The following is a 57,671-nucleotide window of genomic DNA, read 5'->3' as shown; positions in this document are numbered from 1 at the left end:
TTCACCGTCGGCGGTCGGTGCCTCGTCGCGGCGCACGATCGTGCCGTGCGCGTAGGACACCGCACGCAGGCGCGGATTCTCGGTATCGGGTACCACGACCAATCCGCTGGCGGTGGTGGGGGCACCGTCCGCGGCGACGGTGCGGTATTCGACGGCGTATCGGCGGACACCGCCTGCCTGCGGCAGGGGGTACATCCACTTGTCGAGATAGGCGCTCGTTTCCGAGGCGTTCATCGCCGGCATCGGAGTGACCGACACGATCTCCCCGCGGTTCGCCGGTGCAGCGGCCTGCCCGTCGTCGGAGGCACCGCAGGCGGCGACCGGCAGCACGAGCACAGCAGCCAGCAGCGTCAGCAGAACTCGGCCTGCGTACACCGTTTTACCTCCCGGCGGGTAGATCGACAGTGACGTGGACGCTACCGAAGCGGTACCGGACCGGTCGAGCCGGTGCCGTGCACGCTCGGCGATCACTGTCCGGTATGCCTCGACCGAACCGGCCCTTCCGGCGCGGCATATCCGCGATCTGCCCGAGCCGCGAAACAACGACCGCGCCGAGGGCGATGACCTCTTCGTGGAAGCAGAAGTCATACCGGCGGCCGAACGGCGGGATATGGTGCGGCGCTTGCTCGCACTGTGTCATACCGCCAACGATCTGGTAGCGGCCGCCGAGGCCGGGGCACCCGGTCACGGTGGATCCTCGGCCGTAGTCCTCGAGCATGCGCAACGTATCCAGGCGGTGCTGCGCGATACCGTAGTCGATCTGGTGGCCAATGGGCACGCGCACCGGACGGATGCGGCGTAGCGCCGAACCCAGTGGCGTGCAGGTGTTTCCGTATCCTATTCCCAGTGGTGGGCGCAGAAATACACTGGAATGATGGCCAAACCGACCCCGTGGGGCCGCCGCGCGGGCCCGGACGCCGACGCGGTGCGCTCCTCGTTCGCCGGCACCGCGGGTAGCGCGGCGGCCACGGATCCGACCGCCGACCGGACGCGGCGGTGGAATGAGCGCAGGGCCGCGGCCACCGCGCTGCTGCGCCGGGCCCGCGGGCGTGCCGACGATATCCGTACGGCACCACGGCTGGCCGGTAAGTGGGGCTACGTATTCAGTGCACTCGGGGGCATTGCCGCGTTCATCCTGATGTTCCAGCACTGGATGGTGGCGCACGGACCGGACGGAACGGCCGCGGCGACAGCGTTCGGGCGGATCGATACGACCACCCGCTACCTGGCCGTATGGTCGTCCAAGGGCGCACCGCCCGCCGCCGACCTGACCGGTTCGTGGGCGGTGACCGCGAGTGCCGCGATCGCCGTCTGCCTGGCGGCCGTGGCGATCTACATCGTTACCGATTCACCGCGTTTCGCACGGATCGCCACCGGCGCGTCCGTGCTCACCGCCGTACTGGTCGTGGTGAACCTGTTGTATCTGACGGCCCGGCAGAAGAGCCTCAAGGATATGACGGCGCGGCGCTGGGATCTCGGCGGTCAGATCGGCTCCTGGATCGACTGGGCGTTCAACGACGGCACCAAACCGGTGGCCGGTTTGAATCAGATCGACTACGTGGCCTCGGGTACGGTCACCACGGCCGCGATCACCGCGGTGATCAGCTCTGTGGCAGGAGCGGTGGTGGCGGTCGCGATGGTGCCGCGCCGCACGGACGGGTCGCCGTGGTCGTGGATTCCCTGGCGGATCAGCGTATCCCGGGCGACAACGAGCAATTACGTGGCGGCGGGCGCCGACCGGCCACCGGATCCGGTGCCGGCCGCGGACTCCCCGGCCGCCGAACCGGACAGGGCACGAGTGGTGGAGAACGATCCGCCGGACGACGACCTGCCCCGGACACCGCACCCTTAGGCGCACGACGCACCGCGCCGCCCGGTTCGCGAGGCCGGCAGGGCCCCGATCCCCGCGGACCCCGCCGCGTACCGGCCGCGCAGTGTAGTGTCGCGCGCGTGCCGGATCAGTTGCGGCACAGGCACGGTTCCGAAATACCTATCAGCGGCCCTGTCGGCTCGAGCGATCGCGAGGCATATGTTCCCGAACCAGATGTCCACCGACTACCCTGTCGCCCCCATCCCGGACGAGGCCTACGGCCGGGGCGCGCCGCTACCGGCTCCCCGCGAGCCCGATCTGGTGATCACCGCACTGCTGTGGTTCCTGCTCGCCACGCTGGCCATCGTCTCGGTGGTCATCTCCCCGTGGTTCCTGCTGGCGATGGGCGTCTGCGAAGGGCGTACCGGCTGCAGTACCGATCCGAGTGCGGGGAACTGGATCATCGTGCTGGGTGGCTGCTTCGGTTTCCTGATCGGCGCCGCCACCTCGGTGAACGCGGCACGTAGCGGGCGTGCGCTGTATCCGGGCGCGCTGATCGGGGTGGTATTGGTGCTGGCCGCCTGGTTGGCGGGTTCGCTGCTGATGGGCTGACCCGGGGCGGACCGGCGCGGACCGCCCCGGTCGCGCTCAGGGCTGCGCGGGGGCGAACCGGCGGTCGGTGTAGCGGCGCAGGTTGGCCAGGAACCGGCGGAACGCCATATTCATGAAGGGCGTCGCCGCGAACGCCGTGAACCGCGCGGGACCCGCCAGACTCTGTGCGAGGGTCCAGGTGAGCCGGCATCCCTCGGGTGTCGGCTCGATCCGGTAGTCCTCGGCGAATGCCGCCAGCGCCCCGGTGGAGCAATTGTTGAACCGGAACGCCATCCGGGTATTCGGTTCCCAGACCAGGAATTCCTCGTCACCGACGAGCCCGCCGCGCATATCGACCACCCGGGTCGTCCCCACGCCACGAGGTTCCGGACTGGTCCAGGTGACCTTGGTGATCACGCTCGCCCACTGTGGCCAGGATTCGGCATCGGCCAGTACCTCGAACAACTGCTCGGGGGTGATCGCCAGGTCCACACTGTTACTGCACCGCACCGGCGCGTTCTCGAGGAATTCGAGCCCGACTCGTTCACACGGACGCATAGTGCTCATCGCCGGCCACCGCCGATCCTGTGCTCCGGTCCCCGATTCGCACGGATTTCCATGCGTCTGTTCCTCTCGTCGCTCGGCGCAGCCACGGAAAACCGGCTGCGCACCGATGGTGACACCTGTCCAGTTGTATGTCCAGGTCTCCGGCGTCCCCCCTCCGGCAGAGCCGGCTTGGGACCGGTGGCAGGGAATTCCCGCGCGCACTGGCCCGCGTCACAGAGTTGGGCGGAACCACGCCCGGCAGACCGCCGGCCGCAATAACTTCCGGCGATGCGTCACCCACGCCGCACGCACCGGATCCTGCTCGTCCTCGTGGCCACGCTCGCTCTCGTACCGGTCGCGGTCTCCCCCGGTTCCGCCGCGCCCGGTAATCCCTCCCCGGCCGCACCCGGCCCCCCGGGGCAACCGGGAACGCCGGAAACCCCGATAACCGGTAGCCGGGCACTCGGTGGGCGCGCGGTCGAGCTGGCCGTGTATTCGGCCGCGATGGGCCGTGAGATCCCGGTACGGGTGTTACCGGCCAGGGATCCGGCGGCGCCGGCCCCGGTGTTGTACCTACTGAACGGGATCACCGGCGGCGGCGACGGGGGCAACTGGTTCGACCGCACCGATCTGACCGAATTCTTCGGCTCCGAACAGGTCACCGTCGTCAATCCGATCGGCGGCGCCGGCAGCTATTACACCGACTGGCGTGCCGACGACCCCGTCCTGGGCCGCCAGCGCTGGACCACATTCCTCACCACGGAACTGCCCCCGTTGATCGACGCCACCTACCGCGGCAGCGGCGCCAACGCACTCGCCGGGGTCTCGATGGCCGCGGCGTCGGTGTTCCAGCTCGCCCTCGCCGCACCGGGCCGGTACCGTGCGCTCGGCGCCTACAGCGGCTGTGTCCGAACCAGCGATCCGCAGGGGCGCGCGGTGGTCGAGATGGTGGTGCGCGGCAACGGGGGCAATCCGCTCAACATGTGGGGCCCGCCGCAGGATCCCGCGTGGTCGGACAACGATCCGTTCCTGCATGCCGAAGAGTTACGTGGACTCAGCGTGTATATCTCCGCCGGAACCGGCATGCCCGGCGCTCTCGACACCATGGAGGGCCCGGGGATTCGGCGTAATCCGGGCAAGCTGGTCGACCAGCTGTTGATCGGCGGCGCCCTGGAGACCGTCGCGGCGGGATGTACGGCCCGGCTGGGTGAACGCCTGCACGAGCTGGGCATCCCGGCGACGGTGGCGCTACGACCCGACGGTACGCATTCCTGGGGCTACTGGCAGCGGGAGCTGCACGCTTCGTGGCCGCTGTTCGCTGCGGCGTTGCGCGCGTGAACGCAACCTTACTGGGCTACTTCACAATTCGTCCGGTGACCGCTTGTGTGGTGACGGAAGGTTGTCCGGAAGCTGTTCCAGTCACTCGAAGCACATCGGTAGCGTCGGCCCCAATGCCGTAGCGGCACCGGATATTTTGCGAACATTTGGCACTTCTGCCGGACTTTCATCGCAACTGATGTTTCCGGCGGCGTCGGCAGCGAATACCGCAGCTCACCCGGATCCGGGAGGACATGTAGATGTCGGACATTGCCATAGTCGGTATCGGCTGCCGATTCGGCGGGGGGATCGACTCCCCGGAATCGTTCTGGGATTTCGTGGCCGGTAAACGCGATGCCGTCGTCGAGATCCCCGCCGACCGCTGGGATTACCGGCGCTACTACGACCCCGAAAAGCGGACCCCTGGCCGCAGCTACACCAAACGGGGTGCATTCCTCACCACCGACCCCTGGGAATTCGATCCCGATTTCTTCGGTATCTCCCCGCGCGAGGCCACCGGACTCGACCCGCAGCAGCGTCTCCTGCTCGAGGTCACCTGGGAGGCACTCGACGACGCCGGGGTCGCCGGTAAGGCCGGCGGGGAATCGGTCGGTGTCTACATCGGCGGATTCGTGGTCGACCAGTCCGTGGTCGGTGTGGTGGGCCCGGCGCTGGCGCATGTGGATATGCACACTGCAGCGTCGGCGTCCTACACCATGCTGTCCAACCGGATCGCCTATGCCCTCGACCTGGTCGGGCCCGCACTGACCATCGATACCGCCTGTTCCTCGTCGCTGGTGGCGTTCCACCTGGCCTGTCAGGCACTCGAGAACGGCGACTGCACGATGGCCCTGGCCGGCGGGGTGAATGTCATGCTGCAGCCGGAAACCTTCGTCATGATGTGCAAGGGCGGCTTCCTGGCGGCCGACGGCCGCTGCAAATCCTTCGATGCGGCCGGGGACGGCTACGGCCGCGGCGAGGGCGGCGGGATCGTCGTTCTCAAGAAACTCGACGAGGCAGTGCGCGACGGCGACCGCGTCTACGCGGTGGTCAAAGCCACCGGGTCCAACCAGGACGGGCGCACCGCGGCCATCACCGTGCCCAACGCCGATTCCCAGGAAGCGCTTGCACGGGCGGTCTGCACGCGGTCGGGGCTCTCGCCCGAAGAGATCACCTATGTCGAGGCACACGGCACCGGCACACCGGTGGGCGACCCGATCGAACTGCGGGCCCTGGGCACGGTCTACGGCGCGGCCGGCCGCCGCCCCGAATCGCTCGGTGTGGGCTCGCTGAAGGCCACGCTCGGGCATACCGAGGCCGCTTCCGGGATCGCCAGCGTCATCAAATCGGCACTCGCCCTGCAGCACCGCACCATCCCGCCGCAGGGCTGGCTCGACGAACCCAACCCCGATATCCCGTTCGCCGACCTCAATCTGCATATTCAGCTCGAGCCGCAACCGCTGCCCGCGGACGCGGGGCCGATGACGATCGCGGTGAACGGCTTCGGCTACGGCGGCACCAACGCGCATACGATCCTGCAGGAGTTCCGGCCGGCCACCGCGACCCCGGCAGACCGCGAACGCCACCATCTCGGGGTACTGCCGCTTTCGGCGCGCAGCGCCCCCGCGGTCCGTGCCATGGCGGGCCGGTTCGCCGATCTGCTCGAGGCCGGCGCGGACCCGGATCATCTGGCCGAGGCCGCGTGGACCCGGCTGGCGCACCACCAGTTCCGCACCGGAGTGCCGCTGCGGGAACGCGCGGAACTCGTCGCGGAACTGCGGCAGTACGCGGGCGGGGAGGGCCGCGATGCGGTGCGCACCGTCTCCCAGCGCACCGACGAACCGGTGTTCGTCTTCTCCGGGATGGGGCCGCAGTGGTGGGGTATGGCCCGCGAACTGCTCGCCGCCGACGGGGTTTTCGCCGCGACCGCGCGCACCGTCGACGCCGCGTTCGCCGAGGTGGCCGGCTGGTCGATCCTCGAAGAACTGCTGCGGCCCGAGGAGGAATCCCGGGTCACCGCGACCGAGGTCGCACAACCGGCGAACTTCCTGGTACAGGTGGGACTGGTGGCCGAACTCGCGCAGTACGGAATCACTCCGGCGCGGATCGTGGGCCATAGCGTCGGCGAGGTATCGGCCGCGTATGTGACCGGGATGCTCACTCTGCGTGAAGCCGTCTCCGTCGCCTACCACCGGTCCCGGCTCCAGGCCACCACCGCGGGAAAGGGCGGGATGCTGGCCGTCGGCACCGGCGCGGACAAGGTCCGCGAGTATTTCGGCGACGACGATGCGGTGGATATCGCGGCGGTCAACAGTCCCGGATCGCTCACTCTGGCCGGTGATGTGGACCGCCTCGACGAGATCGCCGAAAAGCTCACCGAGGACGGCGCCTTCGCCCGTACGCTGCGGGTCGAGGTGCCCTACCACAGCCGGTTCATGGATCCGATCCTCGACGAACTGCGCACCGCCCTCGCGGGTCTGTCCCCGCGGGCACCGCGGATCCCGCTGGTGTCCACGGTGACCGCGGAGGCGGTGGTGGAGGCCGAGGACGGTTTCGACGCCGAATACTGGTGTGCCAATGTCCGGCAGCCGGTCCGCTTCGCCGGCGCGATCGCCGGTCTGGTCTCCGCCGGGCACCGGGTATTCGTCGAAGTCGGGCCGCATCCGGTGCTGTCCGGCAATATCCGCGAAGTGCTGCTCGCCGCCGGCGAGAACGGTGCGACGGTTGCGACCCTGAACCGTAAGGCGCACGACGCCGACAGTATCTGCCGCGCGATCGCCGGGGTGTACGCCGCCGGAGTCCTCGATATCGCGGCACTGTTCCCGCCGGAGTGCCCCGCCACCGAACACCTGCCGCTGCCGCGGTATCCGTGGCAGAACACCCGGCTGCACAATCCGCTGCCGCTGTTCGAACAGCTGCGGCTCGGCAGCCCCGGCACCTATGCGATGCTCGGCGACCCTGATGTGGAGGGCCGGCCGGGCTGGATGCTGCAGGTCGGGACCGAACTGCTGCCGTGGCTGCCCGATCACGTCGTGGGCGGTATGCGGATCATGCCCGGCGCGGCATATCTGGACGCGGCATTGAGTGCGGCCGCCACCCGCTCCGGTGACATACGCGTCGCGCTCGAGGATGTGCGGTTCGTGGCCCCCCTGGTCATGGCGCAACCGGATGTGCCGTTCCTGGAACTGGGTATCGAGGAGGGCGGCGGCCGGTTCCTGATCCGGTCGCGCAGCGCCACCGGATCGGTGTGGACGGTGCATTCCACGGGCCGCATCCTCAACGGCAGTTACGAGACGATCGTGGATACGGTGCCGGAACCGGAATCCGCGGTCGACTTCGAGCCGGAACTGTTCTATGCGGCCCTGGCCTCGCGCGGACTGCAGTACGGTCCGGCGTTCCGGCGGGTCACGGCGGTGCGGGCCGGACGCGATGCGGTGGTCGCCACCGTCGATGCGACGATCGCCGCCGGCTCCGGGCATCTCGCGCATCCCGCGGTGGTGGACGCCGCGATGCAGACCGTGGCGCTGCTGTTCGCACAGGACGGGATCGGCGACGGTGCGATGGTTCCGGTCGGGGTCGAGGCCGTGCGGATGTACCGGGAGCTGCCCGAGGAGGTGACCGTTGTCGCGCGGCGTGATCCGGAATCGGGGCGCCTCGCGGATGTGCGGTTGCTCGGCGCCGACGGCACGCTGTGCCTGCACCTGATCGGGGTACGCCTCGGCGCCCTCACGCCCGGGGGCAGCCCACTGCAGCGGATGGCCGATTTCTACTACTCCGACACCATGGAACCTGCCGAACCCATCGATACCGTGGCACTCGGTGAGACCGGTACCCCGGCGACAGTCGTTCTCGCGCTGGGCGACAGCGATCGCGCCCGGGCGCTGGCCGCCACACTGCCCGGCGCCCGGTACCTGCTCACCACGGGCGACGATCCCGATCTCGAGACCGAGCTGACCGAGATGCTGCGCACGGGCACGGACGATCCCGGGACCGACCGCGTCCATCTGGTGGTCGTGGCCGGACGTATCGAAGACGATCTGGCCGACCTGTGGACGCTGAAACGGATCGCGGTCGCCACCCACGAATTCGTCGCACCCGGTGAGGGCGATACCCCGATCGTCGGTATCGGCGGCGACGGTTCTTGCCATATCACGCTGGTCACCGAACGCGCCTTCGCCCTGCCGGATACGCCGGTACCGCCGGAGTCGCGCCAGGCTGCGCTGGCCGGCGCGCGGCGGGTGCTGCTGAACGAACAGCCCGCGCTGCGCTGGCGGCTCATCGATACCGAGCCCGGTACCGCCCTCGACGACCTCATCGCCGAACTGGGCGTCCCCGGCGCATTCCAGTACGACAACTCCGACGAGGTGCTGCTGCGCGACGGCGCGCGCTGGCTGCCGCGGGTCACCACCCCGCTGCAGGAACGTATCGACGTCCTGGACACCGCGGAACCGCTCACCGACCCCGAGGCCGATTTCGAGCTCGAGATCCCGAAATCGAAACTGTTGTCCGCGTTGGCCTGGCGGCGCACCCCGCGGCGAGATCCCGGGCCGGGTGAGGTGGAGGTCGGAATGCGCATCATCGGCCTCAACTACAAGGACCCGCTCAAGGTCATGGGAATTCTCGGCGAACGCGAACTCGCCGAAACGTTCTTCGGCACGAGCCCCGGGATGGAAGGTGTCGGCGCCGTCACCCGCGTCGGTGCCGGGGTCAGCGATATCGCGGTCGGCGATCTGGTCGCACTGGCGGCGAAAGGCATGATGCGGCGGTACCACATCGTCGACCGCTCGGCGGTCATCCCGCTGCCCGAGGGCACCGATCCCGCGGTGTGCACCAGCACCACCGCGTTCGGCACCGCCGAGTACTCCCTGCTCGACCTCGCCCGCCTCGAACCGGGCGAAACCGTGCTCATCCACGGTGCCGCCGGCGGTGTGGGTTCGGCGGCGATCCAGGTGGCCAAGGCGCGCAGGGCACGAATCATCGGGACGGCGAGTACCGAAGAGCGGCGGGCACATATCCGCGAACTCGGGGCCGACCACGCGTTGAATTCGCGGTCGCTGAACTTCGCCGACGACGTCCTCGCCCTGACCGACGGCGCCGGCGTGGACGTGATTCTCAGTTCGGCGCCGGGTGAGGCCCTGCGGCAGAACTTCAAGGCGATCCGGGAATTCGGGCGCATCGTCGAGGTCGGCAAGGCCGATATCTACACCGGCGGCCTGCTCGAACTGGCCGTATTCGACAAGAACCTGTCCTACTTCTCGATGGACCTCGACCGTATGTGCCGGTTCCGGCCGCGACAACTGGCGGATCTGCTGCGCCGGGTGGTGGAGAAGTTCCAGACCGGCGAATACCGGCCGCTGCCCTACGAGTTGTACGGGACGCACGAGGTCGCCAAGGCCTTCGACGACACCATCCGCTCGACCCGGATCGGCCGGATCGCGCTGTCGATGGCCGACGAGGCGCCACCGGTCCGGCCGATGCTGCCCGAACTCGAGATCGACCCGGCGGGAACCTATCTCATCACCGGCGGATTCGGCGGTTTCGGTATGGCCACCGGAACCTGGCTCGTCGCCAAGGGCGCGCGCCGGCTGGTGCTGGTGGGTCGCAGTGGTGCCGCCACACCCGCGGCCCGCCGGCAACTGGCCGCCTGGCGGGCCGCGGAGGTCACCGTGATCGAGGAACGGGCCGATATCGCCGACGCCGACGCCGTCACCGCGTTGGTGGCCCGCGCACACGATCCGCGGTATCCATTGCGTGGTGTCTTCCACGCCGCCGGGGCGGTCGCGGACAACCGGGTCGAACATATGGACGCCGAGCAGCTGGCGCGGGTCTACCGGTCGAAAGTGCACGGCGCGCGGTTAGTGCACGACGCGGTCACCGGGGCCGGGGCGCGACCGGATATGTTCGTGCTGTACTCCTCCGGCGGCTCCATGTTCGGGATCTTCGGTCAGTACAACTACACCGCCGCCAACCTCGCCGTGGAAGCCCTCGCCGAGGAATGGTCGCGGGCCGGGGAACGGGTGCTGTGCGTGGGCTGGGGCCATATGTCCGGCGCCGCCGGCGGTATGGCCGCCGACGAGAAGGTCGCGAAATACCTGGAGCTGGCCGGTTTCGGGGCCATCGATATGGCCGACGGCACCCTCTACCTGGAACAGGCCCTGCGACTGGGCGTCACCCGGGCCGCCGTCATCCCCACCGACTGGTCGAAACTCACCGCGGCCTTCCCGCAGATGAGCCGCACCGGACGGCTCGCCGCGCTCGTCGCGGCCTCGGTCCAGGACAACTCGATGCTGGCGAAACTGAAAGCCGACCTGACCGCCCTCGATGAGGGTAAACGCGGGCAGGCCATGGCCCGGATGCTCGCCGACCAACTGGCCGTCGTGATGGGGGTACAACCCGACACCATCGACCTGACCGTACCGGTCACCGAACTGGGCCTGGATTCGCTGATGGCGGTCGAATTCGGTTCCCGGGTCAGCAAACAGCTCGGCGTCGAGCTCATGTCGCTGCAGATGGGGCGCGCGTTCAGCCTCGAACAGGCGGGGCCGAAAGTGGCCGAGCTGATTCTGGCCACCGATCCGGCGGCCGGGTTCGCGGCGTCCCTGCCGGGTGCCGCACCCGGACCGGACGGGTCCCCTGATACCCCGCCCGTCTCCTCCGCGAAAGTGGCTGCGCCCCGGAATCCCGGAACTGCCACCGCCAACGGCAACGGCAACGGGACGGGGAACGTGGACGGTAGTGCCCGGGCCGACGGCGCCGCCGACGGCAGCACAACCGACAGCAACAGCACGGCAGAAGGCGACGGTGTGGTTCGCGCGCCGCACAGTATTGCACCGCAGGCGTACACAGCGGCGGCGAGCGCCGGTAACCTCCCGCAGGCACCGGGCAGTGGCGCCGAGCCCGTAGCAGGCAACGGCGGCGAATCTGCAGGGGCCAACGGCACCGAGTCCGTGGGGAGCGCGGGCGTATTGCTCGGCAGGGAGGCTCCGCGGTGATCACCGGCACCACGGCAGACGCCCGGGCCGGAGCCGGGGCGGGGGCGGGGGCCTGGGCAGCCTTCGCCGGCTGTCTGCTCTCGGTGTTCATGCAGATGATCGACGTGACGATCGTCAACACCGCGCTACCCGAGATCACCACCGATCTGCACGCGAGTTCCGCACAGCAATTGCTCATCGTGTCCGGGTATTCGCTGGCCTTCGCGTGCACCCTGCTTGCCGCCGCCCGGCTGGGTGCCCGGATCGGGCGGCGGCGGATGTTCCTGTTCGCGGTCGTCGCGTTCACCGCGGCGTCGGTGTGGTGCGGTACGGCCGACAGTGCCGGCGAGCTGGTTCTGGCGCGGATCGTCCAGGGTGTGGCCGGCGGGGGGATGGCGGCGCAGACCATCGCGATCCTCACCGCCCTGTTCCCGCGCCGGATGCATACCCAGGTGTTCGCGCTCTACGGCGCCACTTCGGGTTTCGCGGGCCTGCTCGGGCCTATCCTGGGTGGCGGCCTGGTCACCGCCGATATCGCCGGGCTGGGTTGGCACAGTATTTTCCTGATGAACCTGCCGCTGGGGGGCGTGGCCTTCGTCCTCGCCTGGCGTTTCCTGCGCCTGGAGACCCCACCACAGCGGGTCCGAATGGATTACCCCGGCATAGTTCTCTGCGCGGCAACGCTTTTCGCTCTCCTGTACGCATTGTCGGAGATCCATCTATCCGGCTGGCGACCGATTCCGTGCCTGATCGTCGTGGTGGCGCTCGGGCTGGGCGCGCTCACCCTGCTCCACGAACGCGCCGCAACCCGGCGCGATACCGGGCCGCTGGTGCGGCTGGATCTGTTCACCGACCGCGGTTTCGCGGTCGGCTCGATCGTGATCACCGGATTCTTCGGGGTGTTCACCGCCTTCGTGTTCGCCATTTCCATCACCCTGCAGGAGGTGCTGGAGTTCTCGGCGCTACGCACCGGGATCGCGATGACGCCGTTTGCACTCGGCGCAGGCGCCGGTGCCCTGCTGTCGCCGATCCTGGTGAAACGGTGGGGAGTGCGGGTGCTCGCGGGTGGTCTCGTGCTGTACGCGGCCTGTGTGCTCATGGGGGTGGTGTATGTGAACATCACCGGCGGGCAGGTGAACATGCTGCTGTGCGCCGCACCGGTTCTCCTGTGCGGGTTCGGCGCCGGGGTTTTCGCGGTACCGCTGCAACCCCTCATGCTGTCCGGTCTCGACGATGCACAGATGGCCGAGGCCTCCGGGCTGGTACCCACTATCGAGCAGATCGGCAACGGCGTCGGTCTCGCACTACTGGCGACGGCGTTCTTCCGCGCCCATACGCTCGGCGGCAGCACCGTGATGCTGTCGGCGATCGCGGTGGTCGCGCTGGTGCTTGCCGCCGTCACGCTGGCCCTTCCCGAACCGGCCACGCCGGACAATTCCGCTACGGCACGCGCGCCGGCGGTGAACTGAGGAACACGAGATGGTCGATTTCGGACTCATCGACGAATGGAATCCCGCGCCCGGGCGGGTGGTGAGCTGGGAGGCGACCGACGCCGCGCGGGCCGCTGCCGCCGCGGCGCCGGCGCATAGTGCGCCACCCTCGCATCAGCAGGAGCACTATCTGCGACAGGCGCACCGTAATACCGGCACCGCCTACCGGAGTTCCGGGCTGTGCCTGGTCACCGCGGAGGTCCCGGCCGTGCTCGACCGCGCGGCGATGACCCGGGCGGTCAACGAATTCCTCACCCGCAACGATACTTTCCGCAGCTGGTTCGCCCTCGAACCGGACGGCTCACTGCGGCGGCACCTCATGGAACCCGGCGAGATCGAATTCGAGCCCGTCGATCACGGCCCGCTCGCCGATGCTGCCGCGATCCGGGAGCTCGCGCAGACGCGTACACCCGCCCCCACCCGGTGGGACTGTTTCACCTTCTGGGCCGTCGAACACGAGGAATCCACCACGGTGTTCATGGCGATCGATCATCTGCACACCGACGGCGTGGGCCAGCACATCTCGTCGTTCGAACTGGCCTGCCTGTATGCGAAACACGCCTGGGACGAAGCGCCGCCCATCCTCCAGCCCGCCAGTTACACCGAGTACTGCGCCCGCGAACGCGCCGCCTCGGCGCGGCTATCGCTCGCCTCCCCGGAGGTCGGCACGTGGTTGCGGTTGTTACGCGGCAACGACGGCGAACTGCCGTCGTTCCCGCTGGATCTCGGTGCGCGTGACGGCGATACGCACCACAGCGCACACCGCACGATGACATTGTTCGACGAGGACGCGGCGGCTCGTTTCGAGAAGGTCTGCCGGGACAACGGCGGCGAGTTCGCCGGTGGCGTGTTCGCCGCGGCGGCGCTGGCCGAACGCGAACTCGCCGACAACGACTACTATTTCGGCATCACACCGCTCAACACCCGGTCCACGTTCGAGGAGATGGCCTCCATCGGCTGGTATGTGGCCCTGGTTCCGGTCGCGTTCCCGATCGGGATCCGTGCCACGTTCGAACGGACGGTGGCGCGGGCCCAGCGGGCCTACGAGAACGGTATGCGGCTGAAAACCACCACGATCCACCGGGTGCTCGAGCTGGCACCGGCCGATAGCGGTATCGCGGTCGGGCCGAACTGGTCCAACCCGATGATCTCCTATGTCGACGCCCGCGATTTCGCCGGTAGCGAGTTCTTCGATATCGCCCGCAGCGGTCTGTACGGTAATCGCGCGGCCAGCGAGGAAGCCCTCATCTGGGTCAACCGGTTGCCGTCCGAGACCACGGTCAGCGTGATCTACCCCGATACTCCGGTCGCCCACGATTCGGTGCGGCGTTATCTGGACACACTCGCCGGGATCATCCGGGCGGCCGGGGCCGAACGCCGGTAAGCCGGACCTCAATCCACCGCGAGGGCTTCGACTATCGGCATCCGCGCCGCCCGCAGGGCCGGCGGAACGGAACCGAGCAGCGCCAGCAGCAGGGCGACCACCCCGTACACCACCAGCAGCGGACTCGGTTCGTAGACGACGTCGATGGTCATCGCATGACCGATGGCGATCGCGGACAGATACTGCACCGCGGCGCCGACGAGCAGGCCGAGCACCGCGCCGATCAACCCGATCCCGGCGGCCTCCGCCAATACCGAACGCAGCAGGAAACGGCGACTGGTCCCCATCGCCCGCAACACCCCGATCTCGCGGCGGCGGTCCAGAACCGACAGCATCAGGGTGTTCAGGAGCGCGATGGTCGCCACCAGTACGACGATCCAGAGAATATTCGTCGCCAGCGCCGTTCCCTGGCGCAGGCTCGCGGAGGTAGCGGCGACGGCTTCCCGGCCGGAATCGATATAGAGCTCGGGCGGCACCACCCGCCGGAGTTCGGCGCGGACGGTTTCGGGGTCGGCACCGGGGGCCAGGTCCACGGCCAGGGTGGTCTCCCCCGGCCGTTGATACCAGCCGCGCATCCGGTCGAGATCCATCATGATCACGCCGGCGATGGCGGAGAAGTACGGGATCACCTGCAATACCCGGACCTCGTGGCGGCCCGCCGGCGTCGGCAGGGTGAGGGTGTCACCCGCGGCGACCTGCAATGACCGGGCGATATCCCGGGAGACGACCACACCTTGACCGGTCACGAGCAGGCGGGCGGTTTCCGGGCTGATCTCCGAGCTCAGCCTCGTATTGTCGGAGCCCGCCGGGAACCCCTGCAGCAGGACCCGCCCGGCGCCGACACTGGCGAACGCCAGCTGCGCCGGATTCACCGCCGCGACACCGGGCACCGCTTCGAGTCGTTCCTCGAGGCCGTCGGGGAGCAGCGGGCCGGTCGGGAACTGGGCCATGGACCCAGGGGTGACCCAGAAGTCGGTCGCGGCCAGGTTTTCGAAACTGGCCCCGGCCGAATCGACCACATTGCGGGTCGCGCTGCCGGTGGACACGACGGCCGCCACCCCGATCAGCACTGTCATCGCGGTGGCCCAGACCCGCCGCGGTGCACGTTCGAGGGTGGTGGCGCCCAAGGCGCCCGGACCACCGAACAGCCGGGCGATTGCACCGGCCGCACGCACGATCGGGCCGGTGGCCGCGAAACACAGCACGATCGCGGCACCGAAGGACAGTGAGATCGAGGCCAGCGACCATATCCCGAAATCGGTTTCGGCGAGGTAGATTGCGGCGCCCACCATGAGCAGGCCGAGGACCACCGCCGCCCAGCGCAACGCCGGGCGCAGGGTATCGGCGGCCGCGGCGCCCACCGGAACCAGCGCCTCGATCGGCTGGACCCGGTACACGGCACGGGCCGCGAACGCCGAGGCGGCCACACTGGCCAGCACACACAACGCGATGGCGACGGGGACCGCGTAGCCAGGTAACTGATATTCGGTGCGGGCCTCCACCGATTGCAGGATGGCGGCGGGCAGTTGGTCGATGGCGATACGCCCCATGAGAATGCCCGCGCCCGCGCCGAGGATACCGCCGAGTATCCCGACCGCTACCGCCTCGGCCAGCAGATCACGCACCATCGGCGCGCGGCGGCCGCCGATCGCCCGCAGCAGCGACAGTGTGGGGCGTCGCTGGGCGATCGCCATGGCCATCGCGTTGTAGATCAGGAAGGCCGAGACCACCAGCGCTGCCGCGGCGGCCATCAGGGTGGAGTAGCGGATGATCATCACCGCACCGCCCGCCTGGGCGGCGCGCAAGCCCGGGTCGGCGACCACCGCCCGGCCGGCGACGGTATCGGTCAGGGCGGTACGCAGCCGTTCGATATCGGTGCCGGGTTCGGCGATGATCTGGATGGAATCGAGTTGCCCGGTGCGGCCGGTGAGTTTCTGTGCGGTCGCCAAGGTGGTGGCGATCAGGTATCCGCCGTTGAGCTGCCCGGCGCCGTCGGTGTCGAGTATCCCCGCCACGGTCGCGGTGCCGGAGCCGAGCGGAAATGTCTCGCCCTCCCGGTATCCCATGGCGGCGCCGGTCAGCACGCCGTTGGGAACGGTCAGCAGTTTCGCGGCGTCCGAGCCCAGCGATCCGGTGAGCGAACTGCCCAGTTCGGCGATCCGGGCGTCCGCCCCCACCAGCAGCGCCCGGTCCGCGTCGGCACCGGTCTGCGCACGCAGCATCGGTACCGCCGTCCGCACTCCCGGGGTCGCCGATACCGCGCCCAGCAGATCCTGGCCGAACCCGGCATCGGTGATACCGCTGATCTCGAGCTGGGCCTCGCCACCGAGACCGGCGACGAGTTTGTCCACCGACCCGGTGACCGATCCGGAAATACTGAACACCGCGACCAGCAGCGCCGCCGATACGGCCATCACGATCAGCGACATGAGCGACCGGCCCCGGTGGATCAGCAGATCACCGATATTGAACAGCCGGAACCGATCCCAGCCCGCGGCGATCATCGCACTCCCCGCTCGCCGTGTTCGGCCATGCGACATATGGCCCGGTTCCGCCTGACGTCCACTCTCACAACCCCGGTCCTGTCCCCGCCCATTACGTCCCCGATGCCGTCCATCCTGGTGCATCCGGGCCCCTTACGCCATACCTCGAACCCTGTTCGGCGGCTCGTCCGAAGGCCGTTGCCCGGTATCGGCCACTTTCCGTACCGTCATCCGGACGGACCCGGCCCCGAGGGATACTCGGATTCCGCTCGTGGCCTGCGCCGGCCCCGATTGTCGTGGTCCCCCGTCTGCTGCCGAGCGCTACTCGCGCTCGGCGCGGGCGAACATCTCGAGGTGACCGCAGCGCACACACCGGTAGGTGTCGACCGCACGCCGAGGCCTGCCCAAGCGTTTGGCACCGCCGAAGATTCCGCGTGCCAGTGCGCCTTCGATCCAGCGCACATGCCCGCCGGATCCTTCCCCGCGATCCTCCAGGAAGCCTGGTTCCAGTTCCGTTCCGGCGCAGTAGGTGCACCGCAATTGCTTCATACGATCATGATCGCCGATCGGTGCGCGCTCGGCCCGGTGGCGTCGAACCGCCGGGCCCCGGCTTGCCGGCCGATTCCGCTGTCCCGGCGCTCATGCCCCCAGGGCGCGCGCGAGATGAGGCCAGGAATCGTGCAGGTCGTATTCGAACTGTCCCCAGGTGTGTGCGCCGGCCGGGCGGTCGATGTGTACGGCGTCGACCCCGAGTTGGGCCAGCCGGCCGGCGAAGGCCGAGGTACAGCTACTGGCGATGGCTTCGACGGGCGGAAAACCCCAGCCGCGGTCGATGGCGCCCGGGATGCCCGAGGCGGCGGACAGGTACACCGTTTTACCGGCGAGCCGCGCGGCGTGCCGGAAGGCGTCGTGCGCCTGCCATCCGGGGCCGCCGGGCGGACCCCACATATTGCCGGGGTTGCCGCCGCCGCGCAGCACCTGCGCGCCGACCATCGCGACGCCCGCCGCATCCGCGGACCAGGGGCAGCCGCTGTAGGAGGCGACCGCCTGATAACGGCCGGGCGCCTGGATCGCCAGGTCCACCGCCGAGCCTCCGCTCATGGACACACCGGCAACAGCATTGCGGCCGGTTGTCGCGAACCGGGCGTCCACCACCGCGGGGAGTTCCGCGGTGAGGTAGGTCTGCCAGCGGGCGCGGCCGAGCGCCGGATCGTCGGTGAGCCAATCGGTGTACATCGTGTACGCGCCGCCGATCGGCATCACCACGTTCACATTCTTGTCGCCGAAGAACTGCCGGACATCGGTATCGTCCCACCAGGAGATGCCGTCGGTTCCGCCCCCGATACCGGTGAGCAGGTAGATCGTGGGGGCGGGCCCGCCGCCGGCCGCCGGGATGACCCGGTTGCTGATCACCGTGTTCATCGCCGGGGAGAACACCTCCAGCTGGACGGCGCGCCCGCCGAGCGGCCGTTCCGCGTCCACCCGTGGGCCCGGCGCGGCCGCCGCCGGAGACGGAACGAACAGTGCTACGGCGGCGACGAGCGCCACACTCGATACCGCGAACAGATATTTCCACCGCACTTCTCCCTTGTACCCGTTCTCGCGGCGCCGCAACGTCCGGCGGCGTTTCGGCCGCTTCCACCAGTCCCCTTGTGCGGGAGCAGAGCCCAGCACGCGGGTCGAGGGCCGGGCCGGACGCCCGATGTCCGCCGAAGCCGCCCCACCGGCCTCCGACCGGCTATGGTTCGGGGCCGCCGGGCCGGCATCGGCGGGTCCGCGCGCGCGGGCCCGGAGCCACCCGGTAGAAAAGAACAGAGGCAGTCAGCCGTGCTCGCGAGCGAACCGCACCTGTTCGCGGACGCGGCGCGACCGGCCGGAACATAAAACTGTCGAAGGAAAGAGCAGGTTCATGGCGTCCTCCACAGCGCGTGCCCAGATCGGGGTCACCGGCCTGGCGGTGATGGGCAGCAATATCGCCCGTAACTTCGCCAAGCACGGATACACCGTGGCCCTGCACAATCGCAGCGTCGCCAAAACCGACGCATTGCTCGCCGCGCACAGCGGCGACGGTGATTTCGTCCGCACCGAAACGGTCGCCGAGTTCGTCGCGGCGCTGGAGAAACCGCGCCGCGTGCTCATCATGGTGAAGGCCGGCGACGCCACCGATGCGGTGATCGAAGAGCTCGCCGCGGCCATGGAGCCCGGCGATATCATCATCGACGGCGGTAACGCCCTCTACACCGACACCATCCGCCGGGAAGCGGCGCTACGGGACCGTGGCCTGAACTTCGTGGGCGCCGGTATCTCCGGTGGTGAGGAAGGCGCCCTCAACGGGCCCTCCATCATGCCCGGCGGACCGGCCGAATCCTATGAATCGCTGGGTCCGCTGCTGGAGTCGATCGCCGCACAGGTCGACGGCACGCCGTGCTGCACCCATATCGGCCCCGACGGGTCCGGGCATTTCGTGAAGATGGTGCACAACGGTATCGAGTACGCGGATATGCAGCTGATCGGCGAGGCCTATCACCTGTTCCGCGCCGCCTTGGACCTCGATCCGAAGCAGATCGCCGATATCTTCACCCAGTGGAACTCCGGCGATCTGGAGAGCTACCTGGTGGAGATCACCGCCGAGGTCCTCGGGCAGGTGGATGCGAAAACCGGTAAACCGCTGGTCGATGTGATCGTCGATGCCGCGGAGCAGAAGGGTACCGGGCGCTGGACGGTGAAATCGGCGCTCGATCTCGGTATCCCGGTGACCGGTATCGCCGAGGCGGTGTTCGCCCGGGCGCTGTCGGGGTCGCGGGCCCAGCGCGCCGCCGCCAAGGATCTGGCCGCGGGCGAACTCGCCGCCAAACCGACCGATATCGCCCAGTTCACCGAAGATATCCGGCAGGCCCTGTACGCCTCCAAGGTTGTCGCCTACGCGCAGGGCTTCGATCAGATCGCCGCGGGCAGCGCGGAGTACGGATGGGATCTGAAGCCCGGCGATATGGCCACCATCTGGCGTGGCGGCTGCATCATCCGCGCCCGCTTCCTGAACCGCATCAAGGAGGCCTACGAAACCGATCCGGCGCTGCCGAGCCTGATCCTGGACCCCTATTTCCGCAGCGCGATCGAAACCGCGATCGACAGCTGGCGCCGCGTGGTCGCCACCGCGACCCTGCTGGGTATCCCGGTACCGGCGTTCGCCTCCTCGCTGTCGTACTACGACGCCCTGCGCGCGCAGCGGCTGCCGGCCGCGCTCACCCAGGCCCAGCGCGATTTCTTCGGCGCGCATACCTATGAGCGAGTGGATGCCGAGGGGAAGTACCACACGCTGTGGAGCGAGGATCGGTCCGAAGTCCGGACCAGCTGAGCCGGCGGCGCCAGGCGGATCGGTCCGCCCGGCGCCGGCCCAGGGCTCGGTTTTCGCGGCGTACGGCCCGGTTTCAGCGCCGGTCCTCGGGGACCGCGAAGGATTCCAGGCCGAAGCTGCGGAGGGTCCGGATCAGCTTCTCGTATCGGAACCGGTTGTATGCCAGTGGCTGGAGCAGCACGCGGTCGGGCAGAGTCCGCCAGGCCCATTGCAGCAGCCGGACGTAGAGTGCGAATTCCTGGTCGTGGCGCGGTTTCAGTTCGAAGCCGGTCAGCTCCTGCACCTGCGGATGCATCACCTTGGACGAGCACACCTGGATCACATGGCCCGCCACCGGCCGCATCACCAGCCACATCGGGGTGAGTGCCCGCCGGGCCGGCGACGGCAGACCCAGAGTGGGCAGCGGAAGGCGGGTGAGTCCGGCGAATTTCTCCACGAGGAACGGGTTGGCGCGTAGTTCCTCGGTCGCCATCGTGTCGTAGTATTCGCGAGCCTCCGCGAGATCGGCGGGCAATTTGCCTGCGGCGCTGGGAAGTTCGAGATCGGCGAAGGCCTCGCGGAGCAGCTGGTAGGCCGCTTCCTCCTCCTCCGGCCGCAGTGCGGTACCGGTGCAGGGGGTGAAGGTGTTCAGTACGACAAAGATGCCGCTCACCGCGATCCATTTCCAGGTGAACGGGCTCAGCGCACTGTATTTCACCTCCCCGAAATCCGCGGTCCCGGTGCCGCGGACATCGCGGTGGCGCAGTTTGAGCCAGTCGGCCTCGGCGCGGCGGTCGTCGGAATCGCCCCACAGCGCGATCATCGCCGAGGCTCCGCTGCGCACCCCGCGGTCGGCGAAATTGGCGGCGAACCGGCCGGTGCGGTCCACCGAAGCAGCCACCGGCACGAGGGCGACCTGATCGAAGGCCGCTCCGGCGAAGACACCGGCCAGCACGCTACCGGAATGCTTGCGGAACTCCCGCAGGACCTCGGGCCGGATCCGGGAGCCGGTGGACTTTTCGGCGGTGCGCACCGTTGCGTTGTTCGCCATGTCGTCACCTCGGGAAGAGTGGGAAATGATAGTTCAACCACCTTCAGACTATCACCGAGAGCTGTGCGTGCACCAGAACGCCGAGCCCCCGGGGGACCATCCCGCCGCGTGGCGGGCCGGTAGGCTGGTGCGAATGGAGACCGCCGCTGCGCCGTGGACCGAACTGCAGCAGTTGGATACCAGATCACGCACAATCGTCGACGCGGCCCGGGATTGTTTCGCGGCCGACGGCTTCGACGACACCACCATGGTCCGGATCGCCGAAACCGCCGGTGTCGGGGTCGCCACGGTGTACCGGCGGTTCGGCACGAAATCGACGATCCTGCGCTACGCGTTGATGGCCGAATCGCAGCGGGTCTCGACGATCGTGGCCGATGCGATGCACGGGTCATCCGGCCCGGTGGGCGCACTGGCGGATATGTTCGCCGCGTTCGTCAGCGAGGCCACCGCGCCCCTGCTGCTCACCCGCAGTCTGCGGTCCTCGGGCGGCGCCGGGCAGCTCACCGATTTCCTGACCGGCGACGACGCGGTCGTCCAGGGTCGCGAGCCGGTGGCGCGGTTCCTGACCTACTGGCAGCAGCGTGGGGAGCTCGGCAGTTTCGATCCGGACGTGGTGGCCGAGCTGTTCGTCCGGCTCACCATATCGTTCATCGCGAACCCGCGCGGCGTGCTCCCGCTCGGCGATACCGAGGCCGCGCGGGAATTCGCCCGCACCTACCTCGCACCGCTGATGTACCCGCACTCCGGCGGCGACTGAACCGGCACCGATCAGACCGGCGCCAGGGTGACGGGTACACCGTTGAACACCGCATTGCCGGACGGTATGTCGAGTACCGAATCATCGGTCAGCGTATTGGCATTCACGCCGGGGGTGCCGGCCGCCACCTCTTGCGCACTGCCGGCGTGGCCCCAGCCGTGCGGCAGACTCACGACTCCGGGCATGATCGTCTCGGTGGGTTCCAGAGGGACGGTCAGGGAGCCGGCAGCCGATTTCACGACGGCGCGATCACCGAGTCCGAGGCGGGCGATATCGTCGGGATGGATCTGCAGCGTGCAGCGATTGGTGCCGCCTACCAGCCGCTCCATATTGTGCATCCAGCTGTTGTTCGAGCGGAGATGCCGCCGGCCGATGAGCACCAGATCCGCCGGCGCCGCCGCCGAACCGGCACGCAGGCGCTCGATATCGGCCAGTAACAGCTCGGGTGCGAGTTCGACCTTTCCGGAGGCGGTCCGCAGGACCTCGGGAAGTCGGGGCCGCAGCGGACCGAGGTCGATACCGTGCGGATTGTCCAGCAGGGTCTGCACACTCAGCTCGCCACCGTTCCAAGCACCGTAGGGACCCAGGCGCAGCATCAGGTCCAGGCGCTGTTCGGTCGTGGTGGCGCCGAGTAGATCCGGCCGGCGCTGGGCGAAACCGGCGCGCTGCAGCGTATCGGCGATAACGAATTCGTCGAAGGCGGCGAGCGGATCGAAATCCGCGGTGGGATTATGCGGTTGCCCGCTCACCGCCGCACCCAGCCGCACATACACGGCCGCCTCGGAAGGCCGATCGTCCAGCGGAACCAGCGGCGGCGAATACCGGGCGTAGTTGCGCACCGCGAACTGCAGCAGCGCGAAATCGTAGTGCGGCGACTGCACCGGGCGGGGCGGAGGCAGGATCACATCGGCGTGCCGGGTGGTCTCGTTGAGGTAGCGGTCGACGCTCACCATGAATTCCAGCCCGGCGAACGCCTCGTCCAGCCGGGGGCCGCTCGGCGCGGACAACACCGGGTTGCCCGCCACGGTGATCAGGGCGCGGACCTGACCGTCACCCGGTGTGGTGATCTCGTCGACGAGCGTGGCGACCGGCAGTTCCCCCATCGCCTCCGGCAGCTGCCGGACCCGGCTGCGCCACCGGCCGGGCCGGAAGGGTTTGGTGCGGACGATCCCGCGCGCGGCGGCGGTCGCGAACATGACCCCGCCGGGACGGTCCAGGTTACCGGTCAGGACGTTCAGGACATCGACCAGCCATTGCGTGAGTGTGCCGTATTCCGCTGTGCACGTGCCGATCCGGGCATACACCGCGGCGGTGGGCGCGGCGGCCAGCTCCCGCGCCAGGCGGCGCACGGTATCAGCGGGGACACCGGTGCGCTCGGCCACCCGTTCCGGCGGGAAATCCGCCGCCGCGGCGCGCACCTCGTCCACACCGTTGGCCTCGACGGCGATATCGGTGAGCCCCTCGGCGAACAGGGTGTGCACGATTCCGAAGAGGAGATAGGCGTCGGCGCCGGGCCGGATGAACAGATGCTCGTCGGCGACGGCCGCGGTGCGGGTGCGCCGGGGATCCACCACGACCAGCCGGCCCCCGCGTTCCCGCAAGGCGCGCAGACGGCCGGGGAAATCCGGGGCGGTACAGACCGAACCGTTGGATTCGAGCGGGTTGGCGCCCAGCATCAGCAGGTAGCCGGTGCGGTCGAGATCGGGCACCGGTACGGCCAGCGGGTCACCGAAGAGCAGGCCGCAGGCGAGCTGTTTGGGCATCTGGTCGGCGGTACTGGCGGAGAACAGATTCTTGGTGCCGAGCGCGCGGATCACCGCCGGGGCGTACAGGGTGCCCGCGACGGTGTGGGCGTTGGGATTGCCCAGATACAGCGCGACCGCCTGGTTGCCGTGCGCGGATTTGATCGCGGGAATACGTTCGGCGATGAGATCGAACGCCTCCTCCCAGCTCGCGGTGCGCCAGGTGCCGCTCGCGCGATCCCGGATCATCGGCTCGGTGAGGCGATCGGGGTCGCTGTCGAGGCGGCCGAAGCTCGCGCCTTTCGGGCAGAGGAAACCGGCGCTGAAGGGGTCCTGTTTATCGCCGCGGACCGCGGTCACCCGGTCGTCGGCGTCCAGGGTGAGTTCGAGACCGCATACCGCCTCGCACAGCGGGCAGGTGCGCAGCAGATTCCGCGAACCGGTCGCGGAATCAATAGGAGACGTAGGTCGGGCCATGACTCCATCATGGCCCGGCGAGCCGGTGCTCGGGTAGTGTTCCGCCGATTTCGCGACGATAACTGCGGCGCCCTGCCCTCAGTCAGTTTCGTCCTGATCGTTCAGGGACCGGCGACGACCGTGCGGTAGCGCGCGGCGGCACCTCCCGTCCGAGCCTGAGTTCATGCGCTTGCCGGCCTCGGAGCGGGTCTGAACTCGTCGCGTTACAGGCCATGTCGGCGTCGTGGCCGGACGGCCGCACCAGCACGTTTCGGTGCCGGTCAACGCGTTCCGCCGGCCGCGTTCGGTACGTGCCGCCGGACATGCTGTCAGAGGTGCACCACGCTGCCCGACTCGGCCGACTCGCGGGCGGCCTCGAGGATTCGCAGACCGGCCAGGGCGTCGCGTGGGTCGACCGGAACCGGTGCACCGTCGAGTATCGCCTCGGCCAGGGCGCGGTAGAAGGCGAGGTAGTCGCCGGGCAGGGTGGGAAACGCCGCCCCCTCCGGGTCCGCGCCGAGGATTCCGTACCGTTCGGGTTCCACGGTTCCCCATGGCTTTCCGTCGTCCGGGCGCCGGCCGCTGCGCAGCGCGGCCTCTTGCGGATCCATCCCGTACACCTCGTAGCCGGCCTTGTCCCCCAGTACCCGGAAACGCGGGCCGAGCCGCGGCGCGACCGCGCTGGCCCACAGATGGGAGCGGACTCCGCCGGTATGGGTCAGCGCCAGGAAAATATCGTCGTCGGTGCTCACCCCGGGGCGCCGGGAATCGAGTTCGCAGTAGACGGCGCCGACCGGACCGAACAGGGTCAGTGCTTGATCGACGAGATGGCTGCCCAAGTCGTAGAGGGTCCCGGCGGCGTCGGCGGCGGTACCGGTCTCGCGCCAGCCGCTCTTGGGCACCGGCCGCCAGCGTTCGAAGCGGGATTCGAATCGGCGCACCTCCCCCAGCCGGCCCGACCGGGCCAGTTCTCCGACGGTCCGGAAATCACCGTCCCACCGGCGGTTCTGGAACACCGTCAGCACGCTACCGGATTCTTCGGCAGACCGGACCACCTCCGCGGCCTCGGCGGCGGATACCGCAAACGGCTTGTCCACCACCACGGCAGTGCCCGCGGCGAGCGCCCGCTGTGCCAGTTCGGCGTGGGTGCGGTTGGGTGCGGCGACAACCACCACATCGATCCCGGACAGATCGGCGAACAACGCGTCGGCGTCCGGCAGAACCCGGACACCCGGATGCTCGCGCCGAGCCTGCTCGCTCCGTTCCCGCGAGCCCGTCACCACAGCGGCCACCCGCAGCCGCGGTTCGGCGGCGATCAGCGGTGCGTGGAATACCGCACCGGCCAAGCCGTACCCGATGATCGCGACGCCGAGACTGCGCATACCCGCGACGTTACCCGGCGCCGCCGCTCACCCCGCGGAGGCCAGGAACGACAGCCGGACCTGCCGGTCGGGGTTGTCGACGTTCACATCGACGAGGGCGAGGGACTGCCAGGTACCGAGCGCGAGTTCCCCGTCGAGCACCGGAACGGTCGCATACGGGGCGATGAGCGCCGGTAGGACATGGGAGCGCCCGTGCCCGCGCGACCCGTGCGCGTGCCGCCAGCGATCGTCGGCCGGCAACAGATCCCGCAGCGCGGCCAGCAGATCGTCGTCGCTGTAGGCACCCAGTTCGATGACGGCGACACCGGCGGTGGCATGCGGGACGAAGACGTGCAGCAGCCCGTCGCCACCCGCCTGCCGCACGAATTCCGAGCATTCACCGGTGATATCCCGGACCGTCTCGGTGTTCCCGGTGCGTACCGCGATCAGTGTGCTCCGCATATCCGCAGCGTACGCGGCGGCACTTCCCACCGGTCAGCGTGCAGGCAGTGTGCCGCAATCCGCTGAACACGTGCCTTCGACTGCCGCGGCGGTCTCAGCAGTCGCAGCGCCGACCGTCCCTTGCCCCCTCGAGCGCCGTCGTTCCTTGTCCCCTCGAGCGCCGATCCGTGCCGGTTCGGGCGAGCGCTGCTGCATCGATCGGCCGATGGGCTGACACCGGCGATCCGGTATGTGGCGCCGATCACTGTTGCAGACGAGCGCGTCACGCGCGGCCCCCGTCCGCGGTCTCCTCGATCCCGTCCAGGGGTCACAGGCTGACATCGCCCAGCAGCTCCGGCGCGGCGTTACCCAGTTTCCTCTGGCCGACCAGATCGGTGCCACCACCGAGGAACGCCGCTCGAGTCCAGCATGCGTACCGCGTTGATCACACGGTGCGGTACGGCTCCGCGGTCCGGCGGTTCGCGTAGCGGTCGGCAATCCGAGCCAGGACCGGTGAACAGCCGGCGGCCACCGTGCGCGCGGCCAAGTCGTCGCTGCGGGTGGGGCCACGGTTGACGATCAGTACCATGCCGCCGCGACGGGCGACGCGGTGAACGAAGCGGCGGCCGGACCACACCGTCAAACTCGAACCCGCGACCAGGATCACTTCGGCCGAATCGACCAGTTCACACGCCGCGGCTACCCGCCCCGGCGGCACGTTTTCGCCGAAATAGACGATATCCGGCTTCAACAGTCCGCCGCAGCGTTCGCAATCCACCATGCGGAACCCGGCCACATCCTCGACCACCGCATCGGCGTCCGGTGCGACTTCCAAGCCGGTCACCGAGGAGACGGCGAAACCGGGATTGACGCGTTCCAGCCGTTCGGCGAGCGTCATCCGGGAGATCCGGGCACCGCAGGCCAGGCATCGGACCTGCGCGTAACAGCCGTGGAGGTCGATCACTCGCCGGCTGCCCGCTTTGGTGTGCAGCAGGTCGACATTCTGGGTGATCACACCGGCCACCACACCGTGACGCTCCAGGACCGCCAGCGCGCGATGCCCGTCGTTCGGCCGGGCGGCGTCCATATACCGCCAGCCCACGTGATTCCGGGCCCAGTACCGGCGGCGGAATTCCGGATCGCCCACGAACTGCTGGTAGGTCATCGGATTGCGCGGCGGCGAATCGGGCCCCCGATAATCGGGGATACCGCTGTCGGTCGAGATTCCGGCGCCGGTGAGTACGACCACGCGCCGGTCGCCGATCAGCGCGACCAGATCATCGGCCGCGTCCACGTCGCGTACCGGGTGATCGTCGGTGAGCAGCGCCGTATCGGACATGTTCCCGAGAGTACGGGTGTCCCGGCGCGGTCACCTCATCCCTCCGGGAGCAGGGCTCCGGCGCTGTGCCGGAGCCGGCCGGGAGTCAGGTCTGGAGACCGGCGAGTTTCCCCGCCTCCGCGTCGAGTCCGAGCATCGCCAGGAGGTTCCGGCAGTCGGCGGCATCGGTCGAGTGTCCGGCGACGATGCGGGCGGCGACGGCGCTACGACGGGCGACCTCCGCCCGCTCGGCGCTGCGGATCTCGGCGAATTCGGCCAGTTCGGCCTCGGGTAGCTCGTGATCGACAGGGGTGGGACGGCTGGATGTGCCAGGCATGGGTCTCCTTCGAGGTTGCCCGAAGCCTACGCTGCCGGCCGGTGCGGCACAGCCCAACCGGAAAACCTCCGGTGCCGCCCGTGGATGGCGAGCGTGGGGCCGGGTTCGCACGGCGGCCGGGGCGGCACTTCACTCGGGGCGATTACCGGAGTACGGTGCGGCGGTATCCGGCAGACCTCCTGCGGAATTGCCGATTGCGGCGAGTGCCGATCGGTTGCCGGAACCACGGTGGGTACCGAATGCGGACGTGGCGAATCGCCGCCGGCGTCGACCCGAAACCGGATTGTCTCGAATACGCCTTTGTCGCTTCTGGGGCCCTTGTTTTATACGACATATTTCCTCTAAATTCACTCCCTGCACGTTCACCGTTCTGGAATGCCCGCGTTCCGCAGTCGTGCGGTCGGGATTCCGTGCAGCGAGGAGGTCCCCGGTGGAGATCGACCACTTCAGCCACGGCTGGCTCACCCCCGTGGTCGCGTACGTCATGTCGTTCACCGGGTCATTGCTAGGGCTACGGTGCATGAGCCGGGTGCGCGGCAGTTCGATTTTCGACGGCTGGCTCATCGCCGCCGCCGTCGCCATCGGCGGCACCGGCATCTGGGTTATGCATTTCATCGCCATGCTGGGCTTCCGGATCGACGGCGCGGCCATCAAATACGACGTCCCCGTCACGCTGGCCAGTGCCCTGATCGCGATGATCGTCGTCTGGCTCGGGCTGTGCCTGGCCCAGCAACGCACGCTGGGCAACCGGGGTCTGCTGATCGGCGGCGTGGTGACCGGCCTCGGCGTGGGCGCCATGCACTACGCCGGTATGTATGCCATGAAAACCGATGTGGAGATCGGCTACGACTGGCCCACCGTGGCCCTGTCGATGATCATCGCGGTTCTCGCCGCGACCGCCGCGCTGTGGTTCACCCTCAATGTGCGCGGTACCCTCGCGACTCTCGGCGCCGCCCTGGCCATGGGGATGGCCGTGGCCGGAATGCACTACACCGGGATGTTCGCCATGCATATCGGCGATCAGCAGCACCATATGCCGCCGTCGGGCGCAGGGGCCGCCCAGCTGCTCACACCGCTCATCGTGAGTGTCAGCCTGGTGACCGTCGGCATGCTATTCCACCTGGGCCTCACCGAGGTCGGCGGCGCGACACCCCTCACCCGACGGCCTGCCACCGAGAACTACTGGCCGACCCGGGACTGAACTCGCCCCGCGTCCGAAGTGCGTCACGTGACGTCGCCACGCCACCAACAAAGTTCGGCCGAATTGTTCGGTGCGGAATGCCACCATCCAACGGGCGGCCTCGTTCCAGTGGCCGCCGGGCAATGCGGCGCCCCTGGGCCGGGCGGATCATCGCGCCACCGCTCGATACGGGGCGCAGGCTCAGGCGCCCTGCGACGCCACTAGGCTCGGGGAGTGCGGCAGCGGATCATCGTGGATGTGGACACCGGCGTGGACGATTCTCTCGCCCTGCTGTATCTACTCGCCAGCCCGGACGCCGAGATCACCGGTATCGCCGCGACCGCCGGAAACGTGCCCGCCGGCCAGGTCGCGATCAACAACCTGGCCTGGCTGGACCTGGTCGGCGCCCCGGATATCGAGGTGGCGCTGGGCGCGACCGACCCGCTGGCGATACCGCTGCGCACCACCGAGGACACCCACGGACCGCAGGGCGTCGGCTACGCCGAACTCCCTGCCCCGACCAGGCGGATCTCCGACCGCAGCGCGGCACAGATGTGGGTCGATCTGGCGCGAGCACACCCTGGGGAACTGCTCGGCCTGTGTACCGGACCGCTCACCAACCTTGCCCTCGCCCTGCGGATCGAACCCGAGCTTCCGCGGCTGCTGCGCCGGCTGGTGATCATGGGCGGGGCGTTCAACCATCCGGGCAACACCACACCCACCAACGAGTGGAATATCCACGTCGACCCCGAAGCCGCGAAGATCGTTTTCGACGCGTTCTCCGCCGCACCGGCGCACCGGCGTCCGGTGGTGTGCGGCCTCGATATCACCGAAACCATCGAGATGCGGCCCGCGCATCTCACCCGGCTGGCGAGCCGGGCCGCGAGCTTCCCGATCGAAACGGTATCGCCGGACGATCCGCCCGCGGCACGATCGGCGGCGAGCAATCCGATCATCCGCCACGTCACCGACGCCGTCCGCTTCTATTTCGATTTCCACCACGGCTACGATCTCGGCTATCTGGCGCATATGCACGATCCGTTCGCGGCGGCCGTGGCCCTGGACCCCACCCTCGCCCGGACCCGGCCCGCGACGGTGGACGTGGAGCTCGGCGGCACCCTCACCCGCGGCGCCACCGTCGCCGACTGGGCGGGTATGTGGGGTCGCCCGCCCAACGCCGATATCGTCGTCGCCACCGACCCCGACCGGTTCTTCGACCGGCTCATCACCCGGATCGGCGACTATGCCCGCGCGCAGTTCCCCGCGTCCGCCGGCGAACACACGCTCACCGCCGGATCGAGCTGACCCGGCCGCACGACAACAGCCGTTCCCACACGAGGAGGACCAGCCAGTGACCACACCCGGTGGCTCCGAGATCCCGGCCGACGAGGCGTATCTGGCGCAGTTCCGGCAGGGCCTCGACCTGCCCGGGCTGATCGATGTGCACACCCATTTCATGCCGCACCGGGTGATGCGCAAGGTGTGGGCGTACTTCGATTCGGCCGGACCGCTCATCGGGCGTTCCTGGCCGATCACCTACCGGGACGAGGAGCCGGTCCGGCTCGAGGCGCTACGACGGTTCGGGGTCCGCGCTTTCACGGCCCTGGTGTACCCGCACCGCCCGGATATGGCGGCCTGGCTCAACGACTGGACGGCGAAATTCGCCGCCGAGGTTCCGGAATGCCTGCATACGGCGACGTTCTATCCCGAACCGGCCGCGGCCGAATACGTCACGGCCGCACTGGAACAGGGCACACAAGTCTTCAAGGCACATATCCAGGTCGGCGCCTACGACCCCCGCGATCCGCTGCTGGAACCGGTGTGGGGTGCACTCACCGACGCGCAGGTACCGACGGTTGTCCACTGCGGCTCCGGCCCGGCACCCGGTACGTTCACCGGCCCGGAACCGATTGCCGAGGTACTCCACCGATTCCCGCGGCTACCGCTGATCGTGGCCCATATGGGTATGCCCGAATACCGCGAATTCCTCGATCTGGCCGACCGGTATCCCGGTGTCCATCTCGATACCACCATGGCGTTCACCGATTTCGCCGAGGACGGTAGCCCTTTCCCGCCCGATGCCTTGAAACGGCTGGCCGATTACGGCGACCGGATCATGTTCGGCAGCGATTTCCCGAATATCCCCTACCCGTACCGCCACGCCGTGCAAGCGCTGGAACGCCTCGACCTCGGCGACGACTGGCTGCGCGCAGTCTGCTACCGCACCGCTGCAAAACTTTTCGATCTCGACTGAACCGCCAGCGGAACTACCGCGCCCCCGCCACCGGTCCGCGCGTAGTTGGATGCGCATATCCACACTGCGACATTGTGAACGCAGGCCGAAAGAAACTTCGGCGGCGCTGTGCACCGCCGAAGTCCCGGTCAGTTGTCGAAAGCGTCCAGTAACCGTTCCGCGGCGAGCGCAGCTGTGAGCGCACCCGCCCGCACCTGCGCCTCCACGTCCCCGCGGATCGACTTCACGTTCGGATTGTCGGCAAGCCGGCGCAGCAACTGGTCGTGCACCATGGTCCAGGTCCAATCGACCTGCTGGCGGCGCCGCTTCTCGGCGAACTCCCCCGCCTCGGTCAGCACCCGGCGATGGTCCAGCACGGTCTGCCAGAACTTGTCCAGCCCGGTCCCCTCGAGACTGCTCATGGTAAGTACCGGTGGTTTCCACAACGCATCGTGCGGATGGATGAGCCGCAACGCTCCGGACAGTTCCCGGGCCGCGCCCTTGGCCTCGATCTCGTGTTTACCGTCGGCCTTGTTCACCGCGACCAGATCGGCCAGTTCCAGCACACCCTTTTTGATGCCCTGCAGCTGGTCACCGGTGCGGGCCAGGGTGAGGAAGCAGAATACGTCGACCATATTCGCCACCGTCACCTCGGACTGGCCGACGCCGACGGTTTCCACCAGGATCACGTCGTAACCGGCCGCTTCGAGCAGCGCGATGGTTTCGCGGGTGGCCTTGGCGACCCCGCCGAGCGTCCCGGCGGTCGGCGAGGGCCGGATGAAGGCGTTCGGCTCCACCGACAGCCGCGCCATCCGGGTCTTGTCACCGAGGATCGACCCGCCGGTGCGGGTGGACGACGGGTCCACCGCCAGCACCGCGACCTGGTGGCCCTGCTGGATCAGGTTCATCCCCAGCGCGTCGATGAAGGTGGATTTGCCGACCCCGGGCACACCGGTGATGCCGACCCGATTCGACAGGGCGGCACCGGGTTCCGGGGTCAGTTTCAGCAGGAGCTGCTGGGCCCGCTCCCGATGGTCGGTCCGGGTGGATTCGACCAGGGTGATCGCCCGGGCGAGGGCGGCCCGCTCACCGGAGCGGACCGCCTGCGCGAGCGCGTCGACGTCGATGGCGCGCGCGTTCATCCCTGCGTATTCGCCTCGGCACCGGTTGCGCCGGAACCGAGCTCGTGTCCGAGCGCGGCGCCGAGCTTACGCAGCAGATCGATCGCGGCGTCCGCGATCACGGTGCCCGGCGGGAAGATCGCCGCGGCACCCGCCTCGTAGAGCTCGTCGAAATCACCGGGCGGGATGACCCCGCCGACGATGACCATGATGTCGGACCGGCCGACATCGGCCAGTGCCTGCCGCAGGGCGGGCACCAGCGTGAGGTGACCGGCCGCCAGCGAGGACACACCGACGCAGTGCACATCGTTGTCCGCGGCCTGGCGGGCCACCTCTTCGGGGGTCTGGAACAGCGGGCCCACATCGACGTCGAAGCCGAGATCGGCGAAGGCGGTGGCGATCACCTTCTGGCCGCGGTCGTGACCGTCCTGGCCCATCTTCGCGACCAGGATCCGGGGACGCCGGCCCTCGGCCTCGGCGAATTCCTCCACCAGATCCCCGGCGGTGGTGATGTTGGTGACCTTGCCGGCCTCATCGCGATACACACCGGACAGGGTACGGATCTCGGCCTGATGCCGGCCGTAGACCTTCTCCAGCGCGTCGGAGATCTCGCCGACGGTCGCCTTTGCCCGCGCGGCGTCGATCGCCAGCGCCAGCAGGTTGTTCTCCATCCCGCCGTCGGACGAGGCGGCGGCCCTGGACAATTCGGCCAGCGCCCGCTCCACCGCGTCCTGATCGCGATCGGCGCGCAGGCTCCGCAGCTTCTCGAGCTGCTCGGCCCGCACCCGCGAATTCTCGACCTTGAGGACCTCGACCTCGTGATCCTCGGCGACCTGGTACTTGTTGACACCGATCACCGGCTGCTGGCCGGTATCGATACGGGCCTGGGTCCGGGCCGCGGCTTCCTCGATCCGCAGCTTCGGAATGCCCTCACCGATGGCCTGCGCCATCCCGCCGTGCGCCTCCACCTCGGCGATATGGGCCCGCGCGCGTTCGGCGAGCTGATGGGTCAGCCATTCGACGTAGTAGGAGCCACCCCACGGGTCGATCGGGCGGGTGGTGTTGGACTCCTGCTGGATCAGCAGCTGGGTATTGCGTGCGATACGGGCCGAGAAATCGGTCGGCAGCGCGAGCGCCTCGTCGAGGGCATTGGTGTGCAGCGACTGGGTGTGCCCCTGGGTCGCCGCCATCGCCTCGATACAGGTCCGCGCCACATTGTTGTAGGCGTCCTGCGCGGTCAGCGACCAGCCCGAGGTCTGCGAATGGGTCCGCAGCGACAGCGATTTCGGATTCTTCGGTTCGAACTTCGCGACCAGTTCACTCCACAGCAGCCGGCCCGCACGCAGCTTGGCGACCTCCATGAAGAAATTCATGCCGATGGCCCAGAAGAACGACAGCCGGGGCGCGAACTTGTCGATCTCCATTCCGGCGTCGATCCCGGCCCGCAGGTATTCCACGCCGTCGGCGAGGGTGTAGGCGAGCTCCAGATCGGCGGTCGCACCGGCTTCCTGGATGTGGTAGCCGGAAATGGAGATGGAATTGAACTTCGGCATCTTCGCGCTGGTGTAGGCGAAGATATCGGAGATGATCCGCATCGACGGTTTCGGCGGATAGATATAGGTATTGCGGACCATGAACTCTTTCAGAATATCGTTCTGAATCGTTCCGGCCAGCTGTTCCGGCGCCACGCCCTGTTCCTCGGCGGCCACCACGTACAGCGCCAGGATCGGCAGCACCGCACCGTTCATCGTCATCGAGACGCTGACCTGGTCGAGCGGGATCTGGTCGAAGAGCTGGCGCATATCCAGGATGGAATCGATGGCCACCCCCGCCATGCCGACATCACCCTGCACCCGCGGATGGTCGGAGTCGTACCCGCGGTGGGTGGCCAGGTCGAACGCCACCGACAGGCCCTTCTGACCGGCCTGCAGGTTACGGCGGTAGAAGGCGTTGGAATCGGCTGCGGTGGAGAAACCCGCGTACTGGCGGACGGTCCACGGCTGATTCACATACATCGTCGGATACGGTCCGCGCACGAACGGCGCCACACCGGGGACGCTGTCGAGCGGGAAACCCGCCGCGGCCACGGCGTCCCGATCGGCCTTGGTGAATACCGGCGGGACGTCGATCCCTTCGGGGGTCGACCACACCAGTTGTTCGGGAGCGTAGTTGTTCGCGGTGGCCGACTCCTGCACGAAGGCATCGCGTGCGCTCTCGTCGGCCGCGGCGGGGGTCAACCCCGGCTCGGTGAGCGGCACGTCGGCGAAACTGCCGACCACCTGCTCGATTCGCTGAGTCGTCATCAGGCTCCCACCTTCTCCAGCAGGGCGGTCAGGGCGGCGACCGCGTCGATCCGGGCCGCCAGGAACCCGTCCGGACGCCGGGCCTCCTCGATACCGTTCACGACCTTCTCGGGTCCGGCCAGCAGTACCGTGTCGACGCCGGCGCTGCGTAGTTGTTCCACCGCGCCCGCGGCATCGGTGCCGTACCGCGCGTCGGTGCCGCAGAGCACCGCGATCTGCACGCCGGATTCCTGTGCCGCCGCAGCGATCTCACCGTCGGCCAGGGGCCCCGGATTGATGGATTCGATCCCGCCGGAAGCCAGCAGGTTGGCGATGAAGGTGACCCGCACATTGTGCTCGGCCACTGTGCCCAGCGGCACCAGCAGCGCCTGCGGGCGGGTGCCGTGCGCAGCCAGATAGGTATCCGAACGATCGCGCAGCGCTTCGAACACGGCGCCGTAGCGCTGCCCCGGTCCGGCCGTCAGAGCGGCCTCCGACAGCGGCGCCTCGGCCAGGTTCGGGAATTCGTTCACGCCGGTGACGGCGGTCCGGCGGTGGGCGATATCGCTTTCCCGCCGTGCCTTCGTCGCATCGATACGCGTGCCGAGCAGGCCGGAATCCAGCGCCGCACGGTAGCCGCCGGCGGCCTCGAGTTCCTGCATGAATTCCCAAGCGGCAGCGGCCAGGTCGGCGGTGTACTGCTCGACGTGCCACGAACCGGCACCAGGGTCGTGTACATGCCCGAGATGGGATTCCTCGAGCAGCAGCAGCTGGGTGTTGCGGGCCATCCGCTCCGAGAACGACGCCGAGACCCCGAGTTCACCGGCCGGCAGCGCGGAATCGAACGGCAGCACGGTGACGGTATCGGCGCCACCCACACCGGCGCCGAAGGCGGCCAGGGTCGTGCGCAGCAGATTCACCCAGGGGTCGCGCCGGCTCATCATCGCCGCGGAGGTCACCGCATGCTGCGGAGCCGCGCCTTCCGACGGTGCGCCGAGGGCGTGGGCGACCCGCGCCCAGAGACGGCGCGCGGCGCGGAACTTGGCGATGGTGGCGAACTGGTCATCGGTGGCGGCGAACCGGAACTCCACCTGGCGCAGCGCCTCGGCGACCGGCATCTCCCCGGACAGCACGCGCAGGTATTCGAGCCCGGCGGCGACGGCGGCACCCAGCTCCTGGGCGTCGGAGGCGCCGGCATCGTGGAAGACGGTGCCGTCCACGGTGATCGCACGGACGGATTCGGGGCGCTGCCCGGCGGCGGCCGCCAGGGCCGTGGTCTCGGCGAGCCCGAGTTCCTCGATTCCGGCGAAAGCGGCGGTGAGCGGGGCCGCGCCGAGGGAGATCCGGATCGCGGCGCGGTCGGGCGCTGAATACCGGTCGACCACCTCGTACACGGCCGCGGCCGCTTCGGCGGTCTCGGTGCCGGCGCGCAGAGCCAGCGGCGCCAGCTCGAACAGCAGGCCGTCGAGCGCGGCGGCCAGGTCACCCACCGGTACACCGTGCGCACCGACGGCGAGTTCGACGGCGCTCGCGCCGTTCTCGAGGCCGGTGGTCAGTTCCCGGTTCGCGGTCGCCGCATCGGCGGCGGCGATATGGACGTTGACGAACCAGCCGCGATGGACATCGCGGGTGCCGTCGCCGCCACGAACGAACGGATAGGCTCCGGGCAGCGGCTGCTCGGGCAATTCGTCCCGGCGTGTGTACAGCGGCGCGATCTCCAGTCCGTCATACGTGGACTGGTTCAGCAGCTTTTCGGGTTCCGCACCGAGTTCGGCCGCATCGACCTTGCGGGTCTTGGCCAGCACACCCGCCACACCCTTGCGCCAGGCGGGATATTCGGGCACCGCGGACGAGGACGGATCAGCCCCCGCCGCGGGCTCTGCAGCAATCGGCATACCCTGTTCCCTCTTGTCGTTCCAGTACAAGCGCACCAACTACGTGCGCGGGTACCTTGGCATCCGCCCAGCTCAGCGAATACTTTGGTTAACGGGCATTCAGCCCGCCCCTCCGATGCTAGCCGGGACGCCCGTATCGAGCGCCCGGGGCCACCGCTACCAACGAGTAACCTCATCCTGCCGAGATGGCCCGGCGGGCGGTCCGCTACTGTTCTGGGCCGCCTCGTCCGATCGCACAACCGCCGCGCCCCGGGACCGTGCCCGGCCACAGCGTCGGCACCGATTGCCGCGACGCGCACACCACTCGGTAATCTCGCCCGGTGTCCCGCATCCTCCGCGACCGCCGGCTGGTCCTCGTGCTGTGCCTCGCCGCGGTCGTCTGCGCGGCGGCGCTGCTCACCCCGTTACCGGACCCCCGCCAGATCCAGGAATGGGCGCAGGGCGCCGGACCGTGGTTCCCGGTGCTGTTCTTCGCGGCGCATACGCTGATCATCATCGCGCCGGTCCCCCGCACCGTGTTCACCGTGGCATCGGGGCTGCTTTTCGGCCCCTTCCTGGGCCTCGGCGTGGCGGTCACCGCCTCGCTGCTGAGTGCGGCGGCGGCCTTCCTGCTGGTCCGCGCCTTCGGCCGGGACCGGGTCGCGCCCTACCTCAACCATCCGACCGTGCAGATCATCGACGACCGTCTGCGCCGCCGCGGCTGGCTCGCGGTCGGCGCGCTACGCCTGATCGCCTTCGCGCCGTTCTCGGTGGTGAACTATTCGTGTGCACTGTCCTCGATCCGCTTCTGGCCGTATCTGGGCGCCACACTCGTGGGCATCCTGCCGGGCACGGCCGCCACCGTAGTGCTCGCCGACGCACTGACCGGTGGCACCCACCCGGTCATGGTCGGAGTGTCGATCGCCTGTATTGCCGCCGGCTGCCTCGGCCTGGTGATCGACCAGCGCTGGAAACCGGTCACCACCGACCCGGCCGCCGTCCCCGGCCACGCCCTTGTCACGTCATCGGCCGATAGCGCGACCGACCGATAACAGGGGTGGACCGGAGGTCGTGTCCAGCAGAGGGTTTCGATTGTTCCCTGACCGGCGATACGGTGCCGCGGTTTCACCGGATGGCCGATCCGGTCATCCGGCGGGCCGGAGCGAGCGGTTTACTGCTGGTGCGGTGGCCGCGGCTGCTGGTGGTACTGCTGCGGAGGCGTCCCCGGCTGCTGTGGTTGCACGCCGTACGCGGGGCCGGGCTGCGGCGGCATGACCGCCTGCGGGGGCTGCTGCTGCCGCGGCGCCGTCTGCGGATCCGGTTTTGCCGTGTTCACGGGAGCTGCCGTATCCACCGGTGTCCGCGCCACCGACTCGGCGGCGCGCACCGCACGCTCGACGGCCGGATCGGTACTGGTGTCGAACCAATCCGCGACCTCGTCGGCGTCGTCATCCAATTTGCCCGAGGTCTCGTCCTCGGCCGGGGGCTCGTACCGGAAGACACCGTCCTCGCCCTTGGTGGCGAAATTCTTCGCGAAACCCTCCAGCGCCTTCCCGAAATCGCTCGGCACCAGCCACACCTTGTTCGCATCGCCCCGCGCGACCATGGGCAGGGTCTGCATGTACTGGTAGGCCAGCAGCTCGGGGGTGGGTTTGCCCGATTTGATCGCGGCGAAAACCTTCTCGATCGCCTTGGCCTGCCCCTGCGCCTGCAGATAGGAGGCGGCGCGCTCACCCTGGGCCCGCAGGATACGGCTCTGCCGTTCACCCTCAGCGGACAGGATCGCCGACTGTTTCGCACCCTCGGCGGAGAGGATCTGCGACTGCTTGGCACCCTCGGCGGTCTTGATCTGCGATTCCCGGTTGCCTTCGGCGGTGAGGATCATGGCTCGCTTCTCCCGGTCCGCCTTCATCTGCTTCTCCATCGACTCCTGGATCGACGGCGGCGGATCGATGGCCTTCAACTCCACCCGGGCCACCCGCAGGCCCCAGCGGCCGGTCGCTTCGTCGAGCACCCCGCGCAGCTGGCTGTTGATCTGGTCGCGGGAGGTCAGCGTCTCCTCCAGGGTCATTCCGCCGACCACATTGCGCAGCGTGGTCACGGTGAGCTGTTCGACCGCCGCGATGTAGTTGGAGATCTCGTACACCGCCGCCTGCGGCTGCATGACCTGGAAGTACACCACCGAATCGATCTGCAGGGTGAGATTGTCCTGGGTGATCACCGGTTGCGGCGGGAAGGACACCACGCGCTCGCGCAGGTCGACCTTGGCGCGGATACGGTCGACGAACGGCACCAGGAACGTCAGCTGCCCCGACGCCGTCCGCGAATACCGGCCGAGTCGTTCGATCACCGCGGCTTCGGCCTGCGGTACCAGGGCGATCGACTTGAAAACCACCACCGCCGCCAGCACCACCAGTGCGGCGACGAGTATCAATGCAGCCATTTACGGGCCCTTCCAGACGACCGCGGTCGCCCCGTCGATCTTCATCACGTATACGGTCGCGCCCTCCGGGTACTCCTCCCCCGGGTCCAGGGACCGGGCGCTCCACACTTCGCCGCTCAGCTTCACCCGGCCGTCGTGTTCACCGACCGGTTCCAGCACCAGCGCGGTCTTACCGGTCAGGGCGTCCACATTGGTCGGTGTCGGCGGTGGAGTTCCGAAGCGCCGCAACAGCGTCGGCCGGACACCCAGTAGTAGCACCACCGCCGAGACCGCGAAGACCACCGCATCCACCACGACCGGGGCATCGGTCAGGAAGCTCACTCCCGCGGTCAGCAACGCGGCGGAACCGAGCATCAGCAGCGTCAGTTCACCGACGAACATCTCGGCAGCCGCCAGCAGCACACCGGCGACCAGCCAGACAATAGCGGCCACGCCGCCCAGCCTAGTGGGATATTCCGCCGCACGGGGCCCGGATGACGACACCCCGCCCCGGCAGCCGCCGCCGAACCCGCCGATACGCTACTTTCGGGCCGGTGAGCGATCGATACGGCGATATCTTTTCCGGCCATCCGCGCACCGCGAAACGCACCGTTGCCCAGGTCGTGGCGGAACCCGAACTGGTGGTGGAGGACGCGGCCAGCGGTTTCTGCGGTGCGGTGGTGGGGTTCGACCGCACCTACGACGGCGATTTCGTGAAATTGGCGGACGCCCGCGGCGCGGTACGCCTTTTCGCGTTGCGCGAAGCGGCTTTCCTCATCGACGGCAAGCCCGTGACATTGCGGCGACCGGCGAAATCGGCGCCCGCGAAACCCGCCCGTTCGGCCTCCGGTTCGACCCGGGTGGAGGGCTTGCGCGCGAAAGTTGCCGCGCCGAGCCGGATCTGGGTGGAAGGCGTGCACGATGCCGCGTTGGTGGAGCGGGTCTGGGGGCACGACCTGCGGGTCGAGGGCGTGGTGGTGGAGCATTTGGAAGGACTGGACAATCTCGCTGCGCGTCTGGCCGAATTCGGCCCCGGACCCGGTAAACGGGTCGGTGTGCTCGTGGACCATCTGGTGACCGGATCCAAGGAAACGCATCTCACCACCGGGCTCGGTGAATTCGTTCTCGTCACCGGGCATCCTTTCGTCGATATCTGGCAGGCGGTGAAACCGGCAGCCGTCGGAATCCCGGAATGGCCGCGCGTCCCACGCAACGAGGACTGGAAAACCGGTGTCTGCAGCCGACTGGGCTGGGGCACACCGCAGGACGGCTGGCGGCGGGTGTATTCGGCGGTGAATTCGTTCCGGGATCTGGAGGCGCCATTGCTGGGCGCGGTGGAACGGCTGATCGATTTCGTCACCGAACCGGGGCAACAATTCTAACGCGTGCCGACAGCCTGCGCAGACGCTGCCCGCCGACTGCCGGCACCCTTTATGCTCGATGATTATGTGCTCTCCCAGTGCCACCCTCACGCTGTGGGCCGGTTCGTGGCTCGCGGGTCGCAGCGCGCCCGACGACGTTCTCGAGGCATTGCACGCCTGGGCCCCGCGGCACACGCTGTCCGCCGGTGATCCGGTGACCGGTGGGCGCACCGACCTGCCGTGGACCGCACTCGGGGAGACCGCCGCGACAGCGGTTATGCCGCTGCTCAAGATGATTCGGCAGGCACTGGCCGCACCCGGTGCGGAGCTGCGGCTGGTGCTGCCGGTACCCGGCGATGTCCGCGGGCTGCCGGTCGGTACCGCGTTCGCCACCGATGCGATCGAGGCGGGCGAGGGAATTCTCATCGGAGTTCCGGGCGCGGAGGGCACTGGGCTCATCCCGTATCACGAGGATGATTCCACCCTGCAGTGGACGGTCTACGCCGTCCCGATGCCGCCTGCCGCGGGCCCCGATATGTCGCTGGGTGAGGCCGAGTACGCCATGCGCGAAGCCGTCCGCGATGCCGCCGACGCGCTCATGCGGCTGCACACCACCGGCCTCGGCGGCGGCGACGCGGATCCACGCGAACTCATCGAGGCCGAACTGGCCGACTACTCCCGCCACACCTACCCCGAGTACGTGCCGCTGCGGGCCAGACGCATCCTGGATACCGCCGACCACGTGGCGGCGATCCTCACCGTCGCCCAGCGCGAGCCCGCCTCCGCACCCACCTCGGCCACCGCCGCGACGGCCCAGGAATCCTTGCTGCGCCCCCTGTGGGACGCTCTCCGGGCTGCCCGCCTGGTCGCCGTGCACACGGCAGCTCCCCAGACACGCTGAGCCGGCCCCGCGACGGTCGGGCGTCCGGATCGCCACCGGCGCTGTGTTGTCCCCAGGCCGACTCGTCCACACAGAGCGCTCCGATCACCATCGGTCCACCCTGGTCTCGACGGACCCACCGACCGGACGCCACCCCTGACTACCGGCCGGCGCGGCGACGACCTCCCTGCTGGACGTAGCGGATCCACCGCCCGCCCAACGGCCTGGGTGCGGTGCACCTATCACCGTCGGTCCGTCCTGATCACGACAGGCCTGCCGGCCGCTCGCACGCAGAACGGGCTGTCCCGCGAGGGAGGTGCAGCGATCACGTGCCGGTCATCGTGCCCTGAGAGGGTGCCGCACGCGGTCAGCCGCCCGACCCGGCACGGTCCGCTATCGCCGCCGGCCGGCGCGAGCCCGGTCTTCGACGTCGGCGCTGCGGTGGTGCGCCCGCGACGCGGCGACGCACGCTATGGCGCGTCCGGGATCATGCCTGCTAGCAACCGCTGGGTCGTCGCACCGGTTCGCAACAGCCGACGGCACACAGCGCGCCGTCGACCGTACACCCGTGACCGGGTACCTCACCGAGACGCCGCGGCGATGTTCCGCGCAGTTGCTCGGCGATCAACTCGACCACCATCTCGGCGAATCGATCGTCGGTACCCGGAGTTGCCGCGCGGACGAAGGCGATCCCGAGTTCGCCGGCCTTCGTGGCGGCTTCGTTGTCGAGATCCCAGATCACCTCGAGGTGATCGGAGACGAAACCCACCGGGCAGACGATCACGGCGTCGAACCCCTTGTCCGGCAAGGTTTCCAGGTGATCGACGATATCGGGATCGAGCCACGGGACCTGCGGTGGCCCGGACCGCGATTGCCACACCACGTCGTAATCACCGAAACCTGTTGCTGCGGCACACAACCGCGCAGCCTCGGCCACCTGCCGACTGTAGAGATTACCGCCGTCGGCGGGCGGTCCGGCCGCGTTGTCGGCGGCGACCGGCACCGAATGCGCGGTGAACACCAGCCGGACGTTCTCGGCCCGTCCGGCCGGAAGCGTCTCCCGCGCAGCGTGTATCGCGTCCGTGAAGGCCGCGATCAGCAGTGGATGATCGAAATAATGCCGGAGCTTCACCATTTCCGGCGCCTCCGGGCCCACCGCGGCCCGGGCCCTGGTGATGTCCTCGTCGTACTGCCGGCACCCCGAGTATCCGCCCCAGGCCGAGGTCGGGAACACCAGGGCCGAACGCACCCCGTCGGCGGCCATCTGCGCCAGCGTGTCCTCGACCATCGGGTGCCAGTTCCGGTTGCCGAAGTAGACGGGCAGATCGAGCCCGGTACGCACCAGTTCGGCCTCCACCGCGGTGATGATCGCGCGATTGCAGGCATTGATCGGCGATACCCCACCGAAGTGCAGATAATGCTCGGCGACCTCGGTCAGGCGTTCGGGAGGGACGCCACGGCCGCGGGTGACGTTCTCCAGGAACGGCAGCACATCCTCGGGTCCCTCGGGGCCACCGAAGGACAGCAGCAGCAATGCGTCGGCCGCGCGGGCCACGGCGCCTCCTTACAGGTCCGGTGATCAGTCCAGCGGCATGTTCTCGGGGAACCAGGTGTTGTGGCTGGCCCCGCCGTCGACGTAGACGATCGATCCGGTGGTCGCGGGCAACCAATCCGACAGCAGCGCCACGATCGATTTGCCGACCACTTCGGCGCCGCCGTCCCAGCCGATCGGGGACGCGCCGTCCCAGTAGGTATCCAGCTGTTTGAGCTGTTTCGCGTCATCGGTCGCGGTCCCGGCGATCGCCTTGGCGGCAAGGGTTTTCACCGGGCCGGCGGCGATCAGGTTGGACCGGATCTGCTTCGCGTAACCGACCTCACGCGCCACATACCGGTTCACCGATTCCAGTGCGGCCTTGGCCACACCCATCCAGTTGTAGTACGGCATGGCGGTCCGGGGATCGAAATCCATGCCGACGATCGACCCGCGTTCGTTCATCACCGGCAGTACCGCCCGTGCCAGCGCCGCATAGCTCCACGCCGAGATCTCGAAGGATTTCGCGGCATCCGCGCTCGGCCCCTCCAGGAACGGAACGGCATCCGGACCCATCAGCGTCTTCGGGGCGAAGGCGATCGAATGCAGCACACCGTCGATGCCCTCCGGGGCGAGACGACGCAGCTCGTCGGGCAGTTTGTCCAGATCCTCCTGGTTGGTGACATCGAGCCCGATGGCCGGCGGCACCTCCTCGGGCAGCCGCTTGGCGATCCGGTCGATCAACCGCAGGCGCTCGGTGAGACCCGTGATGATCACCCGGGCCCCCTCCTTCTGTGCGATCGCCGCCGCGTGGAACGCGATCGAGGCATCGGTGATGATGCCGGTGACGAGGATCGTCTTGCCTTCGAGCAATCCGCCCATGAGTTCTCGGTTCTCCCTGATGTGTGGTGTTGTGGATCGCGTTCGACCGGCCGTGCCGACGGTGTTCACCGTATCGCCGGCGCGGCCGTCGAGAAGTGTTCGGTGACCTGCAGGCGGGTCAGTGCCCCATACCCATACCACCGTCGACCGGGATCACCGCACCGGAGACGTAGGCCGAATCCTCCGACGCGAGGAAGCTGACCACGGCCGCGACGTCCTCGGGTTTGCCGACCCGCTTCATCGGGATGAACTTCTCGGCCAGCTCCCGCATCTCCTGCGGCAGGTCCTTGGTCATATCGGTATCGATGAAACCGGGCGCGACGACATTGGCGGTGATCGAGCGCCCGCCCAGTTCGCGCGTGATGGACCGCGCCAGCCCGACGACACCGGCTTTCGACGCGGCGTAGTTGATCTGCCCGGCCTGGCCCGCGAGGCCCACGACCGAGCCGAGGAAGATCATCCGGCCCCACCGGGCGCGCAGCATGGCCCGGTTGGCCCGCTTGGCGCACCGGAAGGCGCCGGCCAGGTTCGCATCTACCACCGTGGTGAACTGCTCTTCGGTCATCCGCATGAGCAGCGTGTCGTCGGTGATTCCCGCATTGGCGACCAGTACTTCCACCGGACCCTGCTGCGCCTCGACCTCGGAAAAAGCCCGATCCACCGATTCACTGTCGGTGACATCGCATTTCACTCCGAACAGGCCCTCGGGTGCACCCGAACCGCGATGGGTGACGGCCACCTTGTGACCGTCGGCGTGCAGGCGCTGCGCCACCGCGAGCCCGATCCCGCGGTTGCCGCCGGTCACCAGAACCGAGCGTGCTGTGAAGTTCGACATGGGGACAAACCTACCTGGCGGCGCCGGTAGCACTCGCATGGGACGTCCACCCATATTTCGCCGGTGTACTTGTGCGTCTCGCACAAACCGGGGTACGGCGACGGGCCGGGTTCGGTATCGAACCCGGCCCGTCGGCGGCGTACTCACCGGCCCGCTGAGGGGCCGGTGGATCCGGTTACGGCAGCCGCTGCCGCATCAGTAGGGCCACCACGACACCGGCGAGGGTCGCCAGCAGACCGAGCAGCCACCAGGGCCGGCTCGCGTCCCCGCGGGTGATCTCGTAGCCGATCTGTTCTTCGAGGGTGTCGTAGACGCCGGAGAGTTCCTCGAGGCTGGAGGCCGTATAGAACTCCCCACCGGACAGTTGCGCGATCTCCTGCATCGCCTCGTCGTCCACCGGTACCTCGACCTGATCGGCGCCCCCGTCGTCGCGCGGGATCTCGACCACACCCCATTGGGTGCCGAACGAGATCGTCGACACCGGGATCTTCTTGGTCTTGGCCAGCCGGGCCGCCACGAATTCGTGCCGCGGATTGTCGAAATCCTCGAAATCCGGGACCGTCTGTTTACCGTCGGACATCAGCACGATCCGGGCCGGCGGCGGTGTCTCCGAACCGCCCAGGACCGAGGCGAGGGTTTCGATCGACTGCAGGGCGGTGAAGATCCCTTCACCGGTGGCCGTGCGTTCGGCGAGGCGGATGTTGTCGATGGCGGCCTTCACCGAGCCGCGGTCGGTGGTGGGCGAGACGAGTACCGAGGCGGTTCCCGCGTAGGTCACCAGGCCCAGGTTGATACCCGGGGTGAGGCCTTCGGCGAAATCCTTGGCCGCCTGCTGGGCGACCTCGAGCCGGCTCGGTGATACATCGGTGGCTTCCATCGACAGCGAGACGTCCATGACGAGGACGACGGTGGCCCGGTTCCGGGGCACCTTCTGCTCGGCGGTCGGCCCGGCGGCGCCGATGGTGGAGAACACCATGCCGACGATCACCAGGATGATCGGGATATGCCGCCAGAAGGCCGGCCGGTTCGGCGCCACCTTCTCGAGCTGCTCCATATTGCTGAATCGCAGCATATGGCGGTGTTTACTGCGCTGGACCAGCAGGTACGCCAGCGCCAGCAGCAGGATGACGGCAAGGAACCCGAGCCAGATCGGGGCGGCGAAATTCGAAATACTCACTGGCGTGGCACCCGCGAAGTCGAGGCGCCGAGGCTGTGGCGCCGGGTGGAGACGAACCGGACCACATCGGCGATCCAGTCCCGGTCGGTCTGCAAGGTCATCACGGGGGCGCCGCAGCTGCGCAAGGTCTGCTCGACCTCCTCCCGGTGCCGCTGCGCGGCCGCCGCATAGTCGGCGCGCAACTGGGGCGTCACGCTGAACTCGCGGGTCCGCCCGGTTTCCGGGTCGTGCAGCACGACGTCACCGATATCGGGCAGGGCCATATCGCGCGGATCGAGCACCTCCACGGCCAGCAGCTCGTGGCGCGCGGAGATGGCGCGCAGCGACCGCTGCCAGGTGATATCCCCGAGGAAATCGCTGATCACCACCGCGAGTCCGCGTTTACGCTGCGGGCGGCGCAGCGATTCGATGGCGCCGTGCAGATCACCGCGTACCCCGTCGCGCGGATGCGGCGTGGTGGCGATACTGCGCAGCAGCGACTGTGCGTGCACCCGGCCGCTCCGCGCCGGAATGCGCCGCAACTGTTCGCCGGTGGCCACCACGGCGCCGACCCGGTTACCGCCGCCCATCGTCAGATGGGTGATCGCGGCCGCGGCGGCGACCACGAGATCGCGTTTCTGACAGGCGCCGGTGCCGAAGTCCAGGCTGGCGGACAGATCCACCACCATCCAGGTTTCCAGTTCCCGGTCGGCGATCATCTGCCGGACATGCGGATGGGTGGTGCGGGCAGTGACCGACCAGTCCATCTGCCGGACATCGTCACCGGGCTGATAGGCGCGCGCCTCACCCGGTTCCGAACCGGGCCCCGGGATCAGGCCGAGATGATCGCCGTGCAGTACGCCGTCCAACCGGCGGCGCACCGTGAGCTCCAGGGTTTTCAGGGCGGCCGCCAGATGCGGGTCGGTCAGTTCGCCCGACCGGAACGAAGGTGGCGCGTGATCTGCCATGGGCACTCGGGCACGGGGGTCCGGCCGGGTCACTGGGGCTGGTTCGTGCCGGCGGTCTGCGGCACCTGGGGCGCCTGCTGCGGCGGTGCGGGCGGCCGGCCGTTACCGTTCTCGGCGGCGGGCGGCGCACCGGGCGCCACCGCCTGCGGCGCCACCTGCGGCAGGCCGACGGTCTGCAGGACCCGCTGGATGACATCCTCGGGGCTGATCTCGTCGGCGAGCGCATCGTAGGAGAGCACCAGGCGATGCCGGAGCACGTCCGGGATGACCTCGAGAACATCCTGCGGAACCACATAGTCGCGACCGCGGATCAGCGCGACCGCACGGGCGGCGGCGATGATGCCGAGGCTGGCGCGGGGGGAGGCGCCGTAGGAGATCCAGTTCGCCACATCGTGCATACCGAATTCGGCCGGGACACGAGTGGCCGAGATCACCCGGACCACATAGTCCACCAGCGCATGGTGCACAAAGGTGCTCGCGGCGAGTTTCTGCAAACGGATCAACTCCGCCGGCTCCAGGATCTGCCCGGGCTCCGGCGGCGCGACACCCATCCGGTAGATGATCTCGCGTTCCTCCTCGACGGAGGGGTAGTCGACAACGATCTTGAACAGGAACCGGTCACGCTGCGCTTCCGGCAGCGGGTACACGCCTTCGCTCTCGATCGGGTTCTGCGTAGCCATCACCAGGAAGGGATCGGGCATCGGGTAAGTCTTACCGCCGATCGACACATGCCGTTCGGCCATCACCTCGAGCAGCGCCGACTGCACCTTCGCGGGGGCGCGGTTGATCTCGTCGGCCAGGACGAAGTTGGCGACGACGGGGCCCAGTTCGGTATCGAACTCTTCCCGGCCCTGGCGGTAGATCCGGGTACCGACGAGGTCGGTGGGCACCAGGTCGGGGGTGAACTGGACGCGGGAGAACGACCCGCCGACCACCTTGGCGAAGGTTTCCACCGCCAGCGTTTTGGCGATACCGGGCACGCCCTCCAGCAGCACATGACCGCGGGCGAGCACCCCGACCAGCAGCCGCTCGACCAGCCGGTCCTGCCCGACGATTACCCGCTTGACCTCGTAGATCGCTTTTTCCAGGGTCTGGACGTCGCGTTCGAGGGTGCTCGAAGCAGGCGCCGGCGGTTCTTTCGCCAAGTCCGCCCCTTTGACACCGTCCGTCGAAGTCACCAACATCCCCGCTTTCGCCTCGGTCCTGTGCGTGCTGTCACAACTATTCCAGGTGATGACCGTATCCGCCGCAACCGGCTCCACTGTCGCGGATTTCGCCGCCTTCACCTGCGGTCGCCGGCCCGGCGGACGGTGTCCGCCCGGTGGCCGCGGCCGCCGGCATCGCCCGTCGCCCTCGACCATACGTACCGATAAGGCATGATGCCCGCCGCAGCGGCCGCCGAAACCTGCGCAATTCCGCCGGACGGCGGGACAGGCGGGCGCAGAGAGCGAGCCACAGGCGCCATGTGGCCCCGCAGCCATCGGCTCGATAGCTGCTCAGACCCGTACAACGCCGCAGACGCGCGGCCCCCGCCTGTCGGCGCCGGCCGGATCCCGCGCCCGCGATCGCGGCGGTCACACGGCCCGCGACACGCACCCACAGAGTAGGCGCGACCCATGGAATAGCGGCAGGCGCAGGCGCCTACCGCGAGGCCGGTTCGCGCACGGCTGCTTCGGTGACCCGGGCAGGAATCTCGGAGTCTCCCGCGGGCGCCGGGGCGTCCGGCGGAGTCGCGGTATCTGCTGCCGGCGTCTCGTCGCGGCGCGCCTTGACCCAGTACAACCCGCCGATCACCAGGACCAGCCCGGCCAGCAGCACCGAGGTGATCTCGGTCCAGCTCACCGTCGGGGTCTGTTCGAGGCGGTGCACCAGGATCTGGGCGGCCTCCTCGCTGTCACCGCCTTTGAACTTCGCCGTGTCCTCGGCCCATTCGAGCCGCACGCGGCTGATCGAATCGCTGGTGGTGCCGATCCAGTCGTCGCTGAAGACCGCGATCGTGCCGTGCTGGAATCCGGCGACCTCGGTGGCCAGATCCCGCAGTTCCGAATCGTGGCCGGGGTTGCCGTGCATCACCACGATGCTCAGGTCGATGCCGTGCGCCCGCGCATCGGCCACGATTGCGGCCAGTTCGCTCTGGTCGTCTCCGTCGGGTGTGGACACCCCGTTGTCGGCGAGATCGGTCCGGACTTCCGCCATGGTGTCCGTGTCGAATTCGTCCGGCAGCTTGGTGGCCTTGAGGGAGAAGGCCGAAGTGTGGGTGACGGTCATCTTCCATCCGGTCTTGGTCGAGGCCGCATCGTCGGACGAGGCGACAGGGGTAGCGAGCACTGGGCACGAGTTCCGGGAGTACCCGACGGCACGCCCCGGCAATCCGGTCCAGCTCGAGAGCAGATTACGCGACGACGGCGCGGTCGGTGCACACCCGCCACGCCGAACGGTTGCCACGCCGGGCCGCGGTGACCGGGCGCCGCCCCGAAAATTTCACAGGACAAGCGTACTGTTAGGGTTGGGAACCGCGGGGAACCGGCGCCATCCCGGGCCGGCACCTCATGCCAGAGACGTACCGCCGCCGGCACAGCCCCGCCGACGGCGCCCACACCCGACAAGTGGAGCTGACGTGACCAAAAGTATCGATACTTTCGGCGCCAAGGGCAACCTCGAGGTCGGAAGCAACTCCTACGAGATCTTCCGCCTCTCGGCCGTGCCCGGCACCGAGAAACTCCCGTACGCACTGAAGGTCCTCGCCGAGAATCTGCTGCGCACCGAGGACGGCGCGAACATCACCGCCGACCATATTCGTGCGCTGGCCGACTGGGATCCCAACGCCCAGCCCAGTATCGAAATCCAGTTCACCCCGGCCCGCGTGGTGATGCAGGACTTCACCGGCGTGCCCTGCGTGGTCGATTTGGCCACCATGCGCGAGGCCGTCGCCGCCCTGGGTGGCGACCCGGAGAAGGTCAACCCCCTCTCCCCCGCCGAGATGGTCATCGACCACTCCGTCATCCTCGATGTGTTCGGCCGCGCCGATGCTTTCGAGCGCAATGTCGAACTCGAATACGAGCGCAACGGTGAGCGCTACCAGTTCCTGCGCTGGGGCCAGGGCGCCTTCGACGATTTCAAGGTCGTTCCCCCGGGCACCGGTATCGTGCACCAGGTCAATATCGAGTACCTGGCCCGCACCGTCATGGTCCGCAACGGCCAAGCCTACCCGGACACCTGCGTCGGCACCGACTCGCACACCACCATGGTCAACGGCCTGGGTGTGCTGGGCTGGGGCGTCGGCGGTATCGAGGCCGAGGCCGCCATGCTCGGCCAGCCGGTGTCCATGCTGATCCCGCGCGTGGTCGGCTTCAAACTGACCGGTGAGATCCAGCCGGGCGTCACCGCCACCGACGTGGTGCTCACCGTCACCGAAATGCTGCGCAAGCACGGTGTGGTCGGCAAGTTCGTCGAGTTCTACGGACAGGGCGTGGCCGAGGTGCCGCTGGCCAACCGCGCCACCCTGGGCAATATGAGCCCCGAGTTCGGCTCCACCGCGGCGATTTTCCCGATCGACGAAGAAACCATCAACTACCTGCGTCTCACCGGCCGCAGCGACGAACAGCTGGCGCTCGTCGAGGCCTACGCCAAAGAGCAGGGCATGTGGCACGACCCGGCCTCGGAGCCCACCTACTCCGAGTACCTGGAGCTCGATCTGGGCACCGTGGTGCCCTCCATCGCCGGCCCGAAGCGCCCGCAGGACCGGATCCTGCTCAGCGAATCGAAGATCGCGTTCCGCAAGGACATCCACAACTACGTGGAAGAGGACTACCCGACCCCGCACAGCAAACTGGACGAGGCGGTCGAGGAGACCTTCCCGGCCTCCGATCCCGCGCCGATGCTCAGCTTCGCCGACGACGGGGCCGTCGATGTCAACTCCGCGGCCAGCGGCGCCGACGGCCGGCCCTCCAAACCGATCCGGGTGGTGTCCGAGGAGCGCGGTGAGTTCGTGCTCGACCACGGCGCGGTGGCGGTCGCGGGTATCACCTCCTGCACCAACACCTCCAACCCGTCGGTCATGATCGGTGCCGCGCTGCTGGCCCGTAACGCGGTGGAGAAGGGCTTGACCAGCAAGCCGTGGGTGAAGACCAATATGGCCCCCGGTTCGCAGGTCGTCACCGACTACTACGAGAAGGCCGGTCTGTGGCCCTACCTGGAGAAGCTGGGCTTCCACCTGGGTGGCTACGGCTGCACCACCTGCATCGGTAACACCGGTCCGCTGCCGGAGGAGATCTCGCAGGCGGTCAACGACAACGACCTCACCGTCACCGCGGTGCTGTCGGGTAACCGTAACTTCGAGGGCCGTATCTCGCCCGACGTGAAGATGAACTACCTGGCATCCCCGCCGCTGGTCATCGCCTACGCGCTCGCGGGCACGATGGACTTCGATTTCGAGAACGATCCGCTGGGCAAGGACACCCAGGGCAATTCGGTGTTCCTGAAGGACATCTGGCCCTCGGCGCAGGAGATCGACGACACCATCAAGTCGGCGATCAGCCAGGAGATGTTCACCAAGTCCTATGCCGATGTCTTCAAGGGCGACGAGCGGTGGCGCAGCCTGCCCACCCCGGAGGGCAACACCTTCGAGTGGAGCGACGATTCCACCTACGTCCGCAAGGCGCCGTATTTCGACGGTATGGGCATGGATCCGGAGCCCGTCGCCGATATCAAGGGCGCCCGCGTCCTGGCCCTGCTGGGCGATTCGGTCACCACCGACCACATCTCCCCCGCCGGTGCCATCAAACCGGGTACCCCGGCCGCCGACTACCTCGATTCGCACGGCGTGGCGCGCAAGGACTACAACTCCCTGGGCTCGCGCCGCGGTAACCACGAGGTGATGATCCGCGGCACCTTCGCCAACATCCGGCTGCGCAACCAGCTCCTCGACGATGTCTCGGGCGGTTACACCCGCGACTTCACCCAGGACGGCGGCCCGCAAGCGTTCATCTACGACGCTTCGCAGAACTACCAGAAGGCCGGTATCCCCCTGGTCGTGCTGGGCGGTAAGGAGTACGGCTCCGGTTCGTCGCGCGACTGGGCCGCCAAGGGCACCCGCCTGTTGGGTGTGAAGGCCGTGATCACCGAATCGTTCGAGCGTATCCACCGGTCGAACCTGATCGGTATGGGTGTGATCCCGCTGCAGTTCCCGCAGGGCGAATCGGCGAAATCGCTGGGCCTGACCGGTACCGAGGTCTTCGATATCGCGGGTATCGAGGAACTCAACTCGGGCACCACCCCGGCCACCGTCCACGTCACGGCGACCAAGGACGACGGGTCGAAGGTCGAGTTCGACGCGGTGGTCCGTATCGACACCCCCGGTGAGGCGGATTACTACCGCAACGGTGGCATTCTACAGTACGTGCTGCGGAATATGATCCGGAACTGATCGCAGGTACCGCGAGCCCGGGTACCACCGGGCTCGCGCACCGGATCCCGTGACCCGAGCCACCGGCTCCTCCGGTTCGGGGTCCGGTGTGCGGGCCGGTCTCCGAGCAGTCCGCGAGGCGCCTGCCGGCCGGACGGCCGCGCCGGACCCGGATGCGGCGCGGTTCCCGCGAGATCACATAGTAGACACCGGGATTCCCCGCCTCGGTCTCGGCCGCGGCGGGGATGCGCGTATCTGTGACCCACCGCCCGTCATTTCGTATCCACCCCCGCTGGAGGAGAGTCCATGCCCAAGGTCAGCGACGATCATCTGGCCGCCCGGCGCACACAGATACTCGACGGCGCGCGCCGCTGTTTCGCCGAGTTCGGGTACGACGGCGCCACCGTGCGCCGTCTGGAGGATGCCATCGGCCTGTCCCGGGGCGCGATCTTCCATCATTTCCGCGATAAGGACGCCCTCTTCCTGGCGCTCGCCCAGGAGGACAACGAGCGAATGGCCGAGGTCGCGGCCAACGAGGGCATCGTGCAGGTGATGCGGGATATGCTCGCCGATCCGCAGGAGTACAACTGGCTGGGCACCCGGCTGGAGATCGCCCGGCGGCTGCGCACCGATCCCGAGTTCCGGTCGAGCTGGACGCAGCGTTCGGCCGAGCTCACCGCGGCCACCCTGGCCCGGCTCGAACGCCGGAAGGCGGCCGGGGCGTTGCGCGACGATGTCCCCACCGATGTCCTGCTGGGTTACCTCGACCTCGTGCTGGACGGTCTCATCGCCCGGATCGCCTCGGGGCATACGAACGAAAACCTTACCGCCGTCCTGGATCTGGTCGAGGCCTCGGTACGACGCCGCCCCGGAGCTCCGGAGCCGAGGGAACAACAGTGACCCGCGGCGAGTTCGCAGAAATATGACCTTCTCCGTCCCCATCACCGTCCGCGGTTACGAACTCGATGTCCAGGGCCATGTCAATCAGGCGGTCTACCTGCAGTACGCCGAACACGCCCGCTGGGAGTGCCTGGTGGCCGCGGGACTACAGGCGGACAAACTGGTGGCGGCCCGGCTGGGACCGGTGATTCTGGAAACCACCATCAAATACCGGCGCGAACTGCGCAGCGGCGACGAGGTCCGGGTGAGCTGCGAATTCGAATGGGGTTCGGGCAAAACCTATCGTATCCGGCAGGAGATGATCCGCGCCGACGGCACCCTCTCGGCCGAGGTGGTCGGCGTCGGCGGAGTGCTGGATCTGGATGCCCGCCGGTTGGTCGCGGATCCGGCGGGGCGCTTGCGCGCACTGGCCGAGAAACCCGAACTCCTCGGCGGCTGAACGGCGCCGAGGAAGCATTCGGCAAACATTCCGTCCGCCGGGCCGTTCTGCCCGGTGGCCGGAAAACTTCCGTCCCGGTAATTTTCCCGGTCTCGAGATCGGCTTTCTGCGGACACAATTCCGGCGATATCGGCCGCCGCCGTGCCGCGGCGGCGTTATGATCCGGACGCGCTCGGGTCGTGGCACATTGCGAGCTAGATCGGAGAAATCAGATGACCGCTGTCCTGCCTCCCGTCGGCACAACACAATCCGATGCGGTGGCCACCCTCACTGGTGTGCTCCTCGCCGACGACGAGGATGCTGTCCGGATCCGGGTCGCGGACGGGACGTGGACCTTCGCCCCCTGCGATGTACTCGGGATCCGCGAGCACGACGAACGGCCCGGCACCCCCGCGGGCACAGTCCTGGTCGATATCCGGTCCGGCGCAACCGCCGATTTCACCCGCCGGCTGCGTATCGATGTGGGCGAACGGCCGCTGACGCTGGCGGCACCCCCGTCGCCGGCCTTCGGCGATACCCAGCTACGCCGGCTCACCGAAACCTGGGCGCGGCGGCTGCACCTCGCCGATCCCCCGCACCACCCGGCGACATTCACCTTCGCGCAGACCCGGTCGTACAACAGCAGCGACGACGGTATCCACTGCGACAGTCTCGACTGAGCGGCCACCACGATGACCACCCGGCAGGGGTCGGTCCTCATCGTCTCCGAATCCGATGATCTGCACGCCGCAGCCATGCAGGCGACACTGCGAGAACAGTACGGCGTCACCACCCTACGGCTCGATCTCCGCGATTTCCCCCGGGAAACGGGCAGTTTCCGGCTCGACGGTTCCGCGAGCGCGCGCTCATTGGCGGGCCTGTCCGGCCTCGACGACATCCGCGCGGTGTGGTGGCGGCGCCCGCATCCCAGCCGGGTCCCGGCCGGGGTCCGCGCCGACGACGACGCCTATCGGCAGGCCGAATGCGATGGGTTCACGCAGGGCCTGCTGTGGTCGCTGCCGGCCCGGTGGGTCAACGATCCCGGCCACGATCGACTCGCCCACCGCAAGATCGTCCAGCTGGATACGGCCCGGCGGGCCGGCTGTGCGCTCCCGGAGACGCTGATCACCAACGATCCCGGCGCGGCCCGGGAGTTCATCGAAAACAGTGCGGGGCGGGTCGTTTTCAAACGCACCGGCACCTCCCGGGCGGAATTCGCCGAGACCCGGCTCGTCGAACCCGCCGATCTGGACCGGCTCGGTGCGATCCGCTGGTCGCCGACGATCTTCCAGCGGTATATCGATCCCGAATGCGATCTGCGCGTGGTCTGGGTGGGCGGGCAGGAGTGGGTGGTCCGGATCGACTCCCGCGCGGGTGCGGGGCGCGTCGACTCCCGACTCGATGTGTCGGTCGATTTCTCCCCCGCCCGGCTTCCGGCCGCGGTCAGCAAATCACTGGCCACCTTGATGGGCACCCTCGGACTCTGCTTCGGCGTGCTGGATCTGCGGGTGGGCCTCGACGGCGAGCACTATTTCCTCGAGGTCAACCCGCAGGGACAGTTCGCCTATCTCGAGATCAAGACCGGGCTGCCGATCTTCGCCAGTCTGGCCGGCCTGCTGGCTCACGGCGACAGCGCGGTGACCGGCTGGTGACCCGGGCATAACCGGCTCGACCCGGCACACCGGGCCCCGCGCCGCCGGGTCGATATCCGGCGGCGGAGCCTGCGAATACGGTGCGGTTAGCGGGCTTTACGGCGGTTCGCGCCACCACGGCTGCGGAGCTGCACATGCGACTCCGTCAGCACATTGTGGATGAACCCGTAGGAACGCCCGGTCGCGCGTGCCAGCGACCTGATGCTCGCCCCTGCTTCGTATTGCTTCTTCAACTGGGACTGCAGGCGGTCGCGTGACTTTCCCGTGACGCGGGTGCCTTTACCCAATGTGCTCTTGCTCTGTACCGGCCTGTCGCCCATGGCTTCCTCCGAGTCGCCGAGCAGCGTCACTCTCAGGCTAAGCATTCGGCGAGCATCCGGCAATGAGTTCTTGTGATGAAACTCACGCGAGCTGAATCAATTCCAGGTACTCGGCCGACCAGTGGTCCTCGGTGCCGTCCGGGAGCAGGATCACGCGCTCGGGATTCAGGGCTTCGGCGGCGCCGGGGTCGTGGGTGACCAGGACGACCGCACCGGCGTAGGTGCGCAGCGCGTCGAGGACCTGTTCGCGGGAGATCGGGTCCAGGTTGTTGGTCGGTTCGTCGAGCAACAGCACGTTCGCCGCCGAGGAGACCAGCCCGGCCAGCGCCAGACGGGTCTTCTCACCGCCGGACAGCGTTCCCGCGGGCTGGTCGAGCTGCGGACCGCTGAACATGAAGGCGCCCAGCAGACCGCGCAATTCCTGTTCGCCCGCATCGGGTGCCATATGCCGGATGTTCTCCCACACGCTGGCCGCGTCGTCGAGGGTGTCGTGCTCCTGCGCGAAGTACCCGACCTTCAGCCCGTGACCGGGCACCAGCGAACCGCCGGTCGGCTCCTCGGTACCGCCGAGCAGCCGCAGCAGGGTGGTCTTACCGGCACCGTTGAGGCCCAGGACCACCACGCGACTGCCGCGGTCGATCGCCAGGTCCACCCCGGTGAAGATCTCCAGCGACCCGTAGACCTTGGTGAGGTTCTCCGCCATCAACGGGGTCTTACCGCAGGCCGCCGGTTCCGGGAATTTGATCCGCGCGACCTTGTCCGCGACGCGCACCTCGTCCAGTTCGGCGAGCAGCCGGTCGGCGCGTTTGGCCATATTCTGGGCGGCAACGGCTTTCGTGGCCTTGGCGCCCAGTTTGGCGGCCTGGGTCCGCAGCGCCGACGCCTTCTTCTCGGCGTTGGCGCGTTCCCGGCGGCGCCGCTGTTCGTCGGTGGCACGGGCATCGAGGTATTTGGTCCAGCCCATGTTGTACACATCGGCTTCCCCGCGGACTGCGTCGAGGAACCACACCTTGTTCACGACATCCGCGAGCAGGTCCACATCGTGGCTGATCACGATGAGCCCGCCGTCGTGGTTCTGCAGGAACCCGCGCAACCAGGTGATGGAATCGGCATCCAGGTGGTTGGTGGGTTCATCGAGCAACAGCGTGGTGTCGGACCGTCCGCCGCTGCCGTCGGAGGCCGCGAACAGAATGCGGGCCAGCTCGATTCGCCGCCGCTGACCGCCCGACAGCGTCCGCAGCGGTTGCCCCAGCACGCGGTCCGGCAGGCCCAGGCTGTGGCAGATCCGGGCCGACTCGCTTTCCGCGACGTAGCCGCCGAGCGCGGAGAAACGATCCTCGAGCCGCCCGTACTTGCGGACGGCCCGCTCGCGTTCGGTGTCATCGGCCAGTTCGGCCATGAGCGCCTGCTGTTTCTCCATATCCCGGATCAGCGCGTCCAGGCCGCGAGCCGACAGCACCCGGTCGCGCGCCAGCACATCGAGATTGCCTTCGCGCGGATCCTGCGGCAGGTAGCCGATATCGCTCGACCGCATGATCGTGCCGGCGTACGGTTCACCTTCCCCGGCCAGGATGCGCAGGGTGGTGGTCTTACCGGCGCCGTTACGGCCGACCAGGCCGATCCGGTCGCCGGCCTGCACCCGCAACGCCGGTCCGGGCGCGGACAGCAGGGTACGGACGCCGGCCCGGACCTCGAGGTCGGTCGCGGTGATCACAGATATCTCCTCGGCAGCAGGTTGGGGGCGATGGTCCGGCGGGTTCGGGCGGGACTTTCCACCCATGATCGGCCGTATCCGGACACGGAACCACCGATTTTACCTGCCCGCACGGTGGCCCCGCCCGCTGCGGCCTACGGCACCGCCGCTGCCGGCCGGCAGCCGTCTCGGACACGGTAACGTGCCCGGCTATGAGCACCGATCTGTTGGGTAAGAGCGCGCTGGTCTCCGGGGCCAGCCGGGGTATCGGCTTCGCGGTGGCCGCGGAGCTGCTGAGCCGGGGCGCAAACGTGCTGATCACCGCGCGCAAACCTGAACCGCTGGACAAGGCGGCCGCCGAACTGCGCGGATTGGGGCATCAAGGCGAGGTCATCGCACTGGCCGGTAACTCCGGCGACGCGGAGGCACGCACGGCCGCGGTCCAGCGGGCGGTCACCGAATTCGGGTCGCTGGACATCCTGATCAACAACACCGGTATCAACCCGGTGTACGGCTCCCTGATGGAGGCCGATCTCGACGCGGTCCGCAAGATCTTCGATGTGAACGTCGTCGCCGCCCTGGGCTATATCCAGGAGGCGTACAAGGCGTGGATGGGCGAACACGGCGGCGCGGTGGTGAACGTGGCCAGCGTCGCGGGCCTGCGTTCCACCGGGGTGATCGCCGCCTACGGCGCCTCCAAGGCGGCGCTGATCCGGCTCACCGACGAACTCGCCTGGCAGCTCGGCCCGAAGATCCGGGTCAACGCGGTCGCGCCCGGGGTGGTGAAGACCAGTTTCGCGGATGCGCTGTACTCGGCCGACGAGGAGGCCGCGGCGCAGGTCTACCCGATGAAGCGGCTCGGTTCGCCGGAGGATGTGGCCCGGCTGATCGCGTTCCTCGCTTCGGAGCAGGCGCAGTGGATCACCGGCGAAACGGTACGTGTCGACGGTGGCCTGCTGTCGACCGGAGGCCTCTAGCAACCGCGGATATCCGGACCCGGCGGTGCTCGAGCAGCCACCGGTACTCGACCGGCCGGCGGTATCCGGCCGCCGGAGATATTCGAGGCGACCAGAGATAGCCGGGTTCGCTCGCTGCGGGGCGGGGGGGGGGGGGGTTGGGTTGGTCGGTTGCTCGTGTTTTTCTTCCTTCTCCTCTGCCCCACTCTCCCCC

The 57,671-nt window shown here is 68.4% G+C and carries 46 protein-coding genes (1 of these 46 only partly in view); 21 read left to right on the top strand and 25 right to left on the bottom strand.

The features are described from left to right. On the bottom strand, positions 1-375 hold the 5' portion of the coding sequence (locus ACFWPH_RS17515) for an alpha/beta hydrolase family protein (protein ID WP_378752147.1). 831 nt of this gene lie to the left of the window's left edge; only the first 375 of its 1,206 coding nucleotides appear in the window; it begins with the start codon at positions 373-375; its stop codon lies beyond the left edge, outside the window. A 34-nt stretch (positions 376-409) separates the two neighbouring features. Here ACFWPH_RS17515 and ACFWPH_RS17510 point away from each other — a divergent pair, with 34 nt between their 5' ends. The 3 genes from ACFWPH_RS17510 (at position 410) to ACFWPH_RS17500 (ending at position 2,422) form a co-directional block, all read left to right on the top strand. After that, positions 410-802: a hypothetical protein gene (locus tag ACFWPH_RS17510; protein ID WP_378752145.1), complete on the top strand. Its 393-nt coding sequence runs from the start codon at positions 410-412 to the stop codon at positions 800-802. A 72-nt stretch (positions 803-874) separates the two neighbouring features. Then, complete coding sequence (locus ACFWPH_RS17505) at positions 875-1,852, top strand: hypothetical protein (protein ID WP_378752143.1); 978 nt, start codon at positions 875-877, stop codon at positions 1,850-1,852. Positions 1,853-2,044: 192 nt separating this feature from the next. Beyond that, positions 2,045-2,422 carry a hypothetical protein gene (locus ACFWPH_RS17500; RefSeq protein ID WP_378752141.1) on the top strand — a complete coding sequence of 126 codons (378 nt, stop codon included), beginning with the start codon at positions 2,045-2,047 and terminating at the stop codon, positions 2,420-2,422. Positions 2,423-2,458: 36 nt separating this feature from the next. On the opposite strand, the gene ACFWPH_RS17495 is transcribed toward ACFWPH_RS17500, so the two are convergent. Further along, entirely contained in the window at positions 2,459-2,959 is a 501-nt protein-coding gene (locus tag ACFWPH_RS17495) for an SRPBCC family protein (protein WP_378752660.1), read from the bottom strand. 276 nt (positions 2,960-3,235) lie between these two features. Here ACFWPH_RS17495 and ACFWPH_RS17490 point away from each other — a divergent pair, with 276 nt between their 5' ends. From ACFWPH_RS17490 to ACFWPH_RS17475, 4 genes are all read left to right on the top strand, one after another. Then, positions 3,236-4,285: an alpha/beta hydrolase gene (locus ACFWPH_RS17490; RefSeq protein WP_378752139.1), complete on the top strand. Its 1,050-nt coding sequence runs from the start codon at positions 3,236-3,238 to the stop codon at positions 4,283-4,285. A gap of 239 nt (positions 4,286-4,524) precedes the next feature. Beyond that, positions 4,525-11,256 carry a type I polyketide synthase gene (locus tag ACFWPH_RS17485; RefSeq protein ID WP_378752137.1) on the top strand — a complete coding sequence of 2,244 codons (6,732 nt, stop codon included), beginning with the start codon at positions 4,525-4,527 and terminating at the stop codon, positions 11,254-11,256. Continuing rightward, positions 11,253-12,704, top strand: a complete 1,452-nt coding sequence (locus tag ACFWPH_RS17480) for an MFS transporter (protein ID WP_378752135.1) — start codon at positions 11,253-11,255, stop codon at positions 12,702-12,704. Before ACFWPH_RS17485 ends, ACFWPH_RS17480 begins: the two co-directional genes overlap by 4 nt. A 10-nt stretch (positions 12,705-12,714) precedes the next feature. Further along, complete coding sequence (locus ACFWPH_RS17475; RefSeq protein ID WP_378752133.1) at positions 12,715-14,109, top strand: condensation domain-containing protein; 1,395 nt, start codon at positions 12,715-12,717, stop codon at positions 14,107-14,109. An 8-nt stretch (positions 14,110-14,117) separates the two neighbouring features. Here the strand turns inward: ACFWPH_RS17475 and ACFWPH_RS17470 are convergent, their stop codons facing one another. The 3 genes from ACFWPH_RS17470 to ACFWPH_RS17460 all read right to left on the bottom strand — a co-directional run bounded on the left by ACFWPH_RS17470 (position 14,118) and on the right by ACFWPH_RS17460 (position 18,173). Next, the gene (locus ACFWPH_RS17470; RefSeq protein ID WP_378752131.1) at positions 14,118-16,613 is read right to left on the bottom strand and encodes an FtsX-like permease family protein; all 2,496 of its coding nucleotides are present in this window, start codon (positions 16,611-16,613) and stop codon (positions 14,118-14,120) included. Positions 16,614-16,913: 300 nt separating this feature from the next. Further along, positions 16,914-17,141, bottom strand: coding sequence for a hypothetical protein (locus tag ACFWPH_RS17465; protein ID WP_378752129.1), 228 nt, complete (start codon positions 17,139-17,141; stop codon positions 16,914-16,916). Between the two features lie 90 nt (positions 17,142-17,231). Then, complete coding sequence (locus ACFWPH_RS17460) at positions 17,232-18,173, bottom strand: alpha/beta hydrolase (protein WP_378752127.1); 942 nt, start codon at positions 18,171-18,173, stop codon at positions 17,232-17,234. 328 nt (positions 18,174-18,501) lie between these two features. On the opposite strand from ACFWPH_RS17460, the gene gndA reads away from it, so the two are divergent. Beyond that, positions 18,502-19,947: an NADP-dependent phosphogluconate dehydrogenase gene (gndA, locus tag ACFWPH_RS17455; RefSeq protein WP_378752125.1), complete on the top strand. Its 1,446-nt coding sequence runs from the start codon at positions 18,502-18,504 to the stop codon at positions 19,945-19,947. Between the two features lie 73 nt (positions 19,948-20,020). Here gndA and ACFWPH_RS17450 read toward each other — a convergent pair whose 3' ends face one another. Then, complete coding sequence (locus tag ACFWPH_RS17450; protein WP_378752123.1) at positions 20,021-20,977, bottom strand: oxygenase MpaB family protein; 957 nt, start codon at positions 20,975-20,977, stop codon at positions 20,021-20,023. A 133-nt stretch (positions 20,978-21,110) separates the two neighbouring features. Between ACFWPH_RS17450 and ACFWPH_RS17445 the strand changes: the two genes are divergently transcribed. After that, positions 21,111-21,734, top strand: a complete 624-nt coding sequence (locus tag ACFWPH_RS17445) for a TetR/AcrR family transcriptional regulator (protein ID WP_378752121.1) — start codon at positions 21,111-21,113, stop codon at positions 21,732-21,734. Positions 21,735-21,745: 11 nt separating this feature from the next. Here ACFWPH_RS17445 and ACFWPH_RS17440 read toward each other — a convergent pair whose 3' ends face one another. The 5 genes from ACFWPH_RS17440 to ACFWPH_RS17420 form a co-directional block, all read right to left on the bottom strand. Continuing rightward, positions 21,746-23,953: a molybdopterin-dependent oxidoreductase gene (locus tag ACFWPH_RS17440; protein ID WP_378752119.1), complete on the bottom strand. Its 2,208-nt coding sequence runs from the start codon at positions 23,951-23,953 to the stop codon at positions 21,746-21,748. A 308-nt stretch (positions 23,954-24,261) separates the two neighbouring features. Further along, a complete protein-coding gene (locus ACFWPH_RS17435; protein WP_378752117.1) occupies positions 24,262-25,314 on the bottom strand; it encodes a Gfo/Idh/MocA family oxidoreductase in 1,053 nt (350 codons plus the stop codon). A gap of 27 nt (positions 25,315-25,341) precedes the next feature. After that, positions 25,342-25,755, bottom strand: a complete 414-nt coding sequence (locus ACFWPH_RS17430) for a YjbQ family protein (RefSeq protein WP_378752115.1) — start codon at positions 25,753-25,755, stop codon at positions 25,342-25,344. A 424-nt stretch (positions 25,756-26,179) separates the two neighbouring features. Then, on the bottom strand, positions 26,180-27,073 hold the full coding sequence (locus ACFWPH_RS17425; protein WP_378752113.1) for a Sir2 family NAD-dependent protein deacetylase: 894 nt from the start codon (positions 27,071-27,073) through the stop codon (positions 26,180-26,182). A gap of 85 nt (positions 27,074-27,158) precedes the next feature. Next, the gene (locus ACFWPH_RS17420) at positions 27,159-27,389 is read right to left on the bottom strand and encodes a hypothetical protein (protein WP_033246186.1); all 231 of its coding nucleotides are present in this window, start codon (positions 27,387-27,389) and stop codon (positions 27,159-27,161) included. Between the two features lie 430 nt (positions 27,390-27,819). Between ACFWPH_RS17420 and ACFWPH_RS17415 the strand changes: the two genes are divergently transcribed. The 3 genes from ACFWPH_RS17415 (at position 27,820) to ACFWPH_RS17405 (ending at position 30,823) form a co-directional block, all read left to right on the top strand. Next, positions 27,820-28,590: an MHYT domain-containing protein gene (locus ACFWPH_RS17415; protein ID WP_378752111.1), complete on the top strand. Its 771-nt coding sequence runs from the start codon at positions 27,820-27,822 to the stop codon at positions 28,588-28,590. 213 nt (positions 28,591-28,803) lie between these two features. After that, positions 28,804-29,874, top strand: coding sequence for a nucleoside hydrolase (locus tag ACFWPH_RS17410; RefSeq protein ID WP_378752109.1), 1,071 nt, complete (start codon positions 28,804-28,806; stop codon positions 29,872-29,874). Positions 29,875-29,920: 46 nt separating this feature from the next. After that, a complete protein-coding gene (locus tag ACFWPH_RS17405; RefSeq protein ID WP_378752107.1) occupies positions 29,921-30,823 on the top strand; it encodes an amidohydrolase family protein in 903 nt (300 codons plus the stop codon). A 128-nt stretch (positions 30,824-30,951) separates the two neighbouring features. Here ACFWPH_RS17405 and meaB read toward each other — a convergent pair whose 3' ends face one another. The 3 genes from meaB to ACFWPH_RS17390 are packed head-to-tail and all read right to left on the bottom strand — an operon-like array spanning position 30,952 to position 36,100. Beyond that, entirely contained in the window at positions 30,952-31,944 is a 993-nt protein-coding gene (meaB, locus tag ACFWPH_RS17400) for a methylmalonyl Co-A mutase-associated GTPase MeaB (RefSeq protein ID WP_378752105.1), read from the bottom strand. Next, on the bottom strand, positions 31,941-34,226 hold the full coding sequence (gene scpA, locus ACFWPH_RS17395) for a methylmalonyl-CoA mutase (RefSeq protein ID WP_378752103.1): 2,286 nt from the start codon (positions 34,224-34,226) through the stop codon (positions 31,941-31,943). The genes meaB and scpA overlap by 4 nt, the downstream gene beginning before the upstream one ends. Beyond that, entirely contained in the window at positions 34,226-36,100 is a 1,875-nt protein-coding gene (locus tag ACFWPH_RS17390) for a methylmalonyl-CoA mutase family protein (protein WP_378752101.1), read from the bottom strand. The genes scpA and ACFWPH_RS17390 overlap by 1 nt, the downstream gene beginning before the upstream one ends. A gap of 320 nt (positions 36,101-36,420) precedes the next feature. Between ACFWPH_RS17390 and ACFWPH_RS17385 the strand changes: the two genes are divergently transcribed. After that, positions 36,421-37,131 (top strand): TVP38/TMEM64 family protein, encoded by a 711-nt coding sequence (locus ACFWPH_RS17385; protein ID WP_378752099.1) that lies wholly within the window; start codon positions 36,421-36,423, stop codon positions 37,129-37,131. Positions 37,132-37,250: 119 nt separating this feature from the next. On the opposite strand, the gene ACFWPH_RS17380 is transcribed toward ACFWPH_RS17385, so the two are convergent. Further along, positions 37,251-38,522 (bottom strand): SPFH domain-containing protein, encoded by a 1,272-nt coding sequence (locus ACFWPH_RS17380; protein WP_378752097.1) that lies wholly within the window; start codon positions 38,520-38,522, stop codon positions 37,251-37,253. Then, positions 38,523-38,954, bottom strand: a complete 432-nt coding sequence (locus ACFWPH_RS17375) for an NfeD family protein (protein ID WP_033246193.1) — start codon at positions 38,952-38,954, stop codon at positions 38,523-38,525. 101 nt (positions 38,955-39,055) lie between these two features. Here ACFWPH_RS17375 and ACFWPH_RS17370 point away from each other — a divergent pair, with 101 nt between their 5' ends. Then, positions 39,056-39,883, top strand: coding sequence for a DUF3097 domain-containing protein (locus ACFWPH_RS17370; protein WP_280461703.1), 828 nt, complete (start codon positions 39,056-39,058; stop codon positions 39,881-39,883). A 64-nt stretch (positions 39,884-39,947) separates the two neighbouring features. Then, entirely contained in the window at positions 39,948-40,763 is an 816-nt protein-coding gene (locus ACFWPH_RS17365) for a hypothetical protein (protein WP_378752094.1), read from the top strand. Positions 40,764-41,238: 475 nt separating this feature from the next. On the opposite strand, the gene ACFWPH_RS17360 is transcribed toward ACFWPH_RS17365, so the two are convergent. The 7 genes from ACFWPH_RS17360 to ACFWPH_RS17330 form a co-directional block, all read right to left on the bottom strand. Beyond that, the gene (locus ACFWPH_RS17360; protein WP_378752092.1) at positions 41,239-42,297 is read right to left on the bottom strand and encodes a ferrochelatase; all 1,059 of its coding nucleotides are present in this window, start codon (positions 42,295-42,297) and stop codon (positions 41,239-41,241) included. A 24-nt stretch (positions 42,298-42,321) separates the two neighbouring features. Continuing rightward, a complete protein-coding gene (inhA, locus tag ACFWPH_RS17355; RefSeq protein WP_033246197.1) occupies positions 42,322-43,155 on the bottom strand; it encodes an NADH-dependent enoyl-ACP reductase InhA in 834 nt (277 codons plus the stop codon). A 118-nt stretch (positions 43,156-43,273) separates the two neighbouring features. Beyond that, the gene (gene fabG1, locus ACFWPH_RS17350) at positions 43,274-43,990 is read right to left on the bottom strand and encodes a 3-oxoacyl-ACP reductase FabG1 (protein ID WP_378752089.1); all 717 of its coding nucleotides are present in this window, start codon (positions 43,988-43,990) and stop codon (positions 43,274-43,276) included. 175 nt (positions 43,991-44,165) lie between these two features. Further along, entirely contained in the window at positions 44,166-45,167 is a 1,002-nt protein-coding gene (locus ACFWPH_RS17345) for a VWA domain-containing protein (protein WP_378752087.1), read from the bottom strand. Then, entirely contained in the window at positions 45,164-46,114 is a 951-nt protein-coding gene (locus tag ACFWPH_RS17340; protein WP_033246200.1) for a DUF58 domain-containing protein, read from the bottom strand. Before ACFWPH_RS17340 ends, ACFWPH_RS17345 begins: the two co-directional genes overlap by 4 nt. A 29-nt stretch (positions 46,115-46,143) precedes the next feature. Continuing rightward, the gene (locus ACFWPH_RS17335; RefSeq protein ID WP_378752085.1) at positions 46,144-47,298 is read right to left on the bottom strand and encodes an AAA family ATPase; all 1,155 of its coding nucleotides are present in this window, start codon (positions 47,296-47,298) and stop codon (positions 46,144-46,146) included. 457 nt (positions 47,299-47,755) lie between these two features. Then, complete coding sequence (locus tag ACFWPH_RS17330; protein WP_378752083.1) at positions 47,756-48,382, bottom strand: DUF6676 family protein; 627 nt, start codon at positions 48,380-48,382, stop codon at positions 47,756-47,758. A 349-nt stretch (positions 48,383-48,731) separates the two neighbouring features. Between ACFWPH_RS17330 and ACFWPH_RS17325 the strand changes: the two genes are divergently transcribed. From ACFWPH_RS17325 to ACFWPH_RS17305, 5 genes are all read left to right on the top strand, one after another. After that, positions 48,732-51,539: an aconitate hydratase gene (locus ACFWPH_RS17325; protein ID WP_378752081.1), complete on the top strand. Its 2,808-nt coding sequence runs from the start codon at positions 48,732-48,734 to the stop codon at positions 51,537-51,539. Positions 51,540-51,824: 285 nt separating this feature from the next. Beyond that, positions 51,825-52,418 (top strand): TetR/AcrR family transcriptional regulator, encoded by a 594-nt coding sequence (locus ACFWPH_RS17320; protein WP_378752079.1) that lies wholly within the window; start codon positions 51,825-51,827, stop codon positions 52,416-52,418. A gap of 22 nt (positions 52,419-52,440) precedes the next feature. Beyond that, positions 52,441-52,857: an acyl-CoA thioesterase gene (locus tag ACFWPH_RS17315; protein ID WP_280418768.1), complete on the top strand. Its 417-nt coding sequence runs from the start codon at positions 52,441-52,443 to the stop codon at positions 52,855-52,857. Positions 52,858-53,114: 257 nt separating this feature from the next. Further along, a complete protein-coding gene (locus tag ACFWPH_RS17310) occupies positions 53,115-53,516 on the top strand; it encodes a hypothetical protein (RefSeq protein WP_378752077.1) in 402 nt (133 codons plus the stop codon). A 12-nt stretch (positions 53,517-53,528) separates the two neighbouring features. Continuing rightward, the gene (locus ACFWPH_RS17305; RefSeq protein ID WP_378752075.1) at positions 53,529-54,488 is read left to right on the top strand and encodes a hypothetical protein; all 960 of its coding nucleotides are present in this window, start codon (positions 53,529-53,531) and stop codon (positions 54,486-54,488) included. A gap of 86 nt (positions 54,489-54,574) precedes the next feature. On the opposite strand, the gene ACFWPH_RS17300 is transcribed toward ACFWPH_RS17305, so the two are convergent. Further along, on the bottom strand, positions 54,575-54,808 hold the full coding sequence (locus tag ACFWPH_RS17300; RefSeq protein ID WP_033246289.1) for a helix-turn-helix domain-containing protein: 234 nt from the start codon (positions 54,806-54,808) through the stop codon (positions 54,575-54,577). 82 nt (positions 54,809-54,890) lie between these two features. Continuing rightward, on the bottom strand, positions 54,891-56,522 hold the full coding sequence (locus ACFWPH_RS17295) for an ABC-F family ATP-binding cassette domain-containing protein (protein WP_378752073.1): 1,632 nt from the start codon (positions 56,520-56,522) through the stop codon (positions 54,891-54,893). A gap of 191 nt (positions 56,523-56,713) precedes the next feature. Here ACFWPH_RS17295 and ACFWPH_RS17290 point away from each other — a divergent pair, with 191 nt between their 5' ends. Then, positions 56,714-57,478 carry an SDR family oxidoreductase gene (locus ACFWPH_RS17290; protein WP_378752071.1) on the top strand — a complete coding sequence of 255 codons (765 nt, stop codon included), beginning with the start codon at positions 56,714-56,716 and terminating at the stop codon, positions 57,476-57,478. The last annotated feature ends 193 nt before the right edge of the window (positions 57,479-57,671 follow it).

The sequence above is a fragment of the Nocardia sp. NPDC058499 genome, from assembly GCF_042719915.1.
Classification (GTDB): domain Bacteria; phylum Actinomycetota; class Actinomycetes; order Mycobacteriales; family Mycobacteriaceae; genus Nocardia.
The sequence above is the reverse complement of the archived record's forward strand: the minus strand, read 5'-3'. Positions and strand labels throughout refer to the sequence as shown.

Bases quoted from the DNA above. Each gene is read 5' to 3' on its own strand.
- ACFWPH_RS17505 (WP_378752143.1), top strand. From the start codon at position 875: ATGGCCAAACCGACCCCGTGGGGCCGCCGCGCGGGCCCGGACGCCGAC.
- ACFWPH_RS17500 (WP_378752141.1), top strand. From the start codon at position 2,045: ATGTCCACCGACTACCCTGTCGCCCCCATCCCGGACGAGGCCTACGGC.
- ACFWPH_RS17495 (WP_378752660.1), bottom strand. From the start codon at position 2,959: ATGCGTCCGTGTGAACGAGTCGGGCTCGAATTCCTCGAGAACGCGCCG.
- ACFWPH_RS17490 (WP_378752139.1), top strand. From the start codon at position 3,236: ATGCGTCACCCACGCCGCACGCACCGGATCCTGCTCGTCCTCGTGGCC.
- ACFWPH_RS17485 (WP_378752137.1), top strand. From the start codon at position 4,525: ATGTCGGACATTGCCATAGTCGGTATCGGCTGCCGATTCGGCGGGGGG.
- ACFWPH_RS17475 (WP_378752133.1), top strand. From the start codon at position 12,715: ATGGTCGATTTCGGACTCATCGACGAATGGAATCCCGCGCCCGGGCGG.
- ACFWPH_RS17470 (WP_378752131.1), bottom strand. From the start codon at position 16,613: ATGATCGCCGCGGGCTGGGATCGGTTCCGGCTGTTCAATATCGGTGAT.
- ACFWPH_RS17465 (WP_378752129.1), bottom strand. From the start codon at position 17,141: ATGAAGCAATTGCGGTGCACCTACTGCGCCGGAACGGAACTGGAACCA.
- gndA (WP_378752125.1), top strand. From the start codon at position 18,502: ATGGCGTCCTCCACAGCGCGTGCCCAGATCGGGGTCACCGGCCTGGCG.
- ACFWPH_RS17450 (WP_378752123.1), bottom strand. From the start codon at position 20,977: ATGGCGAACAACGCAACGGTGCGCACCGCCGAAAAGTCCACCGGCTCC.
- ACFWPH_RS17445 (WP_378752121.1), top strand. From the start codon at position 21,111: ATGGAGACCGCCGCTGCGCCGTGGACCGAACTGCAGCAGTTGGATACC.
- ACFWPH_RS17440 (WP_378752119.1), bottom strand. From the start codon at position 23,953: ATGGCCCGACCTACGTCTCCTATTGATTCCGCGACCGGTTCGCGGAAT.
- ACFWPH_RS17435 (WP_378752117.1), bottom strand. From the start codon at position 25,314: ATGCGCAGTCTCGGCGTCGCGATCATCGGGTACGGCTTGGCCGGTGCG.
- ACFWPH_RS17430 (WP_378752115.1), bottom strand. From the start codon at position 25,755: ATGCGGAGCACACTGATCGCGGTACGCACCGGGAACACCGAGACGGTC.
- ACFWPH_RS17425 (WP_378752113.1), bottom strand. From the start codon at position 27,073: ATGTCCGATACGGCGCTGCTCACCGACGATCACCCGGTACGCGACGTG.
- ACFWPH_RS17420 (WP_033246186.1), bottom strand. From the start codon at position 27,389: ATGCCTGGCACATCCAGCCGTCCCACCCCTGTCGATCACGAGCTACCC.
- meaB (WP_378752105.1), bottom strand. From the start codon at position 31,944: ATGAACGCGCGCGCCATCGACGTCGACGCGCTCGCGCAGGCGGTCCGC.
- scpA (WP_378752103.1), bottom strand. From the start codon at position 34,226: ATGACGACTCAGCGAATCGAGCAGGTGGTCGGCAGTTTCGCCGACGTG.
- ACFWPH_RS17390 (WP_378752101.1), bottom strand. From the start codon at position 36,100: ATGCCGATTGCTGCAGAGCCCGCGGCGGGGGCTGATCCGTCCTCGTCC.
- ACFWPH_RS17380 (WP_378752097.1), bottom strand. From the start codon at position 38,522: ATGGCTGCATTGATACTCGTCGCCGCACTGGTGGTGCTGGCGGCGGTG.
- ACFWPH_RS17365 (WP_378752094.1), top strand. From the start codon at position 39,948: ATGTGCTCTCCCAGTGCCACCCTCACGCTGTGGGCCGGTTCGTGGCTC.
- inhA (WP_033246197.1), bottom strand. From the start codon at position 43,155: ATGGGCGGATTGCTCGAAGGCAAGACGATCCTCGTCACCGGCATCATC.
- fabG1 (WP_378752089.1), bottom strand. From the start codon at position 43,990: ATGTCGAACTTCACAGCACGCTCGGTTCTGGTGACCGGCGGCAACCGC.
- ACFWPH_RS17340 (WP_033246200.1), bottom strand. From the start codon at position 46,114: ATGGCAGATCACGCGCCACCTTCGTTCCGGTCGGGCGAACTGACCGAC.
- ACFWPH_RS17335 (WP_378752085.1), bottom strand. From the start codon at position 47,298: ATGTTGGTGACTTCGACGGACGGTGTCAAAGGGGCGGACTTGGCGAAA.
- ACFWPH_RS17330 (WP_378752083.1), bottom strand. From the start codon at position 48,382: ATGACCGTCACCCACACTTCGGCCTTCTCCCTCAAGGCCACCAAGCTG.
- ACFWPH_RS17320 (WP_378752079.1), top strand. From the start codon at position 51,825: ATGCCCAAGGTCAGCGACGATCATCTGGCCGCCCGGCGCACACAGATA.
- ACFWPH_RS17315 (WP_280418768.1), top strand. From the start codon at position 52,441: ATGACCTTCTCCGTCCCCATCACCGTCCGCGGTTACGAACTCGATGTC.
- ACFWPH_RS17305 (WP_378752075.1), top strand. From the start codon at position 53,529: ATGACCACCCGGCAGGGGTCGGTCCTCATCGTCTCCGAATCCGATGAT.
- ACFWPH_RS17300 (WP_033246289.1), bottom strand. From the start codon at position 54,808: ATGGGCGACAGGCCGGTACAGAGCAAGAGCACATTGGGTAAAGGCACC.
- ACFWPH_RS17290 (WP_378752071.1), top strand. From the start codon at position 56,714: ATGAGCACCGATCTGTTGGGTAAGAGCGCGCTGGTCTCCGGGGCCAGC.